We start from the raw sequence: 48,197 nt of genomic DNA, 5'->3' as shown, positions 1-48,197 counted from the left end.
CGCGTCCCTGTGTGGTTCCCAGAAAACAACCTGGGCACCGCGGTTTTGATAATTGGATACCGAGCCGAATGGTTCGGACGTTGATTTGCCCGCCCCTTTTGTGGGTGGTGCGTTGAGACGTTCGGTGGTTTTGGCGAGGGGGAAACACCCGGTCCCATCCCGAACCCGGAAGTTAAGCCCTTCAGCGCCGATGGTACTGCATGGGAGACCGTGTGGGAGAGTAGGACGCCGCCGGACACATATTGCAGGAAGGCCCCGCCGTTACCGGCGGGGCCTTTCTCATTTCGGGAGTCGATTCACCTTTGACCTCGTTCTTTTGCGGTGCGGTCACCGCCGCGCGGTGGCCGATTGCGACGAAAGCGGCCCGTTCGGCGTCTTCAGCCGCGGCCGGTCGACACGGTAGGTGTGCCTGTCCCGCCGGCTGATGTCCCAGCCCACCAGATACCAGCGGCGTTCCGAGTGCACGAGCCGGTGTGGCTCGGCCTCACGGTGACCGTAGTGTCCCTCGTGCGATCGGCCCTCGAACCGCAGCACCTCATGGTCCCGGCATCCCGTGGCGATGGCGATCAGCATCTCGGGATCCACCGGTGCCGCCGCTCACATCGTAGGCACGGTCATCGACCGGAGCGCGTGCACGCGATGCCGCAGTCGCGGGGATCTGGCCGCGCGCACGGGCGATGCGCCGGGCTGTTGCGCCGGCCGGACCCGGCAGCGCTGGGGCGAGTTGCGCCCGCCCCCTCGCGGACCAGCGCGGCCAAGCCGTCCCGGCGCGGGGAAGGGCCGCCGCGTCTTCCGCGCGGTGGCGCCCCTGGTGGGCGTCGGGGGTCCTCGATGGTGGGGTACTCGGTGCCCTTCACGCGGCCGCGGCCGCGGTCGTCGACCGGCAGTCGGCGTTGCGCACGCCCTCTGCGGACCAGCGTCGCCAATCTGCCGCGGCGCGGGGAAAGAGTCGCCGCGTCTCCGCGCGGTGGCGCCCCCGTGCGCGTCGGAGGCCCTGCATGGTGAGGCGCTCGGTGCCCTTCATGCGGCCCACGCTCGTCGACCGGCAGTCGGCGTTGCGCACCGCCGATAGCGTGCCGCTCTCCCGGCCCAAACAGGAGCTGTACGTCCCCGTCCGAGGTGGAGAAGGTGCTGCGCCGCCATTCTGCCGAAGTTCGTACGAGCTTGGCGAGCGTTCGCACACGGACCTCTCTCGACGACGGCGACTGAGCTCCCGGCGGCGGTTCGCGCCCGACCTCACCTTGACCGCCTTCTCGTCGTCGAGCAGCAGAGGGAGCAGGTTGGCTCGGCCCCAGACGGTCGCCCGGCCCCCGGCCTCCCGGCCCCCGGCGGTCGCGTGTGCCAGGTATTCCAGTTTGCGCAGCCGGTCCACGTCCTGCAGCCGGTCCATGTCTCGCGGGCGGTCCAGGTTTCGAGGGCGGTCCAGGTTTTTCCGCGCGGTCTGCGTCGTGTTGTCGAGCCGTTAGGCCAGTTCTGTGCCGGATCAGTTCCCGGGGGCCTTGAGGAGGGACAGCAATCCGCACCCTGCTGGAGGAATGGGCTACATCTGACCCTGCCCAGCAGTACCCACGCACAGTCGCCCTGGTCGGCTTTCGGGCACGCCTACGGCCACCGCCGCGGGGCGCACCGCATTGAACGGCCCACCAACCATCGTCCGCGTCAACAACCTTGCGGAATGCAACACCTAATCGGTGGGGTCGTCCTGTGTCAGGGCCTTCGCGTAGTTGGAGAGCGAGCGGTTGTACCGGGGGAGATGGCGTGACAAGGCGTCCAGAGCCAGGCCGGTCGCCTCGCGTTCGCGGCCGACGTCGGTGAGCGCGAGCGCGAGGAACGCGGTGACGGCGTCGTCGAGCTCGTCCGAGCCGGCCTCCCGCTCCGCGGTCAGGAGGGCGACGCTCTCCTCGGCCCGGCCGAGATTGCGGAGCGTGCTGGCGTACTGGATCACGGCCTGCCTGCGCCGCGCTTCGGGGAGTCCGGCGGCGAAGGCCCGCCGGTAGTGGTCGGCGGCCTCCGCCTCGTTGCCGATCGAGTCGTGCGCGGACGCCAGCTCGTACTCGCCGACGGCGTCGCCGGGCGGAAGCTCGGCGGTCAGGGCCTGGACCTTCCCGAGGAAGTCGGCGGGCTCGTGGTCGTCGAAGGCGCCCCAGAGGCCGGCCATGCGCTGTTCCCATTCGGGCGCGGGATCGATCATGGTGGCCAGGATACGGTCACCCGGCCCGCTCCGGCGGATGGAGGTCGAGCCAGAGCTCCGCAGGATGACGGATCAACGTGACGGTGTTCCAGACGACGTCGTGCGGCGCCTGATGCAGTCGGGCATCCGGGAAGCGGCGGGTGAGTTCGCGCAGGACGGTGGTCAGCTCCAGGCGGGCCAGCGGTGCGCCCAGGCACACATGGGGGCCGGCTCCGAAGGCGAGGTGGGGGTTCCGGGCGCGCTCAAGGTCGATGCGGTCGGGGCCTTCGAACACGCCCGGATCGCGGTTCGCGCGGTCGATCGCCGGAATCACCAGGTCGCCCTCGCGCAGCCGGACGCCTCCGAGTTCCACCTCGCGGACGGCCCGGCGCGGCTGCGCGGATTCGAACGCGGTGCCGGGGGTGGTGCGCAGCAGTTCCTCGACCGCGCCGGAGATGCGATCGGGATGGGCCGCGAGAAGGCGGTAGAGGGTCTCGCCGCCGTCCTCCCGGGTGGTGAGCAGCCGGAACAGGAAGCCCGCGATCGCGGCGGCCGTGGTCTCCCATCCCGCGATGACGACGCTCGCCGCCAGGAGCGCCGCCTCCTCCAGGGCCGTCCGCCGGCGGACAGCGTTGGCGGCGATCACGGAGAGGAGGCCGCCCTCCTCGGAGCGGGGTTCGGCGTCCGCCATGAGTCCGCCGAGGCGCTCGGCCATGTACCCGCTCATCTCCAGCACCGCGCGCTCGTTCTCGGCGGCGCGGTCGTCGCCCGTGGACAGGAACATGTCACCCCACCTCCTGAACAGCGGCAGGTCGTCGTCCGGCAGGTGCATCACGCTGCCGATGACGCCGAGGGTGAGGGGCATGGCGAGCTGCTCGTTGACCTCGATCGGGTCGCCCGCCCGGACGAGCGAGTCGAGCAGGCCGGTGGTGAGCCGGTCGACGGTCGGCTGGTACCGGCCGATCCGGGCGGGTGCGAAGGCGTTGCCGACCAGGTCCCGGTGCACGCGATGTTCCTGGCCGTCCCGTGCCAGCATCGTCGGGGAGGTGGGCGGGTAAGGCGGGATCGCGTCGGCTCCCGCGCGGCGGAACGTGTCCTGCTCGCGCAGGACGCGCACGCATTCCCTGTGCCCCGTGACCAGGAACGCCTCGTGTCCTTCCGGAAGGCGGACCCGCGTGACGGGCGCGAGCCCCTCGTAGAGAGGGGACAGCCCCATCGGATCGTCGGGGCGATGCCCGTCGACCGGGACGTCCTGGCACGGGAACGGGTAGCGCGGGTGATCGGTCGACGTCACGTGGCTCCTCGCGGCTGTCGCTGAGATGGTCACCTGTCCGCCTTGAAGCTCCGCGACATGCCCCTGCCCGTCAACCCCGCGGCGAGGTTCCTGTGGCGTCGGCGACATCTGGTGGCGGCGCAACCCCTGTGCAACCTGGGATGCGGCAGAATTGGACCGCTCGACCACGGTCGGGATCATGGTCGCGCCGGTGCCAACCCACACACTCGCACCGGCGCGGCCGCCGCCCCGCAGGTCAGACGTTCGCCCCGCGGGGTCGGGATTCGCCTGCGGCCTGCTACTCCTGCCGTCGGTGCGGGCACCAGCACAAACGTCGCCAGTGTTCGGGGCCGCCAACGGGCGATGCCAGACAGACTTGGATCCGGCGCGGATTGGACCTGTCCCCCTGCGGGGCCTGGCCGTACCGTCCGCCCATGCGTAACACACGACGTTTCGCCCTGGCGGCCGTGGCCGCGTTTCCCCTCATGGCCGCGCTGCCGGCGGCGTCCGCCGCGGACTTCGGTGCGACCGCCACCGGAACCGCCTTCTACCCCAATCCCGTCCAGCAGCTCGGCGACCAGTCCCTCACCGACGCGAAGGACGCCGACTACGCCGCCCTCGCGCCCGCCTACCGGCAGGTGACCCTCACCGACCTCGACGGGTCCGGCTCGCTGACCGGCCGGTACGTGCGCGTCAAGAGCGAGACCGGCAGCGCCGCGCGGATCGACGGCGGCGCGCTTCCCGCCTACCACCGCGACTCCGACCAGTTCGAGCAGGTGATGGGCTACTACTGGGTGACGACCGCGCAGCGCTACCTGCAGCACCTCGGGTTCGGGTCCGGTCTGCGCCCGGTGAACCAGCGGCAGATCGAGGTGCGGATCAACCAGTACGGCGGTGACAACTCCTTCTTCCGCCCCGACAAGGCGAACATCACGCTCGGCAAGGGCGGGGTGGACGACGCCGAGGACGCCGAGGTGATCGTCCACGAGTACGGCCACTCCGTGCAGGACGGCCAGGTCACCGGGTTCGGCACGAACCTGGAGTCGGGCGCGATCGGGGAGGCGTTCGGCGACTACCTGGCGGTGGCGGTCACCAGCTGGGCGACCGGCACACCGACCAAGACCCCGGAGCCGTGCGTCGCCGACTGGGACTCGGTCTCCTACACGTCCGGGCCCACGCACTGCCTGCGGAGGCTGGACGGGACGAAGCACTACCCCGAGGACGTTCGCGGTGAGGTCCACGCCGACGGTGAGATCTGGTCGCGGGCCCTCTGGGACATCCGCCGGTCGCTCGGCGACTCCAAGGCGAGCACGCTGATCGTCGAGGCGCAGTTCGCGTTCGCGCCGGACACCTCGTTCAAGGCCGCCGCCGAGGCGACCGTCGCGGCGGCGCAGCGCCTCTACGGCGCGGCGGCCGCGCGGTCCGCGCGGGAGGCGTTCGCCGCGCGGGGCATCCTGTGACCGCGTGAGGCCGGGGGCGCGGTGCGGCCGTCAGGGGCGTCGTAGCATTCGCTCATGATCACGGCCGCACTCGCCTTCGCCGTCGCAGCGATGATCGTCAACGTGGTGCCGGGGCTCGACACGTTCCTGGTGCTGCGGACCTCCGCCGTGCGGGGACGCGGCTGCGGGCTGGCCGCGGCGCTCGGCATCATGGCCGGATGCGCGGTGTGGGGGCTCGCGACGGCGGTCGGCCTGACCGCTTTGCTGACCGCCTCGCACGTCGCCTACACCGCGGTGCGGGTCTGCGGCGCCGCCTACCTGGTCTGGCTCGGGGCGAGGGCGCTCTTGGGGGCCAGACGGAAGGTCGAGGACGACCCCCCGGAGCCCGTCGTGGCCGCGGGACGGCGTGCGGCCTTCCGTGCCGGGATCGGGACCAACCTGCTGAACCCCAAGGCGGGCGTCTTCTACATGAGCCTCGTCCCGCAGTTCATGCCGGACGGGGCGCCGGTGTTCGGCATGACGACGCTGTTCACCGCGATCGACGTGGCCGAGCTGGCGATCTGGTTCTGGCTCGTGTCGGGCGCGGCCGCGGCCATGGGGGAGCGGCTGCGGCGCCCGTCGCTGAGGCGGCGGCTGGAGCGGCTCAGCGGGGCGGCCTTCCTCGGCTTCGCCGCCGATCTGCTGGCCGACCGGCCCTGACCCGGTGATCCGCGTCACCGGACGGGGTGCCGGGGTTGCGACGAAATCGGTGGGCGGCCGTCCGGGACGCCGTAGGCTGCTCGGGTGACTGAGAAGTTGTGGCACATCGAGCCGTCGGGCCCGCTTCGCGGGGACGTCACCGTGCGCGGGGCGAAGAACGCGGTCAGCAAGCACATGGTCGCCGCGATGCTCGGGGACGGGCCGAGCACGATCGGCAACGCGCCGGACGTCGGCGAGGTCGGCATCACGGCGGGGATGCTGGAGCACGTCGGGATGACCGTGGAGCGGTCCGGCGGCGACGTGACCGTCGTGCCGGGGCCGGTGTCGGACCCGAGCGTCGGCAAGGCGTTCACCGGGCTGAACCGCATCCCGATCCTGATGCTGGGCCCGCTGCTGCACCTGGCCGGCGAGGCGTTCGTGCCGCTGGTCGGGGGCGACCCCATCGGGCGGCGGCCGGTCGACTTCCACGTGGAGGCGCTGCGGGCGTTCGGGGCCGAGGTGTCGCTCGCCTCCGACGGGATCCACGCGCACGCCACGCGCCTCGTCGGGACGCGCATCGAACTGCCGTACCCGAGCGTCGGCGCCACCGAGACGGTGCTGCTGGCGGCGGTGCGGGCCGAGGGGAAGACCGTCATCCGCAATGCGGCGACCGAGCCGGAGATCACCGAGCTGGCGCTGTTCCTGCAGCGGATGGGCGCGCGGATCTCCTTCGCCCCCGACCGGCGCATCGTCGTGGAGGGCGTCGAGCGGCTGAGCGGCGCGCAGACGCGGCTCGGCGGCGACCGGATCGAGGCGTTCTCCTACCTCGTCGCGGGCCTGGTGACGGGGGGCGAGGTGCGGGTGCACGGGTGCCAGCAGGACCGGCTCGTCACCGCCATCACGACGCTGACCCGGATGGGCGCCGAGTTCGAGATCACCGACGACTGGATCATGGCGTCCGCGCCCGGCGGCCTGCGTCCCGCGGCGGTGCAGACCGACACCCACCCCGGGTTCGCGACGGACTGGCAGACGCCGCTGATGGTGCTGTTCACCCAGGCGGACGGCATGTCGGTGCTGCATGAGACCGTGTACGAGAACCGGCTCGCCTACGTCCCGGCGCTGCAGAGCATGGGCGCGGAGATCGAGGTCTACGACACGTGCCTGGGCGGCCCCGCCTGCCGGTACCACGACACGGCGGCGCTGCACTCGGCGGTGGTACGCGGGGTGACCAAGCTCCGCGGCGGCGACGTGACCATGCCCGACATCCGGGCCGGGTTCTCGGCGGTCCTGGCGGCGGCGGTCGCGGAGGGGCCGTCCACGCTCCGGGGCGTGCACCACATCGAGCGCGGCTACCACCGTCCGGTCGAGCAGTTCCGGACGCTGGGCCTGTCGCTGCGGGCGGGCTAGGACGGAAGGACGGGGGACGGGGTCGTCCGGGGCCAGGTGAAGGTGAGCGACCCGCCGACGGGCAGGTCGCGCCAGAGCGGCACCAGCTCGTCCAGGCGGGCCAGGACGCGGTCGACCGCGGGCCTGTCCTCGGGCGGGATCGGCCGCCGCTCGGCCCACGCGGGGGTCCGGGCGCCGGCGCGGCGGCGCCAGGCGAGGTCGCACAGGCCCGCCAGGTGCTCCGACCTTCCCATGTCGCCGGGGTCGGACCGGTTGAGGAAGGCCTCCCGCTTCTTCAGCCGGCGCTGCTCCCTGGCCCGGCGCCGCGCGTCGCCGGGCGCCTCGACCGTCTCGTTGAAGCCGCCGCCGCCCCCCGCCGCGGCGCGTCCGAACACGCCGGATGTGAGGCCCATCTCCGCCTCGACCAGGTAGTGGACGAGGTCGTGCGGGATCTGGTCGTCGTAGCCGGGGGCGGGATCCATCCGGCGCGGGTGCCGGCCCGGAAGCCTGACGACGGTGGCGTAGCGGCGTTCACCCGTCCGCTCGAAACTCACGTCCATCCGGCCAGGCTAGGCCGGAGCCTTCCCGCGCCGCATTTCCTTTTCCTACGGTGTTGATCAGATTCCTACGGTGGCGATCGGAAGCTGAAGGGGGTGCCGTGGAGTTCGACCGGACCGATCCGTACCCGTTCTACGCCCGGGCGCGCGAGGCCGAGGGGCTGACCTTCGTCCCCGAGCTGGACGCCTGGCTCGTCGCCCGGCACGCCGACGCGCGGGCGGTGCTGCGCGATCCGGAGACGTTCTCCTCGGCGAACGCGCTGCGCCCGGACGTGGTGCCGGGGCCCGAGGCGGTCGCCGTGCTGCGGTCGCTGCCGCAGGGCCGCCCCGTCGTGCTCACTGCGGACGGCGACGACCACCGGCGGGTGCGCGAGCCGCTGACGCGCGGGCTGTCGCCCAAGCGCGCCGCCGCGGCCCTCCCGTTCATCAGACGCCGGGCTCGGGAGCTGGTCGCGTCCTTCGCCGGCGACCACCGCGTCGAGCTGATGGGACGGTACGCGCGCGTCCTGCCGGGCGAGGTGATCGGGCACATGCTCGGCATCGACCCGGACGAGGTGCCGGCCCTCATCGAGGGCGGCTACCGGGCGGAGGACCTGGTCTTCCGGCCGATGAGCACGGACGAGCAGGTCGCCGCCGCGGAGCGGGTCGCGGACATGAAGCGGGTGCTGGACGCGCATGTGAGGAGCCGGGAGCCGGGGGACGACCTGTGCGGCGAGATGGTGCGCGCGATCGAGCCGCACGGCACGCTCATCTCCAACCTGCAGAACATCCTGCTGGCCGGGCACCTGACGACGACGGCGCTCATCGGGACGGCGGTGCTGCACCTGCTGCGGAACCGGGAGCAGTGGGAGCTGCTGTGCGCCCGGCCCGAGCTGGTCCCGGCGGCCGTCGAGGAGGCCGCGCGCTACGACACGGCCATCCAGGGGTTCCGCCGGGTCACGACCCGGCCGGTGCGGGTGGCGGGCACCGACCTGCCCGCGGGCGCCGAGGTCTTCGTCGCCTTCGCGGCCGCCGGACGCGATCCAGGGGCCCACGACCGTCCCGACGAGTTCGACATCACCCGCGAGCCGGCGCGGCACCTGGCGTTCGGGCACGGAGTCCATGCCTGCCCGGGCTCGCAACTCGCCCGTGAGCAGGTCCGCGTCACGCTGGAGGAGCTGACCGCGCGGCTGCCGGGCCTGCGCGTGGAGGAGCCGGTGGAGATGCTGCCGAGCCTGATCCACCGCTCGCCCAGAGAGCTGTTCCTTACCTGGTGATGGCCGAAACCTACAAGACGGGCGCACTCGCGGCGGCCAGGCTTGAGGCATGGATCTGACCAGAGCCTCCGACTTCATGGCCATGCACGCGCGTCCCCTGGACCGCCGCCGCTTCGAACTGCTGACCGGGGAGGGCGACCGGGACGCGCTGCTCGCCGCGCTCAACGCCTACCGGAACCCCGACGGCGGATACGGCCATGGCCTCGAGCCCGACCTGCGGTCGCGGACGAGCCAGCCGGGCCCCGCGCTGCACGCGTTCGAGGTCTTCGAGGAAGTCGCGCCGGTGACGGCACCGGAGGCGGTCGCGCTCTGCGACTGGCTGGAATCCGTGACACTGCCCGACGGCGGTCTGCCCTTCGCCCTGGGCATGCCCGATCCCGCGGGCTGCGCGCCGTTCTGGGCGGAGGCGGACCCCGGCACGTCGTCCCTGCAGATCACCTCCGTGGTCGCGGCCATGGCGCAGCGCGTCGCCGCCCACGACCGGGCGGTCGCAGAGCACCCCTGGCTCGACCGCGCTACCCGCTACTGCCTCGGCTCTCTCCGCGGCAGGGACGCGTTGCACGCCCTGGAGGCGCAGTTCGCCATGTGGCTGGCCGACGCCGTGGAGGACACCGAGGCCGTCGCGTTCCTCGGCGAGCACATCCCGGACGACGGCCTCGTCCACGTGGAGGGCGGTCTTGAGGACGAGACGCTGCGCCCGCTCGACTTCGCGCCCTTCCCGGGGCGCCCCGCCCGGTCCCTCTTCAAGCCGGACGTCGTGGCCGCCGAGCTTCGACGGCTCGACGGCATGCAGGAGGACGACGGCGGATGGCGCGTCGACTTCGCGTCCTACTCGCCCGCCGCCGAACTGGAGTGGCGCGGGTACGCCACCGTCAGGGCGGTCTCCATCCTGACCCGAAACGCCGAGCGCTAGCCGCCGTGCGGGGGCGGGACGGGTGCGCGTGGGATCCTGGAGACGCAGGCCAATCCGACGGCACCGGAGGCTCCCGATGGACAACGGCCCGGGTCGCACGGCGCTCACCCCGCTCGCGTTCCTCGAACGGTCGGCGCAGGTGTTCCCCGGCAAGACCGCCTACGCCCACGGGGACCGGCGCGCCACCTACGCGGAGTTCGCCGCCGAGACGACCCGGCTGGCGAACGCGCTGCGCGCCTCGGGGATCGAGCCCGGGGAGCGGGTCGCCTACCTGGCGCCCAACATCCCCGAGCTCCTCGTCGCGCACTTCGCCGTGCCGCTCGCCGGGGCCGTGCTCGTGGCGATCAACACGCGGCTCGCGCCGGACGAGATCCGCTACATCCTCGACCATTCCGGGGCGAAGGCGCTGGTCGTGGACGCGGGACTGCATCCGTCGGTGGCGCCGCTCGCGGGAGACCTGCCCCTGGCGGTGACCATCCCCGCGGCCGGCGCCGACCCCGACCCCGCGGTCGGCGGCATCGGCTACGAGAAGCTGCTGGCGCGCGGCTCGGACGACCCGCTGCCCTGGGCCGTCCGGGACGAGGACGCCGCCATCTCGATCAACTACACGTCCGGCACCACGGGACGGCCCAAGGGCGTCGTCTACACGCACCGTGGCGCCTACCTCAACGCGCTCGGCGAGGTCGTGCACTCCCGGCACACGCCCGAGAGCGTCTACCTGTGGACGCTGCCGATGTTCCACTGCAACGGCTGGTGCACACCGTGGGCGCTCGCCGCGATCGGCGGGACGCAGGTGTGCCTGCGCGCCGTCGTCGCCGCGGAGATCTGGCGGCTCATCGACGCCGAGGGTGTCACCCACCTCAACGGCGCCCCGACCGTCCTCGTGGCGATCGCGAACGCGGCGCAGGCGCACCCGCTGGAGCGGCCGCTGACCGTCACGACGGCGGGCGCGCCCCCGAGCCCGACGATCATCGGGCAGATGGAGGGGCTCGGGGCGGACATCGTGCACGTGTACGGGCTGACCGAGACCTACGGGCCCTACTCGGTGTGCGAGCCGCAGCCCGGCTGGGCGGGACTGCCCGCCGGGGACCGGGCCCGGCTGCTGGCCAGGCAGGGCGTCGGCATGATCCAGACCGACGGGCTGCGGGTCGTCGACGACGACATGAACGACGTCCCGGCCGACGGGACGACGCTCGGCGAGATCGTCATGCGCGGCAACAACGTCATGAAGGGCTACCACCGGGACGAGCAGGCCACCGCGCACGCGTTCCGCGGCGGCTGGTTCCACTCCGGCGACCTCGGCGTCCGGCATCCCGACGGCTACGTCGAACTGCGCGACCGGTCCAAGGACATCATCGTCTCCGGCGGGGAGAACATCTCCACGGTCGAGGTCGAGCGGGCGATCGACTCGCATCCGGCCGTGCTGGAGGTCGCCGTCGTCGCGGTCCCGGACGACAGGTGGGGAGAGCGCCCCAAGGCGTTCGTGGTCCTGCGCGACGGGCGCACCGCCACCGAGGCCGAACTCGTCGAGCACGTCCGGGAGAGCCTTGCCCGCTACAAGGCGCCGGACACGGTGGAGTTCGTCGCCGAGCTGCCCAAGACGTCCACCGGGAAGATCCAGAAATTCCAGCTCCGCGAGCGGGAGTGGGCGGGGCGCGACCGCCGCGTCCAGGGCTGAGAACCCCGCCGCCGCAGGGGCTGCCGCCATGTGAGGCGCGGCGGTTCGCGGGAAGTGTCCTGTGCGCCGGGCATCCGGGCCGCCGGATGCGAGCGAGAGGGGAGCATGATGCCGCCCACCGACGGGTCGACCGGGAACGTGCTGATCGTGGGGGCGGGCCCGACGGGCCTCCTGCTGGCGGGGGACCTGGCCGTGGCCGGGGTCGGCTGCACGGTGCTGGAGTGCCGCGCCGAGGAGACGACCGATCTGACGCGGGCGTTCGCCGTGCACGCCCGCACCCTGGAGATGCTGGACGCGCGCGGCGTCGCCGACGAGCTGGTCGCGACGGGGACGCGCGCCGGGCGGCTGCGGCTGCTCGGCTCCACCGACCTCGACATGTCCCGGCTGCCGGGCCGCTTCCCCTACGTCCTCGTCACGCCGCAGTACGAGACCGAGCGCGTCCTGAAGGAGCGGGCCGTGGCCGCCGGCGCGGAGATCGTGTACGGCGTCGAGGCCGTCGGGCTCCGCCAGGACGCGGCGGGCGTGGACGTCGACGCACGGACCGCCGACGGCGCGACGCGGACGTTCCGCGCGTCCTACGTCGTCGGCGCCGACGGCGTCCGCAGCACCGTCCGGCGGGCGCTCGGGCTGCCGTTCCCCGGCCGCGCGGTGGTGCGGTCGGTGATGCTCGCCGACGTCCGGCTGGACCAGGCGCCCGCGGACGCGCTCACCGCGGGAGCAGTCGGCGACGCGTTCGCGTTCGTCGCCCCCTTCGGGGAGGGCTGGTACCGGGTGGTCGCGTGGAACCGCCGCCACCAGGCGCCCGACTCCGAACCCGTCGACATGGAGGAGCTCCGCGAGGTGACCCGCCGCGCCCTCGGCACCGACCACGGCATACGGGACGTGCGCTGGACGTCCCGGTTCCACAGCGACGAGCGGCAGGTGCCGCGCTACCGCGTGGGACGGGTCTTCCTCGCCGGGGACGCCGCGCACGTCCACTCGCCGGCGGGCGGCCAGGGCATGAACACCGGGATGCAGGACGCGGCGAACCTCGGGTGGAAGCTGGCCGCCGAACTGCACGGGTGGGCGCCGTCATGGCTGCTCGACAGCTACCACGAGGAGCGGCATCCCGTCGGGAGGGTCGTCCTGCGCAGGAGCGGCGCGCTGCTGCGGTTCACGCTCGCCGAGCCTCGCTGGGCGCGGGCCGCCCGTGCCGCGGCAGCGTTCGCGGCGACCCGCGTGCCGCCCGCGGCGCGGCGGATCGCCGCCGCGGTCTCCGGCATCGACATCGCCTACCCGGCGCCGCGCGGCTCGCATCCCCTGACCGGGAGGCGGGCCCCGGACGTCCCGCTCGCGGGCGGCGCGGGCAGCCTGTTCCGGCTGCTGGGGGACGGACAATTCGTCCTGGTCGTCGCCGCCAACGACCCCGCGGTGACCTACCTGGCGACGAAGCGGTGGGCCGGGCGCGTGCACTGCGCCGTCGCCGGCGGCGCCACGCGCACGACCGCGCTGGTGCGCCCGGACGGCTACATCGCCTGGGCGACCGACGAGACGGCCCCGGATCGCCGCGCCGCGGCGATCCGGGACGCGCTGGGCCGGTGGTGCGGGCGCGGCGCCGAGATCAGCAGCCACGCTCGGTAGCACCGCCCGTCAGCACCGCCCGTCCAGTGCCCGTCAGTAGCGCCGCTCCTCGCGGCCGTAGCCGAGCTGCTCGGCCACGTCGGCGACGTTCTCGTACTCGCGTTTCGGCAGCGTCCGCAGCTGGTCGAGGGCCCCGTCCGGAGCTCCGCCCTCGGCCGCGTGCCGGACCAGCTCGTTCGGGCGGGCCGGGTAGCGGACGCCACTGAGCATCCGGGCCAGGGCGCTGCGGCCCTCCACGTCCTGCGCGCTCATCCCGGGCGGGGAGCCCTCCCGGTCCCCGGCGGTGGCCGCGGCCGGGTCGGCGGGGTAGTCGTTCGAGAACGGCTCGGTCTCCTTGAACTCCTCGGCGTGCGTGGGGTGGCCGCCGCTGACCATGCCCTGGGTCTCGCGGCCGATCTCCTCGTCGAGCTTCGCGCCGTGCTTGTCGCTCTTGTCTGGCATCTCTTCCTCCCTGCCGTCTACCGGACGGAACGTTCCCAGGCGCGCGTGTCCAAACATGCGGGCGGTCTCGCGGCGGCGGCGCGGTACGGTGTGGCGCATGCTGGCGGAAGAGGGCGTGAACGCGGTCCGGGTCGTGGTGGGGCTGCTGGTCCGGGGCGACTACGAGGAGCTCGAGACCCTCACCGAGGGGCGCAGGCTGAGCGCTTCGCAGATGGCCGACGCGGTGACCGCGTCCGGGCGCGAACTGATCAGCCCGCCCGACGACGCCTTCGCGGACCTGGAGGTGTCCGGGGTCGAGCAGGTGTCGGGCGGGGAGCGCGCCTTCCGCGTGGCGTTCCCGCTGTGGACCGCGGGGGAGGGACGCTCCGCGCTGGTGCTGCGGCTCACCCTGACCGAGGTCATGGACGGCGTGTGGACCGTCGAGGTGGACGGCATCGGGGAGCCCGCCGCCGGGTGACCCCGGCGCGTTCCGCGAAGGACGGGGCCGGTCAGGACTGCGACAGCCGCATCATCCGCAGGACGCGCCGCACCAGCGAGGCCTGCCCTCCCTCGTCCGGCGCCTCCTGCTCGGCCGCCTCCTCGGCGGCGGGGGCGGGCCGCGGCTCGGGCGGGTCCCCGGCCAGCTCGTAGGTGACCGGCAGCGACCGCAGGCCGCGCATCAGCGGGGACGAGCGCCACACGAGCCGGTCGGCGGGCACCGCGAGCCGCAGGCCGGAGAACCGCTCGAACAGCCGCTCCACCGCGATCGTGGCGATGGTGGTGGCGAGGTCGCGGCCGAGGCAGGCGTGCGGGCCGGCGCTCCACGCCAGATGCGCGCGCGAACTGTAGATCGAGTCGGGCGCCCCGCCCGCGGCGAAGGCCGGGTCCTGGTGCGCGGCGGCGGGCGAGACCATGACCGGGTCGCCCGCCGCGATCTGGAACCGGCCGAGGCGCACGTCGGCCTTGGCCCACCGGAACGCCAGGTTCGCCATCGGCGGGTTGGCGGCCGCGGCCCGGTTGATCGCCTCCTGGATCATCCCGGCCGACAGGCTGTCGCGGGCGCCGGTCTCGCCGATCAGCACCTCGGTGATGGTGTTGCAGATCAGCGTTCCCGTCACGTCGCCGACGAGGCCGGTCATCATCGCCATCTCGCCGGTCAGCTCCTCGGCGGTCAGGTCGGGCACGGCGGCGAGCATGAAGGACGGCAGGTCGTCGGCGGGGGAGGCGGCCCGCGCCGCGCACAGGTCCGCGACCCGTGCGATCAGCCGGGCCGACGCCTCCTGGGCGTCGGGGCCCGCGTCCGTCACCCGCCACAGGTCGAGGATCAGCTCGTCGCCCTCGTCGGCCTCCGAGCCGAGCAGCCGGCCGATCACCATCAGCGGCAGCGGCCGCGCGTACTGCGCCGACAGGTCCGCCGAACCGGACCGGCCGCCGCTCTCGGAGATCACCGTGAGCAGTTCGTCGGCGTACCGCCGGACGGCCAGCTCCAGCGACTTCGCCTCCGGCCGGCTCCGGTCCTGGAACGGCCGCAGCCCCTCGCTCCAGGCGCCGCGCAGCCGGGTGGAGTCGGCGCCGTCGCGGAACCCGCAGTTGTCGGACTCGACCACCGGCAGCATCGGCCAGTCGGCCGGGACCGAGCCCTCCCGGTACGCGCGCCAGGTGCCGACCCTCCGGCTCCAGTTCCCCCGGTGGTCGCGCAGGATGTCGAGCGTCTGGGTGTAGCCGATGACGAGCCAGGCCGGCACCCCGAGGACGTCCACCGGCGCGACGGGACCGTACTCCGCCCGCAGCCGCTCGTAGAACGCCGCGGGCCGGGACTCGTAGTCGCGGTTCAGCAGCGGCTGGACGGCGAGCGCCTCCAGCGGCGGATGGGCGGGGACGGGCTCGGCCTGCGGCGTCTGGGGCTCCACGTGCACAAACCCTAGGAGAGAACGTTTGCCGATGGCCGGTTTATGCTGGAATCTCCCACGGCGATCTTTCGGCGTGCACGGGCCCGCGTCCACCGCGGGGTGTGTGACGCTAGGGGTGCCCATACAAGAGCTGGAGGTCCGCATGGCCGACTCCGCAGGAGCGCCCGAAGACGGCGAGGACGAGGTGAAGCGCAGGTTCCGGGAGGCCCTGGAGCGCAAGCGCGGCGCGGAGAGCAAGAACGCCGGCGCCGGCGGCCGGAGCGGCTCGAAGGTGCGCGGCACCCACGAGCGCGCCGACCACCAGCGGCAGTTCCGCCGCAAGAGCGGCTGACCGGGTCGCACCGCAGAAGGACCCCCGCGCGGACCGCGCGGGGGTCGTTCCGTTTCCGCCGCCGCCCCGGCCGCCGTTTCAGGCCTGGTAGAGCTTCTTGCTGTAGTTCGCCTCGCTGTAGTACTCCCGGAGCTCCTCGACGCTCTCCTCAGTGTACTGGACGTCCTTGACGATCCGGGCGTGCGGCGGCAGCGCCTCCGGATCCCACGACTCCGCCTTCCACAGCTTGGATCGCATGAGCGCCTTCCCGCAGTGGAAGAAGATCTGCTCGATGTCCACGACGAGCGCGAGGGCCGGCCGGTGCCCCTTGACGACCATCTCGCCGAAGAACGGCGCGTCCCTGACCAGCGTGGCCCGGCCGTTGATCCGCAGGGTCTCGGCGCGCCCCGGCACGAGGAAGATCAGGCCGACGTGCGGGTTGCTCAGCACGTTCATGAACCCGTCCGCGCGGCGGTTGCCGGGACGGTCCGGGATGGCGATCGTCGTGTCGTCGATCACGTGCACGAAGCCCGGGGGGTCGCCCTTGGGGGAGACGTCGCAGTTCCCGGCGGCGTCACTGGTGGCGATCAGGCAGAGAGGGGACCGGGCGAGCCACCGGCGGTCCCATTCGTGCAGCGCGACCCGCTCCTTGTCGATCGCCCGCCGCATGGGCGCGCCGAGAAGTTCGCGCAGCTCCGCCGGGGAGGTGATCGCAGTGAACTCGGGGGCGACCGTCATCGCCGCTCCTTCCGCCGGGGGATCGAAGATCAGCGTAACCCCGGCGGTTCCGGGCGGCCGACGGCGGGGCGGCGTTCTCCCCGCGGGCACACGACCGGACCGGGGAGTCAGCCCCGCGCGGCGTAGCGGCGGACGCCGCCCTCCTCGTGGGCGTCCAGCACGCCCCGGTCGGCGAGGACGTCCAGATGCGCCTCGATCTCCAGGACGGCCAGCATCCGGCTGAACGCGTCCAGGTCGCCGAGGCTGCGCCTGCGGCGGGTCCAGGGCATCGCGGTCGCCACCTCGAAGGCCGTGGCGCGCCCGGCGCGGACCTGCGCGGCGGCGGCGTCCAGCCGCTCGGCGTGGTGCTCCAGCAGCTCGTCGATCCGGGTGTGCACGCTCGGCCGCACGGGGCCGTGCGCGGGCAGCAGCACGGTGTCGGGCATGTCGCGGACCAGCCGCAGCGACTCCAGGTAGCTGCGCAGCGGCTTGGGCTCCGGCTCGGTTTCCAGCCCGATCGACGGCGTGATGTGCGGCAGGATGTGGTCACCGGCGAACAGCAGCCTGGCCGCCGCGTCGCGCAGGACGACGTGGCCGCGCGTGTGCCCGGGGGTGGCGAACACGTCCAGGCCCCGTCCGGTCAGGGCGACGCGTTCCCCGTCGTCCAGCCACGCGTCCGGCATGGTGTGCGGGACGTCCCGTTCGGAACGCTCCACGGGCCTGCCCGCGATCTCGTCGGCCACCTCGTCCGCGCCGCACCGGCGCAGCAGCTCCACCTGCCGGGGGTGCAGCCCCCGGCGAGCGTCGAACGCCTCGATCGACGGCCGCTCGCCCCGCCCGATCCGCACGCGCGTCCCGAACGACTCGCGCAGCGCCAGTGCCTGCGAGTAGTGGTCCCAGTGGGCGTGGGTGACGAGGAACTGCGCCACATCGTCCAGACGGTGCCCGAGGGTGGCGAGGGCGCCTCGGAGCGAGGCCTCCGTGTCGGGCATGGCCCAGCCGGAGTCCACGACCACGAGGCCTTCGGCGTCCTCGATGACGTACACGTTGACGGCGTGCAGCGACGGGATCGGCAGGCCCAGGGGGATCCGGTGCACCCCCGGCGCCACCGGATGAGCGCCCGGCTCGGTCCAGTCAGTCGGCTGCTCCACGACCGGTGCCGCCACCGCGTGCCCCCTCTATTGTCGAATCACGTTCGGGAAGAACCTACTTCATCCCGGACATCCCTTTTATCCCCGGCCCCGCCTTCGAGGCGGGGCGCCCGGGGTGGGGGTCGCGGTCGGCGGCGCGGCGGGCCTCGGCGGCGGTCTCGCGGGCCTCGCGCGCGGCCTCCTCCGCGCGGGCGCGATTCTCCTCGGCGCGGTCCGCCCTTCTGGACGCGGCGTCCCGCTCGGCGATCGCCCGTTCCAGCTCGTGCCTGAGATGCCCCACCTTGGCGGACGCCTCCCGCATCTCGCGCCGGGCCGCGTCGGCGCGCTCCTCGCGTTCGGCCAGCTTGTCCTCGGCCTGCTCGGCGCGCTTGCGCAGCGTCTCCGCCCGCTTGGCGCGGGCGGCGCTCGTGCGCGTGACGTTCGACCTCGCCGGCTCCGCCTTCCCCGCCGGCTCGGCCTTCCTCTCGGGCGGCGGCTTCTGCCGGGCGGGCCGCTCCCCGGGCGTCGCCTTCGCGCGCTCCTTCCGGTCCGCGGGCGCCGCGGAGAACCCGGCGGGGACGAAACCGGAGTGGCTGCGGGGCTGCGACAGCCGTCCCTCGCGGACCTCCTCGGCGACGCCGGCGTCCACGGTGGCCGCCTGGAGGGTGTCCTCCACCTCGCGGACGGCCTGCTCGCGCAGCGCGCCGCCCGCTTCCGCGGCGAGCCGGCCGGCGGTCCGCACGAGCGACGCGACGAGCCCGGCACGTCGCCGCTCCAGGTCCCCGAGGCCGCGGCCCGAGCCCCAGGCCGCCCGCATCTCCTCGCCGACGTCCAGCAGCCCGGCGATCTCGTCCGCGGCCGAGCGCGCGAGGAGGTTCACCGCCCATGCCGAGAGCGTGGGGCGCCGCAGCGCCCCGATCCGCTTGGCGAGCGCGGCGTCGCCCTCCTTTCTGGCCTCCCGGGCCAGGCGCTTCCGGGTCTCCACGAAGTCGGCGGGCAGGACGCCGTACAGGTCGTCGGCCGCACTGGAGAAGTCCACGTCCGATCTCTACCCGCACCGGGTGCGCGCGCATCGGGGGTGGACGGAGGCGGCCGCGGATGCGATATTCGTGTGCGAATACTCGTTCACGAGGAGGCGGGATGACCAAGCGGCGCAAGGTGAGCAACCTGCTGGGGCTCGCCGTGTTGTCGACCGTCTCCGCCAGGCCGATGCACCCGTACGAGATGGCGTCCCTGATGCGCGCCCGCGGCAAGGACCGCGACATGGACATCAAGTGGGGCTCGCTCTACACCGTGGTCGGCAACCTGGAGAAGCACGGGTTCCTGGCCGTCCAGGGCAGCGCCAGAGAAGGCGCGCGGCCCGAGCGCACCGTCTACGGCATCACCGACGCGGGACGCGACGAGCTGGCCGACTGGGTCCGGGAGCTGATCGGGGTGCCCGAGCGCGAGCGGCCGCGGTTCGAGGCGGGGCTCTCGGTCCTCGGCGCGCTCGGCCCCGACGAGGTGGCGGCGCTGCTGCGCGGCCGCCTCGACGCCATGGAGCAGGAGATCGCCGCCGACCAGGCCGTCCTGGACGGCGAGAAGGAGGTGCCGCGCCTCTTCCTGCTGGAGGCCGAGTACGACCTGGCGATGCGGCGCGCCGAGGCCGCGTGGGTGCGCGGCTTCCTCGCCGAGATCGAGGACGGCACGCTGCCGCACCTCGACCTGTGGCGCTCCTTCCACGCGACCGGCGAGATGCCGCCCGAGATCGCCGAGCTGGCGGAGAGGGGAGCCCCGGAGGACTAGCGAGCGGAAGGCCCGGCGGCGGTGCTGCAACACCGCCGCCGGGCCCGGACCACCACCGAGAACCCGCGCGAGGCGGGCCCTGGCGGCGTGACGCGACACCAGCCTATCCGGGGCCCTTCGTGCGGCACGTTTCCTGGCACGGAGGAGAACATGGCGCATGCCATCGAGGCCGAGGGCCTCGTGAAGAACTACCCCGGCGACGTCCGGGCCCTGGACGGCCTGTCGATCACGGTCGGGCCGGGCGAGATCCTCGGGCTGCTCGGCCCCAACGGGGCGGGCAAGTCCACCACCGTCAAGATCCTCACCACGCTGGTCCGGCCGGACGCGGGCGCCGCGGCCGTGGCCGGGCACGACGTGCTGCGCAGGCCCGACCGGGTCCGCCGCGTCATCGGCGTGGTGTCCCAGCGGTCCGGCGCCGACCCCGAGGCCAGCGGCCGCGACAACCTCGTCCTGCAGGGCCGCCTCTACGGGATGGGCGGGGCGCGGGTGCGCGGCCGCGCGGCCGAGCTCCTCGCCCGGTTCGGGCTGGACGACGCGGCGGACCGGCCGGTGAAGACCTACTCCGGGGGGATGCGGCGGCGCCTCGACGTCGCGCTCGGCCTCGTCCACCGGCCGCGGGTGCTGTTCCTGGACGAGCCCACCACCGGCCTCGACCCGGAGGCCCGCGCGTCGCTGTGGGCCGAGATCGCGCGGCTGGCGGGCGACGACGCGCTCGCGATCCTGCTGACCACCCACTACCTGGAGGAGGCCGACCGGCTCGCGCGGCGGTTGGCGATCGTCGACCGCGGCCGCGTCGTGGTGGAGGGCACCCCCGACTCCCTCAAGGGCGAGCTGCGCGGCGACGCCGTCCACGTGGAGTGGCGGGAGGCGCCGCCCGAGCCGCCGGTGCGGGAGGCACTCGGCCGCCTGCCCGGCGTGCGCGAGATCGTTCTGGACGGGCCGCGCCTGAGCGCCCGCGCCGACGACGGCGCGTCGACCGTGCCCGCCGTCCTCGCCGCCCTCGACCAGGCGGGCGTCCCCGCGGCGGCGGCGACCGTCGCGCGGCCGTCGTTGGACGACGTGTACCTGCGCTACGCCGGACGGCGGTTCGCGCCGGCCGACGCCCCTGCCCCCGCCGAGACCGCCGGAGGTGCCCGATGACCGCGCTCGTGACCGGGACCTGGTGGATGACGCACCGCCGGCTGACCGCGCTGGTGCGCAATCCCGCCGTCGTCGTCATGACGCTGGCGCAGCCGATGATCTGGCTGTTCCTCTTCGGCCAGCTGTTCAGGAAGGTGGCCGAGCTGCCCGGTTTCGGCGGGCAGTCCTACCTGGACTACATCGTGCCCGGCGTGGTGGTCATGAACGCGGTCTCGCTGAACTCGTTCGCCGGGATGGCGACCATGGACGAGATCGAGCGCGGCACCCTCGACCGGTTCCTCGTCACGCCGGTGCGGCGCGGCGCGATCGCGAACGCCGGCGTCATCGAGCAGGCTCTCAGCACGGCGTTCCAGTCGCTCGTGATCATCGCGCTGGGCCGGGCGGCGGGCGCGCACTACCCCGGCGGCCCCGCGGGCGTGGCCGTGCTGGTCGCCGCGTCGGTGCTGATCGGGGTCGTCCTCGCCGCGCTGTCCAACACGCTCGCGCTGCTCGTGCGCGACCGCAACACGATCATCGGCCTGAACGTGATGCTCCTGCTGCCGCTGACGTTCCTGTCGTCGGCGTTCATGGCGAAGAGCCTGATGCCGTCCTGGATGCGGCACGTGGCGGCCGGCAACCCGGTGAGCTGGGCCCTGGACGCGTCGCGCGGCGCGCTCGCGGAGGATCCCGACTGGTCCTCCGTCGCGGCGCACGGCGGATGGCTGCTCGTGCTGACCGCGGCCGCGGTCGGGCTCGCGGTCCACTCGCTCCGGAGCTATCAGAAGTCCCGGTGACGGGGGAGAGGCCGGAGGGGGTTCCGGCGGCCGCGCACCGGAACCCCCTGCCCCCTCAACGGGTGTCGAGGAAGCGGTCCAGGACGCGGGTCCCGAAGGCGAGGCCGTCCAGCGGGACCCGCTCGTCCACGCCGTGGAACATCCCGAAGTAGTCGAGCTCGGGGCCGAGCAGCAGCGGCGCGAAGCCGAAGCTCGTGATGCCGATGCGGTGGAACGACTTCGCGTCGGTCCCCCCGGCCATCACGTACGGCACGGGACGCGCGAGCGGGTCCTCGGCGCGGAGCGCGTCCGCGAGCGCGGCGAACGTCGGGCCCGCCGGGTCGGCGGCGGGGGCCTCCTCGTAGTTGATGAACTCGCGGGTCACCTTCGGGCCGAGCAGCTGGTCGACCGTGGCGAGGAACTCCTCGCCCGTGCCGGGCAGGTAGCGGCCGTCGACCTGCGCGGTCGCCGTGCCCGGCACGACGTTGACCTTGTAGCCGGCGTCGAGCCGGGTCGGGTTCGCCGAGTTGCGGATCGTCCCGGCGAACAGGTGCCCGGCGCGGCCGAGCCGGGCCGCCTCCGCGTCGAGGCGGTCGTGGTCGATGGACGTGCCGAGGGCGTCCGCGAGCCCGTCCAGCAGCGCCCGCACGCCCGGGGTCAGCCGGACCGGCCACTGGTAGGAGGCCAGCCGGGAGACCGCGTGCGCGATCTCGGCGACCGGGTTGTCGGGCGCGGGCTTGGACCCGTGCCCGGCGGTCCCGCGCGCCGTCAGCCGCATCCAGGTCGTGCCGCGCTCGCCGGTCGCGATCGGGTAGATCCGCGCGCCGCCGGCGTCCACGCTGAACCCGCCGGACTCGCTGATCGCCTCCGTGCAGCCCTCGAAGAACCCGCGGTGCTCGCGCGCCACGTACCGGGACCCGTGCTCGCCGGTGCACTCCTCGTCGGCCAGGAAGGCCAGGACCAGATCGCCGCGCGTGCGCCGCCCCTCGCGCAGCCGCGCCCGCACGGTCGCAAGCGTCATCGCGAGGCTGCCCTTCATGTCGACGGCGCCGCGCCCCCACACGCACCCGTCCCGCACCTCGCCCGAGAACGGCGGAACGGTCCAGTCGGCCGGATCGGCGGGGACCACGTCCAGATGCCCGTGGATCAGGAACGCCGGATGTGACGGGTCGGCGCCGGGGACGCGGGCGAGCACGCTCGCACGTCCCGGCGCGGACTCCACGATCGTCGGCTCGACGCCCACCTCGTCCAGCAGCCCGGCCACGTGCTCGGCGGCCGGGCGCTCCGGCTCGGCCACCCCCTCGCCCCGGTTCACGGTGGCGAACCTGATGAGGTCGGCGCAGATCGCCGCCGCCTCGGCGCCGGCCCGGCCGCCTCCGGTCCCGTCCGCCGTGCCGTCCTCTGTGCCGCCGGCCGTCCGGCCCGCCTGCTCGAAGCCCACCGCTGCCCCCGCTCCCCTTCCGCGACGAGGCTTCATTCTGCTCCCTCGCCGACCCGTGTCAACGAATGATCAAGTTCGTCTCGATCCGGTTTCGACTCCGTCAGCGCCATATCCGAACTGCCAGGCTGAGTACGACGCTGCGAGCGTTCCAAGGACCGCGGGCGGCCAAGAGCCCGTGCGCCGAACGACACGGCCGAGGAGGAGCATGACCAGCCTGAGGGGTGCCGGAAGGGGTCTCCGCTTGAACGTCGCGGGTCTCGCGGCGGTGGCGCTGGCCGCGTCACTCGGCCTGTCGGCCTGCGGCGGGGACGACGCCAAGGCGAGCGACGGCACGTTCACCGTGGGCCACTCCGAGCCCGACCACCTGATGCCCGCCAACACGACCGGCAGCTACGCCTTCGACGTGATCACCGAGCTGTTCGACAACCTGATGGACCTGACCAAGGACGGCAAGGCCGTCCCGCTGGCGGCCGAGTCGGTCACCTCCGCCGACCAGAAGGTCTGGACGATCAAGGTCAGGGCGGGCCAGAAGTTCCACAACGGGGAGCCGGTGACGGCGCAGAGCTTCGCCGACGCGTGGAACAACGCCGCCTACGGGCCGAACGCGATGGGCGCCAACGACTACTTCTCGTACATCAAGGGGTACGCGGACCTGAACCCCGAGGACGAGAACGCGAAGCCGAAGGCCGACAAGCTCTCCGGCATCGAGGTCGTCGACCAGAACACGCTCAAGGTCACGCTGAACGACCCGTTCAGCCAGTTCCCGCTGCTGCTGACCTACCCGGCGTACGCGCCGATGCCGAAGGCCGGGCTCAAGGACCCCAAGGCGTTCGACGACCACCCGATCGGCAACGGCCCGTACATGATGGACGGGAACTGGGAGCGCAACAAGCAGGTCAAGCTCGTCGCGTTCCCCGGCTACACCGGGACGCGTAAGCCGAAGAACAAGGGCGTGACCTGGAAGAGCTACTCCAGCGCGGACACCGCCTACACGGACCTGCGGGCGGGCCGGATCGACGTGCTGCAGACCATCCCGTCGGCCAAGGTCCCCGAGGCCAAGCGGCTCCTCGGCGACCGGTTCCTGGCCCGGAAGATGAGCACCACCGACTACCTCGGCCTCCCGGTGTTCGACAAGCGGTTCGCCAACCCCGACCTGCGCAAGGCCATCTCGATGGCCATCGACCGCCAGGGCGTGAACAAGGCGGTCTTCAACGGCAGCTACTTCCCGGCCGACTCGCTGATCCCGTCGATCATTCCCGGGCACCGCGCCAACGCCTGCGGCGAGCTGTGCACCTATGACCCGGCCAAGGCCAGGCAGCTGTTCGACAAGGCCGGCGGGTTCTCCGGGACGCTGGAGCTGTACTTCTCCAACGCGCAGCCGACCTACGCCCAGTGGATGCGGATCGTCGCCAACTCCCTGCGCGACAACCTCGGCATCAAGGACATCCAGTTCCGGCAGGTCCCCGCGTCCGACTACTTCTCCCTGCTGAGCGACCGCAAGGAGAAGGGCCCCTACCGGCAGAACTGGGAGGCCGACTACCCGAGCCCGCAGAACTACCTGGAGAACATGTGGGGCTCGGCGGGCAACCGCATGGGCTGGAAGAGCACCGAGTTCGACGACCTCATCGCCAAGGCCAACAAGACGTCCGACCAGCAGCAGGCCTACGCGCTCTACAACCAGGCCGAGGACGTCGCCATCCGCGAGATGCCGATGATCCCGCTGTGGACGTGGGCGGGCGAGGGCGGCCGCTCCAAGCGGGTGGACAACGTCACGATCACCCCGTTCTCGACGGGCCTGATCGCCACCGAAGTGACGGTGAAGTAGCCGGCGATGTGGCGCTACGTCCTCCGGCGGCTCCTGCAGGCGATCCCCGTCTTCATCGGCACCACGCTGCTCATCTACGCGATGGTGTTCGCGCTGCCGGGCGATCCGATCCAGGCGCTCGCCGGGGACAAGCCGGTCCCGGACAACGTCCTGGAGGTCCTCCGGGACCGCTACAACCTGAAGGACCCGCTGCTGGTGCAGTACGCGAAGTACATGTGGGGCCTCCTCCAGGGCGACCTCGGCGAGAACTACACCGGCCAGAGCGTGTCGGAGATGCTCAGCGGGCGCTGGGCGGTGACGGCGCAGCTCGCCGTCACCGCCTGGGTCTTCGAGCTGGTCGTCGGCGTCCTGCTCGGCATCTGGGCGGGGCTGCGCCGCGGCAGGTTCGCCGACACCCTCGTCCTCAGCGGGACCACGCTGGTGATCGCGGTGCCGGTGTTCGTGCTCGGCTACGTCGCGCAGCTCCTGTTCGGGCTGCACTGGCAGATCTTCCCCACGGCGGGGACGGACGACGGCTGGCCGATGTCCTACCTGCTGCCCGGGATGGTGCTCGGCTCCCTCGGCCTGTCGTACGTGGCGCGGCTGACCCGCACGAGCCTGGCGGAGAACCTGCGGGCCGACTACGTGCGGACGGCGAACGCCAAGGGGCTGTCGCGGGCGCGGGTGGTCGGCCGGCACGCCCTGCGCAACTCGCTGATCCCGGTGGTGACCTATCTCGGCGTCGACTTCGGGAACATGATGGCCGGCGCGGTCGTGACCGAGGGCATCTTCAACCTGCCGGGCATCGGCGGGCAGGTGTTCGAGTCGATCCAGCTGAAGGAGGGGCCCGTCGTGGTCGGCGCGGTCACCCTGCTGGTGCTGATCTTCCTGCTGGTCAACCTGGTCGTGGACCTGCTGTACGGGGTGCTCGACCCGCGGATCAGGTACGAGTGAGGGAGCGCATGACCATCAAGCAGCCGGACGCGGGGCCGCCGGGCGCGGAGCCGGAGGCGGCGCCCGGCGCCGGGGCCCCGGGGACGAGCGCCGCCGCGGTCGCCGTCGCCGGCGGGGCCATCGGCCGGGCCTCGCTGTGGGACGACGCGTGGCACGAGCTGCGGCGCCGCTGGCTCTTCTGGGGATCGGCGGCGGTCCTCGCGCTCGTGGCGGTCATGGCCGTGGCGCCGCGGCTGTTCACCGCCACGGGGGTCAACGAGGGCTGCGACGCCAACGACGCCAAGCTCGGGCCGTCCGGCGACCACTGGTTCGGCACCGACCTCGCGGGCTGCGACTACTACGCGCACGTCGTGCACGGGGCCCGCCCGACGCTGCTGATCGGCGTCGCCGTCACCGTCTTCGCGCTGCTGATCGCGCTGCTGTTCGGGCTGCTCGCCGGATACTACGGCGGCATCGTCGACGCGCTGATCGCCCGGCTGACCGACGTCTTCTTCGGGCTGCCGTTCGTGCTCGGCGCCACCGTGATCCTGGTCGCGTTCCCCTCGCACGGCGTGTGGGCGATGACGCTGGTGCTGGTCCTGCTCGGCTGGACGACGATGATCCGCATCATGCGGGGGCAGGTCATCTCCGTCCGCGACGCCGACTACGTGCAGGCGGCGCGGCTGCTCGGGGCGTCCGACCGCCGGATCATGATCCGGCACATCCTGCCGAACGCGATCGCCCCGGTGATCGTGGTGGCCACCCTCAACGTGGGCCACGTGATCGTCGGCGAGGCGACGCTGGACTTCCTCGGCGTCGGCCTGCAGTACCCCGAGGTCTCCTGGGGGCTCCAGCTCAACCAGGCGAAGGACTCCTTCGTCGACCACCCGCACCTGCTGATCTTCCCCGCGCTGTTCCTGTCGGCGACGGTGCTGAGCTTCCTGATGCTCGGCGACGCCGTCCGCGACGCCCTCGACCCCAAGCTGCGGTGAGCCGAGACATGACCACGGACCTGAAGGACGACCCGGCTCCCGCCCCGGAGCCGCCGGCGCCGCTCCTGAGCGTCGAGGACCTGCACGTCCGGTTCCGCGTGCGGGACCAGGACGTGCACGCGGTGAACGGGCTGTCGTACACCCTCGCCGAGGGGGAGACGCTCGCGATCCTCGGCGAGTCGGGATCGGGCAAGAGCGTCGCGGCGCAGGCCGTGATGGGCATCCTGGACGTCCCGCCCGCCCGCGTCGAGCGCGGCTCGGTCCGGCTGCGCGGCGAGGAGCTGCTCGGCCTGCCCGAGCGGCGGCGCCGCGCCTACCGCGGCGACCGCATCTCGATGATCTTCCAGGACGCGCTGACCGCGCTGAACCCGGTCTTCACGGTCGGCGACCAGCTCCGCGAGATGTTCCGGGTGCACCGGGGGCTCGGCCGCCGGGAGGCCACGGCGAAGGCCGTCGAGCTGATGGAGCGGGTGCGGATCCCCTCGGCCTCCAAGCGGCTCGGCGACTACCCGCACCAGTTCTCCGGCGGCATGCGGCAGCGCATCATGATCGCGATGGCGCTGGCGCTGGAGCCGGACGTGCTGATCGCCGACGAGCCGACCACCGCGCTCGACGTCACCGTGCAGGCGCAGATCATGCGGCTGCTGGCCGGGCTGCAGGACGAGCTGCGCATGGGCATGGTGCTGATCACCCACGACCTCGGCGTCGTCGCCGGCGTCGCCGACCGGATCGTCGTCATGTACGCGGGGTCGGTCGCCGAGCAGGCGCCCGCCCGGGAGCTGTACGCGCGGCCCGCCCACCCCTACACCAGGGGCCTGCTGGCCTCGGTGCCGCGGCTCGACCGGCGCGGCGGCCCGCTCGTCCCGATCAAGGGGGCGCCGCCGAACCCGGCCGCGCTCCCGCCGGGCTGCCCGTTCCAGCCGCGCTGCCCCCGCGCCGAGGCGCTCTGCGCGGCGGAGCGGCCGCCGCTCGTCACCGTCGCCCCCGGGCACGAGGCGGCCTGCCACTTCGCCGAGGAGGTGCACCGTGCCGGAGCCGAGTGAGGACCCGATCCTGCGGGTGGAGGGGCTCGTCAAGCACTACCCCGTGACCCGCGGCGTCGTGGTGAAGCGCGCGGTCGGCCAGATCAAGGCCGTGGACGGGGTGGACCTGGAGCTGTGGCGCGGCGAGACCCTCGGCGTCGTCGGCGAGTCCGGGTGCGGGAAGTCGACGCTGGCCAAACTGCTGCTCGCCGCCGAGCGCCCCACCGCGGGGACGGTCCGCTTCGACGGCCGCGACATCTTCGCGCTGCCGAAGGCGGAGCTGCGGGCGCTGCGCCGCCGCGTGCAGATGGTGATGCAGGACCCCTACTCCTCGCTGAACCCGCGGATGACGGTCGGCGACATCGTGGGGGAGCCGTTCGCCGTCCATCCGGAGGTCGCGCCGAAGGGCGAGCGGCGCGGGCGCGTGCAGGAGCTGCTGGAGCTCGTCGGGCTCGACCCCGGGCACGTCAACCGCTACCCGCACCAGTTCTCCGGCGGGCAGCGCCAGCGCGTCGGCATCGCCCGCGCCCTGGCGCTGCGGCCCGACGTCATCGTGTGCGACGAGCCGGTGTCGGCGCTGGACGTGTCCGTCCAGGCGCAGGTGATGAACCTGCTCGCCGAGCTGCAGCGCGAGCTCGGACTGGCGTACGTGTTCATCGCGCACGACCTGGCCGCCGTCCGCCACATCTCCGACCGGATCGCCGTGATGTACCTGGGCAAGGTCGTCGAGACCGGCGACGAGGCCCAGATCTACGAGCACCCGACCCACCCGTACACGCAGGCGCTGCTGTCGGCCGTCCCGGTGCCCGACCCGGACGCGCCCGGCTGGACGGAGCAGATCCGGCTGGAGGGGGAGCCGCCGTCGCCGCTGGACCCGCCGTCCGGCTGCCGGTTCCGCACCCGCTGCTGGAAGGCGCGCGACATCTGCGCGGAGCAGGTGCCCGCCCTGGAGGAGCGGGACGGCTCCGCCCACCCCAGCGCCTGCCACTTCGCGGCGGAGACCGCCCTGACGGACCTGACCGAGCAGACTTGAGGTGTCGCGGGCTTCTCGGGCCGCAATCCGTAGGGTGGGGGGCATGGCACGCAAGGGCAGGCACGGCCCCCGTCCGCGAACCTACGAGATCGCCGGCGGGGAGGCGGAGCTGCTGCGCGACGCCGACCGCGACGGCGGCTGGATGCTGCTCGTCGACGGCGTCCCCCAGTCGTACGTGGACCTGTCCGACCCCACCTACCTCGACTTCGAGTACATGCGCCTGATGGGCGACGTGGTCGACTCGCTCGGCCTCGCCGGGGAGGCGTTCGACGCGGTCCACATCGGCGGCGCCGGATGCACGCTGCCCCGCTACATCGCCGCGACCCGGCCGGGCTCGCGGCAGGTGGTGCTGGAACCGGACGCGGAGCTGGTGCAGGTCGTCCGGGAGCAGCTGCCGGTCAAGGGCGTCCCCGGCCTGCGGATCCGGATCACCGACGGGCGCTCGGGGATCGCGGCCCTGGCGGACGAGGCCGACGACCTGGTCGTGATGGACGCCTTCGCCGGGGCGTCGATGCCTCCGGACCTGGCGACCCGCGAGTTCGTCCTGGACGCCGCGCGCGTGCTGCGCCCCGGGGGCGTCTACCTGGCCAACGTCGCCGACGGCTTCCGGCTGCCGTTCGCCCGCCGGGTGACCGCGACGGTCCGGTCGGTGTTCCGGCACGCGCTGCTGATGGGCGACCCGGGCGTGCTGCGGGGCCGCCGCTTCGGGAACCTGATCGTGGCCGCGTCCCGGGAGCCGCTGCCCGTGGCCGAGCTGACGCGCCGCGCCGCGGGCGGCGCCGTGCGCGCCCGCCTGCTGGAGGGCGGCGACCTCGCGGCGTTCTGCGCCGGCGCCGCGCCGCTGCGCGACGGCGAGGAGATCGTCGCGCCCGTCCCGCCGCCGCAGGTCTTCGGGAAGGCCTGACCGCCGGACCTGTCCGCCGCGCGGACCCCGATCGAGGAATCAGGCCCGCCGCACCGCCCCGTAAGGAAGCGGGCCCGGCATCAGTTCCCGGCCGAGACCCGTGCGCATCGGTAAGGGGCGGATTCCCCGCGCGTATCGGCCTCATCGAGCCCCGCCATGTCCCATAATCGAGCGATGGAGTCGTCCACCCGAATTCTCATTCTCGGCATGGATTCGTCGGGGATAATTCTCCAGTTCGACCGCAACGCCGCTGCGGTTCTGTGCCCGAATGGGGACGCCCTCCTGGGCGCCCGGCTGGACGAGGTCATTCCCGGCGCGCGCAGGCCGCTGCTGGAGGCGCTGAGGGCCGGGCGGGAGCGCACGGCCATGCTCGCCGTGGAGTCCCCGGTCGGCGGCATGCTCGACGCCGTCGTCACCGTCCACCCGATGAGCGGCGGCGCGCCCGAGATCGCGGCGCTGGCCGTGGTGAAGGTGCCGGTGCCGCTCGCGGACCGGTTCGTCGACCCGGCCGTCATCCGCCGCGCCCTGCTGGACGACGCGCTCCCGCGGATCGGCTCCACGCTCGACCTCGAATTGCTGGCGCGCGGACTCATGGACGTGCTCGTCCCGCACTTCTGCAATTCCGGCGCCCTGATGCTGCTGGAGAGCCATATCGACGCCGACGAGGGGCCGCAGGACCCCGACGGCCCGCAGCTGCGCCGGATGGCGATCGGGTTCGACGACCAGGATCCGGCCTGGGACGCGACGTTCCCGACCGGGGAGTCCCTCGTCTATCCGGAGGGGACGCCGCACGCGCTGTGCCTGGCGTCCGGCGAGCCGGTGCTGCGCGTGCTCGGCGGGGAGGGCGCAGCGAGTCTCGCCTCCTCGTGGCGCCGCCCGCCGGTCGCCGAACTGCTCAAGGGCGCGTCGATGCTGCTTCTGCCGATCACCTCGGCGGCGGGCGTCCTCGGCTTCTTCGTCTGCACGCGCAACGTCGCGCACCGGCCCTTCGACGCCTACGACGTCGAGATCGGGATGGAGTTCGCCAGCCGGGCGGCCATCTTCGTCGAGAGCGCCCGGCAGTACTCGCGGGAGCGGGCGACCGCGCTGACCCTGCAGCGCAGCCTCCTGCCGACCGGGCTGTCAGCGCCGTCGCCGGTGGAGGTGCACCACCGGTACCTGCCGGGCAGCCGGCTCATCGAGGTCGGCGGCGACTGGTACGAGTCGATCGCGCTGCCGGGCGCGCGGGTCGCGCTGGTCGTGGGGGACGTGGCCGGGCACGGCGTGAAGGCCGCCGTCACCATGGGGCGGCTCCGCACCGCGATCCACACCCTCGCCGGGCTGGAGCTGCCGCCCGCCGAGGCGCTGGAGCGGCTCGACTCCCTGATGCGTACGCTCGGCGAGCGCGAACCCCACTTCGCCACCTGCGCGTACGTCGTCTACGACGCGGTCAGCGGCCGGTGCGAGGTGGCCAGCGCCGGGCATCTGCCGCCGCTGCTGGTCCCGCCCGGCACGGCGTCGGAGTACCTGCCGGTCCCACCCGCGCCGCCGCTCGGCGTGGGCGGCGAGGGGCCCATCGTCAGCCGCGAGTTCACCGTCGAGGACGGGACGCTGCTGTTCCTGTACACCGACGGCCTGGTGGAGAACCGGGCCCGCGACATCGACGACGGCCTGGCCAGGCTGCGCACCACGTTCGGCCCCGGCGCCGCCGCCCGCCCTCTGGAGGACCTGTGCCAGGCGGCCCTCGACGGTGTCTACGACGACCAGCACCGCGACGACATCGCGATGCTGGTGGCGCGGCTGGCGCGGATCCCGGCCGACCGGCACGCCTCGTGGGAGCTGCCCGCGGAGCCGGCCGCCGTGCGCCGGGCGCGCGGCCTCATCCGCGACCGGCTCACCCGCTGGGGCCTGGAGGACATGGCCTACACCACCACCCTGCTGGCCTCGGAGCTGGTCACCAACGCGATCCGGCACGCGGGCGGCCGCCTCGGGCTGCGGCTGGTGCGGGAGGGCGGGCTGGTCTGCGAGGTGTTCGACTCCTCCGACGGGCGTCCCCGCATCCGCCACCACGACGAGGACGACGAGGCGAGCGAGTCGGGCCGGGGCCTGCACGTGGTGGGGCGGCTGGCGCAGCGCTGGGGCGTGCGCCGCACCAGGGACGGCAAGGTGGTGTGGTGCGAGCAGCCGCTTCCCTGAAGGGCGGCTAGCGCAGCACCGAGATGTGGACGTGGTCGTAGTGGTTCTGGGTGATGCTCCCCCGGTCCTCCATCGGCCGCCATCCGCCGCCGCGCACGTTCCAGATGTGCTGCCTCCAGATGACGTAGGAGATGCCGAGCCGCCGCGCGTTCGCGACGGCGTACCGGGCGACCTGGTCGCCGTGCCGCTGGGCGCCGGCGCTCGGCGGCCGGCCGCCGGTGCTCTCCATGAAGTCGCAGGCGCGGCCGTCGCCGTGGTCCTGCGGATCGCCGGTGGAGCGGTGGCAGCCGATCACGGGGAAGGGGCCGAACATCCCGGCGATCTCCAGCAGGACGGTCCGCATCGTGGGCGTCATCGCGTTGCCGGTGATGGGGGAGCGGTCGCCGGACGCCCCGTCCGGCCGCCCGGTCACCCGCGGGGGGCTCTTGCGCCGCGTGCGGCCGGTGCTCTTCGGCGCCGCCAGCGTCGCCACCTTCGTGCCGCGCGGGAGCACCTTCCTCAGGTGTTTCACCAGCGCCGCGGTGTCGGCCTTCGGGGCGCTGATGACGAGGCCGTTCCCCTCCGGGAGTCCCAGCGCGCGGGCCTGGGCGCGGGACACCACGGCGTCGACGTCGCCGATGCCCATCGAGGCGTAGGCGCCGACGCGGACCCGCGCCGGGTCGGCGCTGCGGCCCGCCGGGACCACCGCGCCGAGCGGCAGCGCCCCGTCGCCGCTCTGCTCGAACGACACCGCCAGGCCGCCGGACGCGACGGTCTGCCACAGCTGGTCGGATCCGGCGGTGGGCTCGGGCGCGAACGCGCGGAAGACCGACGGGTCGACGCCGAGCAGGCCCAAGCGGCGGTCGCCGACCCTGGCCTGCGCGGCGTCCACGACCGTGACTCCGGCGACGCCCTTGAGCCGCTTCGCCCGCTCGACGGCCTGGCGCGGCAGCGTGGACGTCCCGGCGACCAGCAGGTGCGGCGTGTAGCGGCGGGTCAGCGGCGCGACGGCCGGCGTCCGCGGCGCTTCGGCGACCGACACCAGGTTCCCGGGCCGGCGGGGCTCGCCGCCCGTCCGGTCCCGCGCGAGCACGGTGACGTCGGCCGCGAGGGTGAGCGCGATCCCGGCCGCGATGATCGCGGAGAGCGCCCTGCCACTGCGTCGCATCCGTTCCCGCCCCCGTCTCCGTCGCCGGTCAGTCCCACCAGAACGACCAGTTGGTCTTGCCGCGGATCTCCTCGGCGTACCCGGCGAGGGTGCCGGGCCCCTGGAACAGGATGTCGGGGCAGAACGCCCAGTGCTCGGCGGCGACGTGCACGGCGTGCCGGGTGCTCACGGGCGGCGCGGCCACGCTGAGCTCCAGGGTGTTGAAGCCGAGCGCGACGACGCGGGCGCCGAAGCGTTCCTCCCAGCTTCGCAGGACGGCGGAGAGCGGCGCCGTCCACTCGTTGTGGTTCAGCGCGCCCTGCCAGCCGACGGCGGCGAGCGCGTCGGCGCCGCGGTCCACCGCGACCAGGCCGAGCGACATGCCGCGTGAGGCCAGGGCGCGGGCGTGCCGGTCGGCCAGGGCGTCCGGGTCGTCGAGCGGCACGCCGGCGGGCGCGGGGCCGGGGCACTGCCGCCCGTAGGGGGCGAGGTCGTCGTGGTCGTCGTCGGCGGCCTGCTCGGCCCAGTCCGCCCACACCTCGTACATGAACGCGTGGGGGTGGTAGTTGCCGACCTCGGCGACAGGCTCGGGGGCGATCTGGCCGGCCGCCCACGGCTGGTCGGACTCGTCCATGAGCAGCGGCCACAGGCCCGAGCGGGCGTGCTCGGCGCGGAACCGGGCCCACAGGTCGCCCCCGGCGGGCTCGTCGCTCAGCCAGAACGCGGGCCGCAGGAGGAGCTGCCGTTGCGGGTACCCGGGATCGGGCCAGACCAGATCCCCCTCGGGCAGCGGAACCGACAGCGTCCGGCCGGGCGCGCCGTCCCCGGCGCCGCCGTCGAACAGCTGCGGCAGGTCGCCCGGCAGGTGCCGGACCTCCACATCATCCATTTCACGCCGTTCCGGTACAGAGCATGCCAGTGGCGATCGTAACGGCGGTGGGGGCCGCCCGGGAGACGAGCCGTGCGGTTCGGCCGCCCGGCCGGGCGGCCCGGCCGGGCTCAGGGCTCGCGGCGGCCGCGGAGCAGCAGGTCGATCAGCACGGCCGCGGCGGCGAGGCCGGTGACGGCGCTCACGGAGATCTGGATCCAGCCGTCCCCGAGGACCGCGTTCGACAGGACGTTCACCCCGATGAGGATGCAGATCAGGGTCCAGCGGGTGGAGGTGCTCATGGCGGTGCCTTTCAGGAGAGGGAGGGAGGGGTGCGCCGGCGCAGCACGGCGCGCGCCGGGAGGAGGATCGCGGCGGCGCCGGATCCGGCCACGCCGAGGAGGATCGCCGCGCACGCCGGCGGCGGGACCGAGGGAAGGGGGAGGCCGGTCACGCGGGCCGCGAACGCCGTCAGGGTCACCGCCGCGATGAGGGCGCCCACCGCGATGCCGGTGCCGAGCACGATCGCGGCCTCGAAGCGGAGCATCCGGAGGACCTGGCGGCGGGTGGCGCCCACGAGCCGCAGCAGCGCGAACTCGCGGCGGCGCGCCGCCGTCGCCAGCGCCAGCGTCGTGACGAGGCCGATGAGGATGAACCCCGTGATCGCGGCGACCACCAGCAGGCTGACGAAGCCCTGGAGCCTGATCTCCTGCGAGAGGCCCGCCTGGAAGGCCTCCGGGCTGAGCACCCGTGCCCCGGCGTAGGCGGCGGTGGCCGCGCTCAGGTCCGCCCGTCCGCGGACGAGGACGCGGTCGTCGAGCGGCGAGGCGGAGTGCGCGGCCACGACGCCGTGGGGGAGCAGCACGTCGCCGAAGCCGAGGCCGCGGTCGTAGACCGCCACGACGCGCGCCCGGATCCGCGTCCCGTCCGCGAGCCACAGCGGCGCCGTCGAGCCGACGCGCAGGCCGCCGGCGACGTCCCGGCTGAGCGCGACGGTCTCGCCTCGCAGATCGTCCAGGCGGCCGGACGACACCCCCGGGTCCAGCGTGGCGGCCGCGTCCGCGCCGACGCCGCTGCCGTTGAGCGAGCGCAGGTTCTTCTCGCCCAGCTCCTTGACCGCCATGACGACGGTGGTGTCCTTGACCGGCGTCGCGGCCGTCACGCCCGGGACGCGGCGCACCGACTCGGCGGCGCCGGGCGGGAGCCCGGGGCCGGCCGCCACGACGATACGGTCGGCGCGGTTCCCGTCCTCCGCCTGGGTCCGCGCCGCATGGGCGACGGTGGACTGCGCGAAGAGCTGGACGCCCGCGAACGCGACCGCCAGCGCGACCGGAGTGATCAGCGACCCGGCGCGCAGGGCGGCGGCGCCGGCCGTCTGCTGGGCCATCCGCCCGGCCACCGGCGAGGCGGCCCGGGCGGCGCGGCCCAGCACCCGGTTCCCGGCCCGCGCCACCAGCGGCCCGAGGAAGGCCGTGGCGATGATCAGAGAGATGACCAGGCCGCCGATCGAGGCGTTCGCTGCGGCGCCCGTGGCGCCCGCCGAGAACCCGAGCGCGTTCAGGCCGGCGACGAGGAAGGCGGCGCCGGTGACGACGCGCCAGCGGGGCAGGCGCGGGTTCTCGGCGGCGGCCTCGCCCAGGGCCTCCACGGGCCGGATCCGCGACATCCGCAGGGAGGCGAGGAACGCGGTCGCGGTGGCGGCGAGCAGTGTGATCGCGACCGCCGCGAGGACGGGCAGCGGGCCGAGCGCCAGCCCGAAGCCGTCCGGCAGGACGCCCTCGCGGACCATCGCCGCGTGCAGTGCGGCGCCCGCCGCGAGGGACAGCGCGCCGCCGGTCAGCGCGGCCGGTACCCCCACCCGCAGCATCTCGCGCAGGAGCCGTCCCCGCACCTGGCCCGGCGTCGCCCCGACCGCCCGCAGCAGCGCGAACTCGCGTGCCCGCTCCCGCACCGACAGCACGATCAGGCCGCCGACGACCACGAGTGCGGTCATCACGCCGACGCCGCCGAGCGAGGCGGACAGCTCCGCGATGTCGGGGCGCGCGGAGGCGACGGCCGGGTCCTCGGCGTCGCCGCGCGCCGCGCCGAAGGAGACGGCGAGCCCGGGAGCGGCTCCGCGCAGCGCGTCCTCGCCGGGGTCGCCGAGCACCGCGAGGGCGTCGGCGAGGCCCGGGCGCCCGTCGAGGGCCGCGGCCGTCGACGCGGTGAAGAACGCCGCCGCGGGGCCCTCGGCGACGAGCCCGGACACCCGGTAGGGGCGGGGCGGCCCGTCGACCTGGATCCGGACCACCGCGCCCGGCGCCAGGCCCGGGGACCGGCTCAGCACGACCTCGTCCGGCGCCCGCGGAGCGCGGCCCGCGCTCAGCCGGTAGGGCCGCAGCGCGGCCGACTCCCAGCCGTGTCCGGTCACCGGCCGCCCCGAGGAGAGCACGGCGGGAAAGGACACGTCCGCGACCACGTCCCGCACGCCCGGAACGGCGCGCAGTCGTGCCGCGGCCGCGACCGGGACGGGGGCGGGCTCGGTCAGCGGCCGGCTCTGCTTTTCCGGCTCGTCCGCGAACCTCCCCATCCGGTCCGTGACGCTCCGCGGGCCGGTCACGACCGCGGCGGCGGCGCCGAACCGCTCGACCGGCGCGTGCGCCCGCAGCGCCGACTCCAGCAGCACCCCGCACGCCCCCACGAGCGTCGCCGCGAACGCCAGGGCGACGAAGACGCCGGCGAACGCCCCCCAGCCCTTCACGGCTCCGCGCTTCACAGCGTCTCCCAGCGGGACAGGACGGCGGACGCGGTCGGGGACGCCAGCTCGTCGACGATGCGGCCGCGGCTGAGGAACAGCACCGAGTCGGCCCACGCGGCGGCCGCCGGGTCGTGGGTGACCAGGACGACCGTCTGGCCGGTCAGGTCGACGGCCTCGCGCAGCATCCGCAGGACGTCGCGGGCCGTGCGCGGGTCGAGGGCGCCGGTCGGCTCGTCGGCGAAGACGACCTCGGGGCGGGTGATCAGGGCGCGGGCGAGGGCGGCGCGCTGCTGCTGCCCACCGGACAGCTCGGCGGGGCGGTGCCCCAGCCGGTCCGCGAGGCCCACCCGCCGGACGATCTCCTCCAGCAGGGCCGGGTCGGGCTCCGTGCCGCCCAGCCGCAGCGGGAGCGTGATGTTCTGCTCGACGTCCATGGCCGGGACCAGGTTGAACGCCTGGAACACGAACCCGATCCGCTCCCGGCGCAGCCGCGTCCGCTTCGCCTCGCTGAGCCCGCCGATGTCCACGCCGCCGATCCGGACCGTGCCGCCGCTCGGGCGGGCGAGCCCGGACGCGCAGTGCAGGAACGTGCTCTTGCCCGACCCGGACGGCCCCATCACCGCGGTGAACCCGCCGCGGCGGAACGTCCAGGTGACGCCGTCCAGGGCCCGAACGTCCCCGTAGGTCTTGGTGACCGTGTCCAGGCCCACCGCCTCCGCGGTCGCCTCGGCCGTCATCGTGGTCATGGTCCCTCTCCGTAGAATGCCGCCTCTCACCTGGTCGAACCTAGGTTCCGCGGGGGTCCGGGCACATGGGCGCGCACTCCCGAAACGGTGGTGTAGCGGGCTACACCACCAGCCTGGGGGCACGCCCGGGTGCGAGGGTCGCCGCCGTCGCTTACGGTGTGCTGCGAGGAGACATGAGCCGAGCCCTGAGACGAAGCGCGGAGGCGACCGGCGAGCTGGTCGGTGCCCTGCGCACCGGCCTGCCCGCGATGGCCGGGCTCGTCCTGCTCGTGGCGGCGCTGGCCCTGTCGTTCCTCCTGCTGCCGTGGCTCCCGTCGGCCGTCAAGCCCCTGCGGGCGCTCGCGAACGCCGAACGGCGACGGGCCGGACGCGTCCTCGGCCGCGAGATCCCCGAGCCGTACCGGCCGCCCTCCGGCGCGGGGCTCGGCGAGGCGGGGCGCCTGCTGCGATCGCCCTCCACGTGGCGGGACGCGGCCTGGATGGCGGCGCACGGGCTCACCGCTCTGGTGGCCGCCGCGGTCGCGGTCGCGGTATGGCCGGCGATCCCGTTCACGCTCTCGCTGCCGCTGTGGTGGTGGGCGGCGCCCGAAGGCTCCCAGGCGGCGTTCATCACCCTGGACAGCTGGCCCAAGGCGCTGACGATGCCGTTCCTGCAGGGGGCCTTCGACCTGGGCGTCCTGCTGTGGCTGGTGCCGCGGATCCGGCGGTGGCAGGCCAGGCTCGCCGAGGTGCTGCTGTCGCCCACCCGGCGCACCAGCCTCGCCGAGCGGGTCGAGGAGCTGGCCGAGACCCGCGCCGAGGCCCTGGAGGCCCACGGCGCCGAGCTGCGCCGCATCGAACGCGACCTGCATGACGGGACGCAGGCCCAGCTCGTCGCCGCCGCCCTGCGGCTCGGCCTCGCCGACCGCCGCTTCGACGCCGACCCCGACGCGTCCCGGACGCTGTTCCTGGAGGCCAGGGAGGGCGTCGAGGAGGCGCTCGCGCAGCTGCGGACGGTGATCCGCGGCATCTACCCGCCGATCCTGTCCGACCGGGGCCTGGCCGGGGCGCTGCGGGCCCTCGCCGCCGGGCAGCCGATCCCCGTCGAGCTGGACGTCGAGGACGGCAGGGCGCCCGCCGCCGTCGAGGCCGCCGCCTACTTCGTCGTGGCGGAGGCCCTGACCAACATCGCCAGGCACAGCGGCGCCCGGCACGGATGGGTCGCACTCCGGCGCGAATCCGCCCGCCTCACGATCACCGTGCGGGATGATGGCAAGGGCGGGGCCGACCCGGACCGGGGCAGCGGGCTGGCGGGCATCCGCCGCCGGGTGGCGGCGCTCGACGGGACGACCCGCCTCGACAGCCCCGACGGGGAAGGGACGACGCTTCAGGTGGAGCTGCCGTGCGGATCGTGATCGCGGAGGACAGCGTCCTGCTCCGCGAGGGCCTGGCCATGCTGCTGGACGCGGGCGGCCACGAGGTGGTCGCCGCCGCGGGCAGCGGCCCCGACGTGCTGCCCGCCCTGCTGGAGCACCGCCCGGACGCCGCCGTCCTCGACGTGCGGCTGCCGCCGGGGTTCCGCGACGAGGGGCTGCGCGCGGCGATCGAGGCGCGCAGGCGGCTGCCGGGCCTGCCGGTGCTGGTGCTGTCGCAGTACGTCGAGCAGACCTACGCCGCCGAGCTGCTCGCCGGGGGCGCCGGGGGCGTCGGCTACCTGCTGAAGGACCGGGTCGGCCGCGTCGACGAGTTCCTCGACGCCCTCGACCGCGTCGCCGCCGGCGGCACCGCCCTGGATCCCGAGGTCGTGTCCCAGCTGATGACGTCCCGGCACGACCCCCTCCAGGAGCTCACACCGCGCGAGCGCGAGGTCCTCGGGCTGATGGCGCAGGGTCTCGACAACGCCACGATCGCCGCGACCCTCGTCATCACCGAGCGGTCGGTGAGCAAGCACATCGGCGCCGTGTTCGCCAAGCTCGGCCTGCCGCCCACCGACAGCGGGCACCGCCGCGTGCTCGCCGTCCTGGCCTACCTGAACTCGTGAGGGTCCGGCGGGCCGCCCGCGCCCTCCTGCTGGACGGCGACGCGCTCGTCCTGCTGCGCCGCACCGTGCCCGGCCGCCCCGTCTACTGGACGACCCCGGGCGGCAGGATCGAGCCGGCCGACGCCTCGCCCGAGGCCGCCCTGCGCCGCGAGCTGGACGAGGAACTCGGCGCGACCGCCGGACCCGTCCGGCAGGTCTTCGCGTGCGCGGAGCAGGGCCCCGAGCTGCAACGCCTCACCGCCTTCTACGTCTGCCGCCTGGTGACGATGGACCTCTCGCGCCGGCACGGCCCCGAGTTCGACGACCCCTCGAAGGGGCGCTACGACGTCGACCTCTTCCCGTGCGCGCCCGCCGGGCTCGGGCGCCTGAACCTCGTCCCCGAGGTGCTCACCGCCTACCTGCGCGACCACGCCGGCGACCTCCCCGGGCTCGTTCCCTAGCGGGGCCGGGCGGCCAGCGCGATCAGGTCGGCCAGCTCCGGGAGCGGGAAGGGCGCGTCGTGAAGGCGGCTCGTGGCGATCCGCAGGTGCGGGCCGGACGGGACGATCTGGTAGCGGCTGCCGGGCGCGGCGGCGACGCCGTGCGCGGCCAGCGTGACCAGGGCGCCGGACTCGTCGGCGACCGGGACCCACAGCATCAGGCCGTCGCGGTTGCCCGTCGGCACGCCCCGCTCGGCGAGCGCCGCGGCCAGCCCGTCGCGGCGCTCGGCGTAGGCGAGGCGGGCCCGTGCCACGATCTCGCCGGTCGCGGGGTCGGTCAGCAGGTGCGCCAGGGCGTCCTGCAGGACGCGGCTCGTCCAGCCGGTGCCGAAGCTGCGCAGGACCCGGACCCGCTCCACCGGCTCGGCCGCGCCGCCGATCACGGCGATGCGCAGGTCGGGGCCGTGCGACTTGGAGTAGGAGCGCACGAGGACGGTGCGGTCCGGCAGATGGGTCCCGACGCTGACGGCCGGTGAGGCGGACGCCTCGCCGGTGCCGTCGTCCTCGATCACGAGCGTGCCGGCCGGGGCGAGGAGCGCGGCGAGCGCGGCGGCCCGCGCGGGGGTGAGCGCGTGCCCGCGGGGCGTGTGGGCGCGCGGCTGGTACACGAAGGCGGCCGGGCCCGTCGCCAGGGCCTCGGCGAGCGAGTCCGGCTCCGGGCCCTCGGCGTCGCAGGAGACCGGGACGATCTCCGCGCCCTGCGCCTCCAGGATGTCCAGCAGCCGGGCGCCGGTCGGGTCCTCCACGGCGATGCGGTCGCCGGGGACGGCGACGGTCTGGCAGACGAGCTGGACGCCCTCGTAGCCGCCGCCCGCGGTGAGCATCCCGGCGGCGGGGAAAGGCCAGCCCGGCTCGACGGCGGCGCGCAGCGCGGGCGTGATCGTCTCGCGGGTGTAGTCGTTGAGGTGCGGGGTCCGCGCCCCCGCCGCCAGCGCCGCGTCCAGGGGCGGCAGCAGCGCCGGGTCGGGTGCGGCGACGGCGAGGTCGACCGCGAGCCGGGTGCCGAACTCCCCGATCCGCTCGTACCGGGCCGGATGCGGGACGTTCGGCGGGCCGATCACCACGGTGCCGCGCCGCCGCTGGGCGCTGACGACGCGGTGCCGGCGCAGCGTCGCCCAGGCGTCGGCGACGGTGCCGGGGCTCACCCCGAGCTCCGCCGCGAGGCCCCGGACGGTCGGCAGCCGGGTGCCCGCCGGGATCTCCCCGCCGCGGATCAGGCTCGTCATCGCGGCCGCGATGCCCCGGGCCGTGCGGTCGCCGATGCGCTCGGCCAGCCACGCCGCGTCGATCACGGTACCTCCGGACAAGTTATGTGCAGTAACAAAACGCCCATTGTACTGGCTACAAACAGACCCTAAAGTCGGGTCCCATCGCTCCCAGAAGGGCGGCGAACCCCCTTCTACATGCGGAAACGGAGTGCTGTGCCGATTCCACGGATTCGCCTGGCCGTGCGGGACTGGGACCACGTCGTCCCGCTGCTGACCGGCCGGGCCCGCGCGCGCGGGGCGGCCCTGGAGGTCGAGACACGCGACGCCACCCCCGACGTCCTCGCCGAGCCGGACCTTGACGGCGGCGAGACGTCCTTCAGCCGCTACGCCCTCGCGCGCGCGGACGGCGACGACCGGCTCGTGGGCCTGCCGGTGTTCCTGATGCGCGGGTTCCGGCACCGCTGCGTGCTCGTCCGCTGGAGCGGGGGCCCGTCCTCGCCGCGGGACCTGGCGGGCGCCACGATCGGGCTCACCGGCTGGCCCGACTCCGGCAACACCTGGACGCGGGCGCTGCTGCGGGCCGAGGGCGTCGACCTGTCCGGCGTCCAGTGGCGCGTCGGGTCCCTCGCGGCCGGCGAGACCGGCAAGGACCGCGTCGGCCCCCGGCCGCTGCCCGGCAACGTGCGGGTCACGCGCACGCCCCTCGTCGAGGGGCTCGCCGACGGGAGCCTCGACGCGGTCTTCACGCCGTTCATGCCGCCGGAGATGTTCACCGCCCGCGGCCGATTCCGCCACCTCTACGGGGACTACCGCGCCGCCGAGACCGCCTACTACGCCCGGACCGGGTTCGTCCCCGGCATCCACCTCCTCGCCCTCAAGCGCGAGGTCGTGGACGCCCACCCCTGGCTCCCCGAGGCCGTCCAGGACGCCTTCGAGGCGTCCAAGCGCCTCTGGCTGGAGCGCCGCCGCCTGCTCGCCGACACCACGCCCTGGCTGCTGGACGAGCTGGAGGCGCAGGCGCGGATCTTCGGGTCCGACTGGATGCCCTACGGGGCCGAGGCCAACGCCGCCATGACCGCCGCGTTCTGCGCGGAACTGTACGAGCAGGGCATCGCGCCCCGCCCGATCAAGGCCGAGGAGCTCTTCGGATGAGGATCGCCGTGGGCCAGTTCGCCTCCACCGAGGACTGGCAGACCAACCTCAAGACCTGCGTGACGCTGATGGACGAGGCCGCCGAGGGCGGCGCCGGACTGCTGGTGCTGCCCGAGGACTCCCTCGCCCTGTTCATCGACGAGCCCGACCGGATCGCCGGCGCGGCGCAGCCGCTGGACGGCCCCTTCGTCACCGGCCTGCGCGCCCGCAGCGAGGGCTCGCGGACCGCGGTCGTCGCGGGCGTGCACGAGCCGGCCGGGGACGGAAAGGTCCACAACACCCTCGTCGCGGTCCGCGACGGCGAGCTCCTCGCCGCCTACCGCAAGGTCCACCTCTACGACGCGTTCGGCGCACGGGAGTCCGACCGGGTGGCGCCCGGCGACGGCGAGCCCGTGGTCGTCGACTGCGACGGCTGGCGGATCGGTCTGATGACCTGCTACGACGTAAGATTCCCGGAGATGGCCAGGCTGCTGGTCGACGCGGGCGCCGAGGTGCTCGCGGTGCCGGCCGCCTGGGTGCGCGGCCCCGCGAAGGAGCGGCACTGGGAGGTCATGGTGACCGCCCGCGCGCTGGAGAACACCTGCTACGTCGCGGCGTCGGGCGAGTGCGGCCGCCGCAACATCGGATCGAGCATGGTCGTCGACCCGCTCGGCACCGTCCGCGACCGGCTGGGGGACCGGCCCGGCCTGCTGTGGGCCATCGCCGACCGGGAGGAACTGGCCGAGGCCCGCCGGGCGCTGCCCGTGCTCGCCGACCGCAGGTTCCGCGTCGACCCGTCCATCCGCCCGCTGAAGGAGACCGCATGAGACGCGCCATCGCCGCACTGTCGGCGGCGGCCCTGCTCGCGGGGACCGCCGCGTGCGGGGCGAACCCGCCCGAGGCCGAGGGGATCCTGAACGGCGGGTCCGGGCAGGGCGTCGGCGCCGCCGACCTCCGCCAGACCCTCGACCACGGGCTCCACGACCGGCTGCCCGCCAAGAACAAGGCGTCCGGCAAGCTGGTCTCGGTCAACAACGGCTCGTTCCCGCCCTACGAGATCGCGGGCTCGGACGGGCGGTCGCTGAGCGGCGCCTCCGCCGACCTGTCCACCGCGCTCAGCCAGCTGCTCGGCGTCAGGATCGAGCACGTCACCGTGGACGGCCTGCCCAGCCTGCTCACCGGCATCAAGGCCGACCGCTACGACTTCGCGATGGGCCCGGTCGGCGACTTCCCCGAGCGCGAGGCCGCCAACGACTTCGTCGACTGGGTCCGCGAGTTCGTCGTCTTCGCCGTCCCCAAGGGCAACCCCAAGCACATCGGCTCCATCGCCGACACGTGCGGGACGAAGATCTCGGTGATGGCGGGCGGCTCCGCCGAGGACGTCGTCAAGACCCAGTCGGCCGCGTGCGTCCAGCAGGGCAAGCCCGCGGTGCAGGTGCAGTCCTACAAGGACCAGCCGACCGCGATCCTCGCCGTCCGGTCCAACCGGGCGGACGGGTTCTTCTCCTCGCAGGCGCCGCTCAGCTACTTCGTGAAGCAGTCGGGCGACGACCTGGAGCTCGCCGGGACGGGCGAGGCCAACGGGTTCGGCGACCTCTACCAGGGCTCGGTCGTCGCCAAGGACTCGCCGCTGCGGGACGTCCTGCTCGAAGGGTTCCGGAAACTGATCGAGAACGGCACGTACAAGAAGGTCATGACCAAGTGGGGCCTGACCGGCAACATGCTCGACAAGCCGGGCGTGAACCTGGCGCCCAGGAAGGGGTGAGGCGGCGGTGACCATGACCAAGGAGCATCCCCGCGGCACCGTCGGCGACGTCGACGTGGCGGGCGCGGCGCACGTGCGCCACCCGCTGCGGTGGGTCGCCTCGCTCGTCGTGCTCGTGCTGGCGGCCCAGTTCGCCCACCTGCTGTGGACCAACGACAACTTCCAGTGGGACGTCGTCGGCCGCTACATGAACGCCTCCATCATCGGGGACGGGATCGCCATCACGCTCGAGCTGACCGTCGTCGCGATGGCGGTCGGCATCGCGGGCGGCGTCATGCTCGCGGTCGGGCGGCTGTCGGACAACCCGCTGCTGCGCACCGCCTGCGGCCTGTACGTGTGGTTCTTCCGCGGAGTGCCCGTGCTGGTGCAGCTCGTGCTCTGGTACAACCTGTCGGCGCTGCTGCCGCGGCTGTCGGTCGGCGTCCCGTTCGGGCCGGAGTTCCTGCACGGCGACACCAACCACCTCATCACCCCGCTGGTCGCCGCCATCCTCGGCCTCGGCCTGAATGAGGCCGCCTACATGGCGGAGATCATCCGCGGCGGGCTGCTCGCCGTGGACCCCGGCCAGACCGAGGCCGCGCAGGCGCTCGGCATGGGCGGCGCCCGCACCTTCCGGCGGATCGTGCTGCCGCAGGCGATGCGGTTCATCGTGCCGCCGACCGGCAGCCAGGTGATCAACATGCTCAAGGCGACCTCGCTGGTCAGTGTGATCGCCCTCGCCGACCTGCTCTACACCGTCCAGTCCATCTACAACCGGACGTTCCAGACCATCCCGCTGCTGCTCGTCGCCTGCCTCTGGTACCTGGTGATCACCTCGATCCTGTACGTCGGGCAGTCGTTCATCGAGCACCACTACTCGCGCGGCGCCACCCGCCAGGCCCGGCAGGGCTTCTGGGACTTCGTCCTGATGCGGCGCCGCCGTCCCGTCCCGGAGGTGTCGCCGTGACCATGCTGGAGAAGGACGCTCCTGCGGCCGGCGTCCCGATGGTGCGGGCGCGGGGCGTCCGCAAGAGGTTCGGCCATCTGGAGGTGCTGAAGGGCGTCGACCTGGACGTGAGCGCCGGGGAGGTCGTCGTGGTGCTCGGGCCGTCCGGGTCGGGCAAGTCGACGTTCCTGCGGTGCGTGAACCATCTGGAGACCATCGACGGCGGCTCCGTCCACGTGGACGGCGAGCTGATCGGGTTCAGCGCGTCCGGCGGGAAGGTCCGGCATCTGCGCAAGCGCGAGATCACGCGGCAGCGCCGCGAGATCGGCATGGTGTTCCAGCAGTTCAACCTGTTCCCGCACCTCACCGTCCTGCAGAACGTCATCGAGGCGCCGACCGGCGTGCGCGGCGAGTCCCGCGCCGAGGCCCGCGCGCGGGCCGGCGAGCTGCTGGCCAAGGTCGGCCTCGCCGACAAGGCGGGCGGCTACCCCCGCCACCTGTCCGGCGGGCAGCAGCAGCGCGTCGCCATCGCCCGCGCGCTGGCGATGCGGCCGAAGCTGATGCTGTTCGACGAGCCGACCTCCGCGCTGGACCCCGAGCTGGTGGGGGACGTGCTGGACACCATGAAGACCCTCGCCGAGGAGGGCCTCACGATGATCGTGGTCACGCACGAGATCGGCTTCGCGCGCGAGGTCGCCGACCGCGTCGTCTTCATGGACGCCGGCGTGGTCGTGGAGTCCGGCACCCCCGCCGAAATCCTGGACGCCCCGAGGAACGAGCGCACGAAGGCCTTCCTCGGCAAGGTGCTCTGACCGCCCGCCATGCCCGGCAGGCGTCGCGGGGGCCACCGGCCGGGTATGGCGAAGGCGTGATACCGCGAGGCCGGGAAGGGTATTTGATCGTCTCCCGGGCGGGCGGGAGGCTTGACCTGGAGCGGAGGTGCGTTCGTGGATGATCTGGGCGACTGGCCGGGCAGTCAGCTGAGCGACGAGGAACTGGACGTCGCCTACAACGTGCGCAGGAAGGCCGGTCCCGAGCTGTTCGACCGGCACATGGCCCGGTACCGGGCCATGTCGGAGGCGGCGGTCGAGGGGCTGCCCGGGCACCCGGGGATCGTCTACGACGAGGCGAGCGGGGAGCGGCTCGACGTGTGGGGCACCGGCGAGGGGCTGCGGCCGGTGTTCGTCTTCCTGCACGGCGGCTACTGGATGGCCCTGTCGCGGGACGTGTCGTCGTTCATGGCGAGGATGCTGCACGAGCAGGGCGTCGCGACCGTGGTGCCCGACTACACGCTGGCGCCGAAGGCGACGCTGGAGGAGATCGTCCGGCAGGTGCGGGCGGCCGTGGCCTGGGTGCACCGGCACGGGCGCGAGCACGGTCTCGACCCCGACCGCATCGTGGTGGGCGGCAGCTCTGCGGGCGGGCACCTGACCGGGATGACGATGGTCGGCGGCTGGCAGGAGCCGCTCGGGCTGCCCGCCGACGTCGTCAAGGCGGCGATGCCGTTCAGCGGGCTGTTCGACATCCGCCCGATCACCCGCGTCTACGTCAACGAGGCCGTGCGGCTGGACCTGCCGCGGGCCGCGGCGCTGAGCCCGGCGCTGCTGCCGGCGCCGTACCGCTGTCCGGCCGTGCTCGCCGTCGCGCAGGACGACGGGGAGGGCTTCCTCGCGCAGTCCCGGATGTTCCATCCGCACTGGGACGCCGGGGACCTGATGGTCGTGCCGGGCCGCGACCACTTCGACGTGGTCCTCGACCTGGCGGATCCGGACTCCGCGGTGGGCCGGGCGCTCGTCGACCTGGTCCGCGCGGTGTGATCAGCCGGCGGTGATCTCGGCGGCGGCGCGGCGGAGGTGGTCCAGCATCAGCCGGGCGGACGGGGTCGGGGCGCGGTGCGCGGGCAGCGTGACGCCCACCTGGCGGCGGACGGTCTCCAGCGGCACCGGCAGCGGCGCGATGTCGGCGTCGGTCCGCGCGACCAGCTCGGGCAGGGCGGCGATCATGTCGGTGTCGCGGACGAGGGTGCGGACGGTCAGCACCGACGTGCACTCGACCAGGTTGCCGGGCGGGTCCAGGCCCTCGGCGCGGAAGACCTGCTCCAGTTCCGACCGCAGCGCCGTCTGCTCCAGGGGCAGCACCCAGGGGTAGGCGAGCAGGTCGGCCAGGCCGAGTCCCGCGACGGAGCGCGCGGGATGGCTCCGGCGGGCGACGAGGCGGACGGGCTCGCCGTAGAGGGTGATCTGGCGCAGGCCGCGCAGGTCCCCGATCGGGTTGAGGCGGCCGAGGATCAGGTCGATCTCGCCGTCGAGCAGGCGGGGGACCTGCGCGTCGAAGGTGGCCTCCTGGACGATCACGGTGACGCCGGGGCGGTCCCGCTTCAGCGCGGCGATCGCGCGGGGGAGCAGGACGCTGGAGCCCGCGAGCAGGGTGCCGATCGTGACCGTGCCGACCTCGCCGTCGGCCAGGCCGCTGATGCGCTCGCCGGCGCGGCGGAGCTCGGCCAGGACGGCGCGGGCGTGCTCGACGAACGCGTCGCCGAACATCGTCGGGGTCATGCCGCGCGGGCCGCGGGTGAACAGCTCGACGCCGAGGATGCCCTCCACCTCGCGCAGGCTGCGCGTCACGGCGGGCTGCGCGAGCCGCAGATGCTCGGCGGCGCGCAGGACGCTGCCCTGGTCGGCGACGGCGACGACGAGCACCAGGTGCCGCAGCTTGAGCCGTCCGTTGAGCAGATCGATCGCGCGCATGCCGACTTGTTATCACAATTCTGTCATATCCGGTGGCTTCGGGGTCACCGCCCGGGTATGGCGGCGGGGTCGAGGTACCCCTCGGCCTGGAGGGCGAAGAGCTCCGCGTAGCGCCCGCCGGCCGCCATCAGCGAGGCGTGGGTGCCGTGCTCGGCGATCCGGCCGCCGGCGAGCACGTAGATGTGGTCGGCCGTCCGGACGGTCGAGAAGCGGTGCGAGATGAGCAGCACGGTGCGTCCGGCGAGCAGGCCCCTGAGGCGCTCGAAGAGGTCGTGCTCGGCGCGGGCGTCGAGGGTGGCGGTCGGCTCGTCCAGGATGACGAACGGCGCGTCGCGGAAGAACGCCCGGGCGAGCGCCACCCGCTGCCACTGGCCGCCGGACAGGTCGACGCCTCCGGCGAACTGCGGTCCGAGCAGCGTCCCGTAGCCGTCCGGCAGCCCGCGCAGGAACCGGTCCGCCCCGGCGGCGAGCGCGGCCCGCTCGACGGCCCGCCGGTCGCCGGCGCGCTCGGGCCTGCCGAGGGCGATGTTGTCGGACGCCGGCAGCAGGTAGCGCTCGAAGTCCTGGAACAGCACGGCGACGGAGGCGCGCAGCCCCTCCGGGTCGGCGCCCGCGACGTCGACCCCGTCGTACAGGATCCGCCCCGACTCCGGCCGGTACAGGTGCGACAGCAGCTTCGCCAGGGTCGTCTTGCCGGAGCCGTTCTCGCCCACCAGCGCGACGACCTGGCCCGCCCTGATCGTGAGGTCGACGCCGTCCAGCGCGGGGCGGGACGCCGCGGGGTAGCCGAACCCGAGGTTCTCGGCCGTCAGCACCTGGAACGGCGGCGGCGCGGGCTCGGCGGGCGCGCGCTCCGGCGGCCTGAGGAACGACCTGAGGTCGCGGACGAACGGCGCCGCCTCGAAGAGCTGGTCGGTGCCCGCCGCGGCCGCGCGGAGGCGGGAGGCCAGCAGCAGGACGGCCGTGGCGCCGGCGCCCGCGTCGGCCGCCGGCATGGCGCCGGTCGC

46 protein-coding genes and 1 rRNA gene are annotated in these 48,197 nt (G+C 73.9%); 29 read left to right on the top strand and 18 right to left on the bottom strand.

Annotated features, from left to right (window positions below):
* Positions 1 to 120 precede the first annotated feature (120 nt).
* A 5S ribosomal RNA gene (rrf, locus tag AB0K37_RS14030) occupies positions 121 to 237 on the top strand.
* A gap of 90 nt (positions 238 to 327) precedes the next feature.
* On the opposite strand, the gene AB0K37_RS14025 is transcribed toward rrf, so the two are convergent.
* From AB0K37_RS14025 to AB0K37_RS14015, 3 genes are all read right to left on the bottom strand, one after another.
* Complete coding sequence (locus tag AB0K37_RS14025; RefSeq protein ID WP_363979786.1) at positions 328 to 573, bottom strand: WYL domain-containing protein; 246 nt, start codon at positions 571 to 573, stop codon at positions 328 to 330.
* 1,111 nt (positions 574 to 1,684) lie between these two features.
* Positions 1,685 to 2,191 (bottom strand): tetratricopeptide repeat protein, encoded by a 507-nt coding sequence (locus AB0K37_RS14020; protein WP_363979783.1) that lies wholly within the window; start codon positions 2,189 to 2,191, stop codon positions 1,685 to 1,687.
* 16 nt (positions 2,192 to 2,207) lie between these two features.
* Positions 2,208 to 3,464, bottom strand: a complete 1,257-nt coding sequence (locus tag AB0K37_RS14015; RefSeq protein ID WP_363979780.1) for a cytochrome P450 — start codon at positions 3,462 to 3,464, stop codon at positions 2,208 to 2,210.
* Positions 3,465 to 3,877: 413 nt separating this feature from the next.
* On the opposite strand from AB0K37_RS14015, the gene AB0K37_RS14010 reads away from it, so the two are divergent.
* The 3 genes from AB0K37_RS14010 to murA all read left to right on the top strand — a co-directional run bounded on the left by AB0K37_RS14010 (position 3,878) and on the right by murA (position 6,967).
* The gene (locus AB0K37_RS14010) at positions 3,878 to 4,903 is read left to right on the top strand and encodes a M4 family metallopeptidase (RefSeq protein ID WP_363979777.1); all 1,026 of its coding nucleotides are present in this window, start codon (positions 3,878 to 3,880) and stop codon (positions 4,901 to 4,903) included.
* A gap of 54 nt (positions 4,904 to 4,957) precedes the next feature.
* Complete coding sequence (locus AB0K37_RS14005; protein ID WP_363979774.1) at positions 4,958 to 5,581, top strand: LysE family translocator; 624 nt, start codon at positions 4,958 to 4,960, stop codon at positions 5,579 to 5,581.
* An 84-nt stretch (positions 5,582 to 5,665) separates the two neighbouring features.
* Positions 5,666 to 6,967, top strand: coding sequence for a UDP-N-acetylglucosamine 1-carboxyvinyltransferase (murA, locus tag AB0K37_RS14000; RefSeq protein ID WP_363979771.1), 1,302 nt, complete (start codon positions 5,666 to 5,668; stop codon positions 6,965 to 6,967).
* Here the strand turns inward: murA and AB0K37_RS13995 are convergent.
* Positions 6,964 to 7,506, bottom strand: coding sequence for a hypothetical protein (locus AB0K37_RS13995; protein WP_363979768.1), 543 nt, complete (start codon positions 7,504 to 7,506; stop codon positions 6,964 to 6,966). The genes murA and AB0K37_RS13995 overlap by 4 nt on opposite strands.
* Before the next feature lie 98 nt (positions 7,507 to 7,604).
* Here AB0K37_RS13995 and AB0K37_RS13990 point away from each other — a divergent pair, with 98 nt between their 5' ends.
* The 4 genes from AB0K37_RS13990 to AB0K37_RS13975 all read left to right on the top strand — a co-directional run bounded on the left by AB0K37_RS13990 (position 7,605) and on the right by AB0K37_RS13975 (position 12,970).
* A complete protein-coding gene (locus AB0K37_RS13990) occupies positions 7,605 to 8,759 on the top strand; it encodes a cytochrome P450 (RefSeq protein ID WP_363979765.1) in 1,155 nt (384 codons plus the stop codon).
* 49 nt (positions 8,760 to 8,808) lie between these two features.
* Positions 8,809 to 9,672, top strand: a complete 864-nt coding sequence (locus tag AB0K37_RS13985) for a hypothetical protein (RefSeq protein ID WP_363979762.1) — start codon at positions 8,809 to 8,811, stop codon at positions 9,670 to 9,672.
* Between the two features lie 76 nt (positions 9,673 to 9,748).
* Complete coding sequence (locus tag AB0K37_RS13980) at positions 9,749 to 11,350, top strand: acyl--CoA ligase family protein (RefSeq protein WP_363979759.1); 1,602 nt, start codon at positions 9,749 to 9,751, stop codon at positions 11,348 to 11,350.
* A 105-nt stretch (positions 11,351 to 11,455) separates the two neighbouring features.
* Positions 11,456 to 12,970, top strand: a complete 1,515-nt coding sequence (locus AB0K37_RS13975) for an FAD-dependent monooxygenase (protein WP_363979756.1) — start codon at positions 11,456 to 11,458, stop codon at positions 12,968 to 12,970.
* Between the two features lie 33 nt (positions 12,971 to 13,003).
* Here the strand turns inward: AB0K37_RS13975 and AB0K37_RS13970 are convergent, their stop codons facing one another.
* Positions 13,004 to 13,411, bottom strand: a complete 408-nt coding sequence (locus AB0K37_RS13970) for a DUF2795 domain-containing protein (protein WP_363979753.1) — start codon at positions 13,409 to 13,411, stop codon at positions 13,004 to 13,006.
* Between the two features lie 97 nt (positions 13,412 to 13,508).
* Here AB0K37_RS13970 and AB0K37_RS13965 point away from each other — a divergent pair, with 97 nt between their 5' ends.
* Complete coding sequence (locus AB0K37_RS13965; protein WP_363979750.1) at positions 13,509 to 13,868, top strand: hypothetical protein; 360 nt, start codon at positions 13,509 to 13,511, stop codon at positions 13,866 to 13,868.
* 31 nt (positions 13,869 to 13,899) lie between these two features.
* On the opposite strand, the gene AB0K37_RS13960 is transcribed toward AB0K37_RS13965, so the two are convergent.
* Positions 13,900 to 15,300, bottom strand: coding sequence for a cytochrome (locus AB0K37_RS13960; RefSeq protein WP_363979747.1), 1,401 nt, complete (start codon positions 15,298 to 15,300; stop codon positions 13,900 to 13,902).
* Between the two features lie 142 nt (positions 15,301 to 15,442).
* Between AB0K37_RS13960 and AB0K37_RS13955 the strand changes: the two genes are divergently transcribed.
* Positions 15,443 to 15,631: a DUF5302 domain-containing protein gene (locus AB0K37_RS13955; RefSeq protein WP_185024029.1), complete on the top strand. Its 189-nt coding sequence runs from the start codon at positions 15,443 to 15,445 to the stop codon at positions 15,629 to 15,631.
* A gap of 78 nt (positions 15,632 to 15,709) precedes the next feature.
* Here the strand turns inward: AB0K37_RS13955 and AB0K37_RS13950 are convergent, their stop codons facing one another.
* The 3 genes from AB0K37_RS13950 to AB0K37_RS13940 form a co-directional block, all read right to left on the bottom strand.
* Complete coding sequence (locus AB0K37_RS13950) at positions 15,710 to 16,348, bottom strand: pyridoxamine 5'-phosphate oxidase family protein (protein ID WP_363979743.1); 639 nt, start codon at positions 16,346 to 16,348, stop codon at positions 15,710 to 15,712.
* Positions 16,349 to 16,455: 107 nt separating this feature from the next.
* Entirely contained in the window at positions 16,456 to 17,493 is a 1,038-nt protein-coding gene (locus AB0K37_RS13945; protein WP_363979740.1) for an MBL fold metallo-hydrolase, read from the bottom strand.
* 40 nt (positions 17,494 to 17,533) lie between these two features.
* A complete protein-coding gene (locus tag AB0K37_RS13940) occupies positions 17,534 to 18,496 on the bottom strand; it encodes a hypothetical protein (RefSeq protein WP_363979737.1) in 963 nt (320 codons plus the stop codon).
* Positions 18,497 to 18,597: 101 nt separating this feature from the next.
* Between AB0K37_RS13940 and AB0K37_RS13935 the strand changes: the two genes are divergently transcribed.
* From AB0K37_RS13935 to AB0K37_RS13925, 3 genes are all read left to right on the top strand, one after another.
* Complete coding sequence (locus AB0K37_RS13935; RefSeq protein WP_363979734.1) at positions 18,598 to 19,242, top strand: PadR family transcriptional regulator; 645 nt, start codon at positions 18,598 to 18,600, stop codon at positions 19,240 to 19,242.
* A 150-nt stretch (positions 19,243 to 19,392) separates the two neighbouring features.
* Complete coding sequence (locus AB0K37_RS13930; RefSeq protein ID WP_363979731.1) at positions 19,393 to 20,382, top strand: ATP-binding cassette domain-containing protein; 990 nt, start codon at positions 19,393 to 19,395, stop codon at positions 20,380 to 20,382.
* Entirely contained in the window at positions 20,379 to 21,155 is a 777-nt protein-coding gene (locus AB0K37_RS13925) for an ABC transporter permease (protein WP_363979728.1), read from the top strand. Before AB0K37_RS13930 ends, AB0K37_RS13925 begins: the two co-directional genes overlap by 4 nt.
* 55 nt (positions 21,156 to 21,210) lie before the next feature.
* On the opposite strand, the gene AB0K37_RS13920 is transcribed toward AB0K37_RS13925, so the two are convergent.
* Positions 21,211 to 22,575: a M20/M25/M40 family metallo-hydrolase gene (locus AB0K37_RS13920; protein ID WP_363979725.1), complete on the bottom strand. Its 1,365-nt coding sequence runs from the start codon at positions 22,573 to 22,575 to the stop codon at positions 21,211 to 21,213.
* A 241-nt stretch (positions 22,576 to 22,816) separates the two neighbouring features.
* On the opposite strand from AB0K37_RS13920, the gene AB0K37_RS13915 reads away from it, so the two are divergent.
* The 7 genes from AB0K37_RS13915 (at position 22,817) to AB0K37_RS13885 (ending at position 31,438) form a co-directional block, all read left to right on the top strand.
* Positions 22,817 to 24,400, top strand: a complete 1,584-nt coding sequence (locus AB0K37_RS13915; protein WP_363979722.1) for an ABC transporter substrate-binding protein — start codon at positions 22,817 to 22,819, stop codon at positions 24,398 to 24,400.
* A 6-nt stretch (positions 24,401 to 24,406) separates the two neighbouring features.
* Complete coding sequence (locus tag AB0K37_RS13910) at positions 24,407 to 25,333, top strand: ABC transporter permease (protein WP_363979719.1); 927 nt, start codon at positions 24,407 to 24,409, stop codon at positions 25,331 to 25,333.
* A gap of 8 nt (positions 25,334 to 25,341) precedes the next feature.
* Entirely contained in the window at positions 25,342 to 26,304 is a 963-nt protein-coding gene (locus AB0K37_RS13905; RefSeq protein WP_363979716.1) for an ABC transporter permease, read from the top strand.
* 8 nt (positions 26,305 to 26,312) lie between these two features.
* The gene (locus AB0K37_RS13900; RefSeq protein WP_363979713.1) at positions 26,313 to 27,347 is read left to right on the top strand and encodes an ABC transporter ATP-binding protein; all 1,035 of its coding nucleotides are present in this window, start codon (positions 26,313 to 26,315) and stop codon (positions 27,345 to 27,347) included.
* A complete protein-coding gene (locus AB0K37_RS13895) occupies positions 27,331 to 28,359 on the top strand; it encodes a dipeptide ABC transporter ATP-binding protein (protein WP_363979710.1) in 1,029 nt (342 codons plus the stop codon). Before AB0K37_RS13900 ends, AB0K37_RS13895 begins: the two co-directional genes overlap by 17 nt.
* A gap of 43 nt (positions 28,360 to 28,402) precedes the next feature.
* Positions 28,403 to 29,263 carry a fused MFS/spermidine synthase gene (locus AB0K37_RS13890; protein ID WP_363979707.1) on the top strand — a complete coding sequence of 287 codons (861 nt, stop codon included), beginning with the start codon at positions 28,403 to 28,405 and terminating at the stop codon, positions 29,261 to 29,263.
* A gap of 207 nt (positions 29,264 to 29,470) precedes the next feature.
* Positions 29,471 to 31,438 (top strand): ATP-binding SpoIIE family protein phosphatase, encoded by a 1,968-nt coding sequence (locus AB0K37_RS13885; RefSeq protein ID WP_363979704.1) that lies wholly within the window; start codon positions 29,471 to 29,473, stop codon positions 31,436 to 31,438.
* Between the two features lie 7 nt (positions 31,439 to 31,445).
* Here AB0K37_RS13885 and AB0K37_RS13880 read toward each other — a convergent pair whose 3' ends face one another.
* From AB0K37_RS13880 to AB0K37_RS13860, 5 genes are all read right to left on the bottom strand, one after another.
* Positions 31,446 to 32,585, bottom strand: coding sequence for a hypothetical protein (locus tag AB0K37_RS13880; protein WP_363979701.1), 1,140 nt, complete (start codon positions 32,583 to 32,585; stop codon positions 31,446 to 31,448).
* A gap of 28 nt (positions 32,586 to 32,613) precedes the next feature.
* Positions 32,614 to 33,453: a DUF4253 domain-containing protein gene (locus AB0K37_RS13875; protein ID WP_363979698.1), complete on the bottom strand. Its 840-nt coding sequence runs from the start codon at positions 33,451 to 33,453 to the stop codon at positions 32,614 to 32,616.
* Positions 33,454 to 33,563: 110 nt separating this feature from the next.
* Entirely contained in the window at positions 33,564 to 33,734 is a 171-nt protein-coding gene (locus AB0K37_RS13870; protein WP_363979695.1) for a hypothetical protein, read from the bottom strand.
* An 11-nt stretch (positions 33,735 to 33,745) separates the two neighbouring features.
* The gene (locus tag AB0K37_RS13865) at positions 33,746 to 36,187 is read right to left on the bottom strand and encodes an ABC transporter permease (RefSeq protein WP_363979692.1); all 2,442 of its coding nucleotides are present in this window, start codon (positions 36,185 to 36,187) and stop codon (positions 33,746 to 33,748) included.
* Positions 36,184 to 36,915: an ABC transporter ATP-binding protein gene (locus AB0K37_RS13860; RefSeq protein ID WP_363979689.1), complete on the bottom strand. Its 732-nt coding sequence runs from the start codon at positions 36,913 to 36,915 to the stop codon at positions 36,184 to 36,186. The genes AB0K37_RS13865 and AB0K37_RS13860 overlap by 4 nt, the downstream gene beginning before the upstream one ends.
* A gap of 173 nt (positions 36,916 to 37,088) precedes the next feature.
* Between AB0K37_RS13860 and AB0K37_RS13855 the strand changes: the two genes are divergently transcribed.
* From AB0K37_RS13855 to AB0K37_RS13845, 3 genes are read left to right on the top strand one after another with little or no spacing between them, the layout of a single operon-like run.
* Positions 37,089 to 38,309 carry a sensor domain-containing protein gene (locus tag AB0K37_RS13855; protein ID WP_363979686.1) on the top strand — a complete coding sequence of 407 codons (1,221 nt, stop codon included), beginning with the start codon at positions 37,089 to 37,091 and terminating at the stop codon, positions 38,307 to 38,309.
* The gene (locus AB0K37_RS13850) at positions 38,297 to 38,935 is read left to right on the top strand and encodes a response regulator transcription factor (RefSeq protein ID WP_185024047.1); all 639 of its coding nucleotides are present in this window, start codon (positions 38,297 to 38,299) and stop codon (positions 38,933 to 38,935) included. Before AB0K37_RS13855 ends, AB0K37_RS13850 begins: the two co-directional genes overlap by 13 nt.
* Entirely contained in the window at positions 38,932 to 39,375 is a 444-nt protein-coding gene (locus tag AB0K37_RS13845; protein WP_363979682.1) for an NUDIX hydrolase, read from the top strand. Before AB0K37_RS13850 ends, AB0K37_RS13845 begins: the two co-directional genes overlap by 4 nt.
* On the opposite strand, the gene AB0K37_RS13840 is transcribed toward AB0K37_RS13845, so the two are convergent.
* Positions 39,372 to 40,706, bottom strand: a complete 1,335-nt coding sequence (locus tag AB0K37_RS13840; RefSeq protein ID WP_363979679.1) for an aminotransferase class I/II-fold pyridoxal phosphate-dependent enzyme — start codon at positions 40,704 to 40,706, stop codon at positions 39,372 to 39,374. The two genes, AB0K37_RS13845 and AB0K37_RS13840, sit on opposite strands and share 4 nt — an antisense overlap.
* A gap of 156 nt (positions 40,707 to 40,862) precedes the next feature.
* On the opposite strand from AB0K37_RS13840, the gene AB0K37_RS13835 reads away from it, so the two are divergent.
* The 6 genes from AB0K37_RS13835 to AB0K37_RS13810 all read left to right on the top strand — a co-directional run bounded on the left by AB0K37_RS13835 (position 40,863) and on the right by AB0K37_RS13810 (position 46,260).
* A complete protein-coding gene (locus AB0K37_RS13835) occupies positions 40,863 to 41,774 on the top strand; it encodes a hypothetical protein (RefSeq protein WP_363979676.1) in 912 nt (303 codons plus the stop codon).
* Complete coding sequence (locus AB0K37_RS13830; protein ID WP_363979673.1) at positions 41,771 to 42,580, top strand: nitrilase-related carbon-nitrogen hydrolase; 810 nt, start codon at positions 41,771 to 41,773, stop codon at positions 42,578 to 42,580. Before AB0K37_RS13835 ends, AB0K37_RS13830 begins: the two co-directional genes overlap by 4 nt.
* A complete protein-coding gene (locus tag AB0K37_RS13825) occupies positions 42,577 to 43,518 on the top strand; it encodes an ABC transporter substrate-binding protein (protein WP_363979670.1) in 942 nt (313 codons plus the stop codon). Before AB0K37_RS13830 ends, AB0K37_RS13825 begins: the two co-directional genes overlap by 4 nt.
* Before the next feature lie 13 nt (positions 43,519 to 43,531).
* Positions 43,532 to 44,464: an amino acid ABC transporter permease gene (locus tag AB0K37_RS13820; protein ID WP_363979792.1), complete on the top strand. Its 933-nt coding sequence runs from the start codon at positions 43,532 to 43,534 to the stop codon at positions 44,462 to 44,464.
* Between the two features lie 38 nt (positions 44,465 to 44,502).
* Positions 44,503 to 45,255, top strand: coding sequence for an amino acid ABC transporter ATP-binding protein (locus tag AB0K37_RS13815; RefSeq protein WP_363979789.1), 753 nt, complete (start codon positions 44,503 to 44,505; stop codon positions 45,253 to 45,255).
* A 135-nt stretch (positions 45,256 to 45,390) separates the two neighbouring features.
* Positions 45,391 to 46,260 (top strand): alpha/beta hydrolase, encoded by an 870-nt coding sequence (locus AB0K37_RS13810; protein WP_363979667.1) that lies wholly within the window; start codon positions 45,391 to 45,393, stop codon positions 46,258 to 46,260.
* Here AB0K37_RS13810 and AB0K37_RS13805 read toward each other — a convergent pair whose 3' ends face one another.
* On the bottom strand, positions 46,261 to 47,190 hold the full coding sequence (locus AB0K37_RS13805; RefSeq protein WP_363979664.1) for a LysR substrate-binding domain-containing protein: 930 nt from the start codon (positions 47,188 to 47,190) through the stop codon (positions 46,261 to 46,263).
* A 44-nt stretch (positions 47,191 to 47,234) separates the two neighbouring features.
* On the bottom strand, positions 47,235 to 48,197 hold a 963-nt coding region (locus AB0K37_RS13800), incomplete at its 5' end, for an ABC transporter ATP-binding protein (protein ID WP_363979661.1).

It is taken from the genome of Actinomadura sp. NPDC049753, assembly GCF_040674655.1.
GTDB lineage: Bacteria > Actinomycetota > Actinomycetes > Streptosporangiales > Streptosporangiaceae > Spirillospora > Spirillospora verrucosospora.
Note: the sequence above shows the minus strand (reverse complement) of the source record. Positions and strands in the feature narration are given on the sequence as shown.

Coding starts and splice junctions, on each gene's coding strand:
- AB0K37_RS13930 (WP_363979731.1), top strand. CDS start 19,393: ATGGCGCATGCCATCGAGGCCGAGGGCCTCGTGAAGAACTACCCCGGC.
- AB0K37_RS14020 (WP_363979783.1), bottom strand. CDS start 2,191: ATGATCGATCCCGCGCCCGAATGGGAACAGCGCATGGCCGGCCTCTGG.
- AB0K37_RS13970 (WP_363979753.1), bottom strand. CDS start 13,411: ATGCCAGACAAGAGCGACAAGCACGGCGCGAAGCTCGACGAGGAGATC.
- AB0K37_RS13950 (WP_363979743.1), bottom strand. CDS start 16,348: ATGACGGTCGCCCCCGAGTTCACTGCGATCACCTCCCCGGCGGAGCTG.
- AB0K37_RS13815 (WP_363979789.1), top strand. CDS start 44,503: ATGGTGCGGGCGCGGGGCGTCCGCAAGAGGTTCGGCCATCTGGAGGTG.
- AB0K37_RS13935 (WP_363979734.1), top strand. CDS start 18,598: ATGACCAAGCGGCGCAAGGTGAGCAACCTGCTGGGGCTCGCCGTGTTG.
- AB0K37_RS13805 (WP_363979664.1), bottom strand. CDS start 47,190: ATGCGCGCGATCGATCTGCTCAACGGACGGCTCAAGCTGCGGCACCTG.
- AB0K37_RS13885 (WP_363979704.1), top strand. CDS start 29,471: ATGGATTCGTCGGGGATAATTCTCCAGTTCGACCGCAACGCCGCTGCG.
- AB0K37_RS14025 (WP_363979786.1), bottom strand. CDS start 573: ATGCTGATCGCCATCGCCACGGGATGCCGGGACCATGAGGTGCTGCGG.
- AB0K37_RS13880 (WP_363979701.1), bottom strand. CDS start 32,585: ATGCGACGCAGTGGCAGGGCGCTCTCCGCGATCATCGCGGCCGGGATC.
- AB0K37_RS13875 (WP_363979698.1), bottom strand. CDS start 33,453: ATGGATGATGTGGAGGTCCGGCACCTGCCGGGCGACCTGCCGCAGCTG.
- AB0K37_RS13870 (WP_363979695.1), bottom strand. CDS start 33,734: ATGAGCACCTCCACCCGCTGGACCCTGATCTGCATCCTCATCGGGGTG.
- AB0K37_RS13980 (WP_363979759.1), top strand. CDS start 9,749: ATGGACAACGGCCCGGGTCGCACGGCGCTCACCCCGCTCGCGTTCCTC.
- AB0K37_RS13900 (WP_363979713.1), top strand. CDS start 26,313: ATGACCACGGACCTGAAGGACGACCCGGCTCCCGCCCCGGAGCCGCCG.
- AB0K37_RS13910 (WP_363979719.1), top strand. CDS start 24,407: ATGTGGCGCTACGTCCTCCGGCGGCTCCTGCAGGCGATCCCCGTCTTC.
- AB0K37_RS14010 (WP_363979777.1), top strand. CDS start 3,878: ATGCGTAACACACGACGTTTCGCCCTGGCGGCCGTGGCCGCGTTTCCC.
- AB0K37_RS13995 (WP_363979768.1), bottom strand. CDS start 7,506: ATGGACGTGAGTTTCGAGCGGACGGGTGAACGCCGCTACGCCACCGTC.
- AB0K37_RS13820 (WP_363979792.1), top strand. CDS start 43,532: ATGACCAAGGAGCATCCCCGCGGCACCGTCGGCGACGTCGACGTGGCG.
- AB0K37_RS13825 (WP_363979670.1), top strand. CDS start 42,577: ATGAGACGCGCCATCGCCGCACTGTCGGCGGCGGCCCTGCTCGCGGGG.
- AB0K37_RS13905 (WP_363979716.1), top strand. CDS start 25,342: ATGACCATCAAGCAGCCGGACGCGGGGCCGCCGGGCGCGGAGCCGGAG.
- AB0K37_RS14005 (WP_363979774.1), top strand. CDS start 4,958: ATGATCACGGCCGCACTCGCCTTCGCCGTCGCAGCGATGATCGTCAAC.
- AB0K37_RS13860 (WP_363979689.1), bottom strand. CDS start 36,915: ATGACCACGATGACGGCCGAGGCGACCGCGGAGGCGGTGGGCCTGGAC.
- AB0K37_RS13925 (WP_363979728.1), top strand. CDS start 20,379: ATGACCGCGCTCGTGACCGGGACCTGGTGGATGACGCACCGCCGGCTG.
- AB0K37_RS13890 (WP_363979707.1), top strand. CDS start 28,403: ATGGCACGCAAGGGCAGGCACGGCCCCCGTCCGCGAACCTACGAGATC.
- AB0K37_RS13965 (WP_363979750.1), top strand. CDS start 13,509: ATGCTGGCGGAAGAGGGCGTGAACGCGGTCCGGGTCGTGGTGGGGCTG.
- AB0K37_RS13985 (WP_363979762.1), top strand. CDS start 8,809: ATGGATCTGACCAGAGCCTCCGACTTCATGGCCATGCACGCGCGTCCC.
- AB0K37_RS13955 (WP_185024029.1), top strand. CDS start 15,443: ATGGCCGACTCCGCAGGAGCGCCCGAAGACGGCGAGGACGAGGTGAAG.
- AB0K37_RS13830 (WP_363979673.1), top strand. CDS start 41,771: ATGAGGATCGCCGTGGGCCAGTTCGCCTCCACCGAGGACTGGCAGACC.
- AB0K37_RS13855 (WP_363979686.1), top strand. CDS start 37,089: ATGAGCCGAGCCCTGAGACGAAGCGCGGAGGCGACCGGCGAGCTGGTC.
- AB0K37_RS13975 (WP_363979756.1), top strand. CDS start 11,456: ATGATGCCGCCCACCGACGGGTCGACCGGGAACGTGCTGATCGTGGGG.